We start from the raw sequence: 57,671 nt of genomic DNA on the forward strand, positions 1-57,671 counted from the left end.
CGTTTGACCAGGACAATTTGCCTGCCCCTGAGCCGTTAACAGCGGTAAGTCTGGATTTTAGACTAGCTGGGTCCTCTGAAGTGTAGCTGTAAGGTAGTGTTGTGAATCCGTTCCATGCAAATGCTTTAACGGCAGCGGGTGCAGGGGAGAGAGGGCTGTTCTTTGCTGTACTGTCTCCTCTGAATGTTGCTCCATCAAGTGAATAGATCGTATCTAAAGCTGCGATTGCACCCGTATATTTGCTATTACTTGCATCCGCTTGATTGTTGCGAAGAGGATACACTACATCAATGATTACAGAACTTTCAAGTAATACAGCTCCTCCTTCTGTCGAGATGGCTCCGTTACTTGTAACCCCGAAATGATACCCCTTGCTTGAGATCGCTTTTTCCATAGCGGAGGTTAGACGTTTTTTAGCCAATCTGGTATCTTCGTTGTCCATTACAATGTTATAGGCATGCGCATTACCACTACGAAGGCGGGGCATGCGGTCTTGTATATCTTTATAGTAGTTGTGATGGAGCGTCACCGAAAGAAGCGCATTATCAGCTGCAAATTCTGTTGCGCCTATTAAATGGCCCTTTTTTTGACTTGCGGCAATCGAAATGATGTCGTCTTTACTTAGGCCAACTGAGCTGCTTCTTAAATAAGCGTACATGGGATAAGCAGCCTTGTTGGCTTCCATAGCATTAATTTGCTGAGTAACCCAGCTGTTTGCGTTTCTACCATCCCCTAAGAAGGATGACCATGAAATGGTGACGCCGTTGCTGCCTTTTTTAACATCAACAACTCCGTCATAAGATTTATTGAAAGTGCAGTGGTCGATCCATACGTTGTTGCTGTTTTCAATGGTGATGTAGTCCCAGTCGTTTTTATCGTAATTCCCTTTGGTTGCTTCATCCCATTCCCACAGCTCATCAAATTCAAGGTTGCGGATGATGACGTTAGAGCTTCTTTTAAAGGTAAAAGCGGCATGTTTAATGGTTGCACCCTTAGCAGAGAAAATGGTCAAACCGTCGAAGTTGTCTATAGACATTTTGCTGACACCAGTCTCTATTAATACGGGATGTGTTAAAGCATTGTTATGAGCGCTAAATGGGGAGATCTTTGCTGCATCAGAAATTTCATTCCATCCCAGATCCAAGTCGTTCATAATTTCAATAACCTTTATTTTGGATCCTTTTCTCAGTGCAGTGGCAAGATCTTCTGCGGTATATACCTTTTTATAGAGTGGACTGGTTTCTTGGATATTTCCACCACCTGTTGTTCCTGTGGCAAACCCAGCCAAATCATATTCACTAACCTGAACCGGTGTCGACGTTGGTGAAGCAGTCGGTGTCGGTATAGCAGTAGGCGTTGGTGAAGCAGTCGGTAATGGCGTAGCAGTAGGCGTTGGTGAAGAAGTCGGTGTCGGCATGTCAGTTGGTGTTGGTGAAGCAGTCGGTATCGGCGTAGCAGTTGGTGTTGGTGAAGCAGTCGGTATCGGCGTAGCAGTAGGTGTCGGTGAAGCAGTAGGCGTTGGTGAAGAAGTCGGTATCGGTGTAACAGTCGGTGTCGGTGTAACCGTCGGTGTTGGTGTAGCAGTAGGTAATGGCGTAGCAGTAGGTGTTGGTGAAGCAGTCGGTAATGGTGTAGCAGTAGGTATTGGTGTCGGTGTAGTGCCAATGGTGTCAGAAACGGTCACGTTGTCGAACATCGTAATTGTCTTAAAGGTAACGAGCCCTGCTGCACCTTTTTTTAATTTGGAATCGGAAGCTGAGAGCTCCAGCGTATCATTTACATACATGTTGATGGTATTTCCGCTCATTTCGAGTTTTACATTATACCAAACTCCTGTTTGCAGAGCGTAAGGTTTGCTGGTCAAAGTTGTAGTAGATCCAGAAACCTTCTTTCTGATTTCCAGCATGCCATCATTATTATTATACAAAGAAGCTGCATAAAAATTATTTCCATCTATGTATCTGCCCGCAATATAAGTTCTGTTTGAGCCATTAAAATCAACTACTTTTACATCCGCTTCCACAGTGTAATCGCTCCAGGCTGGATCACCTGCAGAAGTACGTCCTTCTTTTGTGGCAGACTGGTAATATACGCTGTTGCCTTCGTCCTCAACAATAGTCCAATTCCCACTAGTGGATGTCCATAGATTATCGCCCTCTTCAAAACGGTCTTGGAAGAAGGTAGAAGCACTTGCCGGATACACAATAAAAAGAGAAAAGAGCAGGGTAATGCACATAATAACACTAGCATTTTTCTTGAATGATTTTAGCAAACTCATTGTAATCCTCCTTATGTATTTATAAATTTATATTAATATAAATACATATATCGGAAATAAATATAAGTAATAATATGATTATAAAGTCCTTTTTTTAATTAGTGCTATAATAGCTTTTTGGGTATTCAACGATGAATTCTGATCTATACGAACTAGGAGTGATAGACTTGAGCGTAATCCGAATGGAGAACGTAACTAAGAAATATGAGAATACATTGATCTTTCGAGATATTTATTTTCGTGTGAGCAAGGGCGAACGTATTGGCTTAATCGGACGAAATGGAGCAGGTAAATCTACTGTTTTTAAGCTAATCATGGGAAAAGAGGAGCCAACGGCAGGAAAAGTAGAATTAGATCCCAATGTGAAGATCAGCTACTTCTCTCAATTTTCGGAGCTTTCCGGGTCTTTGTCTGTACAACAAGAGTTAGAACTTTGCTTCGAAGAGGTAGCACGCATTGAACAGGAGCTTAACCAAATAGGAGAACAGCTTGGGCAGGTGTCGGATGATGTCCAGATGAATGCACTTTTAGAGCGCCAAGCTGAGCTTTTTGAACAAATGGAGCATTTGGATGGCTGGAATGTATCTGTAGAAATCAATACGGTGCTGACTAAATTAGGATTTGATGAGAGATCGCGGCATCAACCTGTAGAGGAGTTATCCGGAGGCTGGAGGAACCGCGCGGCACTGGCTAAAGTCTTAATTGAAGCGCCCGATGTTGTATTGCTCGATGAGCCTACTAATTTTTTGGATATGGAAGGGATCGTATGGTTGGAGCAGTGGCTGCACCGTTTCAATGGGGCGATGCTTCTGGTTTCTCATGATCGGCAATTTATTGACAGAGTGGTCACGCGGACGATAGAAATCGAGAACTATCATTTTCAGGAATATGAAGGCAATTATACCGATTACGTTCGTAAAAAGAAGATGCGTAAAAAAGTGCTCGATCGGCAATTTGAGTGGGAAGAAGAACTTCTCCTTATGGAGTCCGAGGCCATTGAAAACCGTGGTAGTAAGAAGTCTTCTAAGGACCGTCTATCCCGTAAGCTAACGGATATGAAAAAACGAGTGGAACCTCATCCAGTTAACGTATTAATCACTGATATTTATAGTAATTTACGTTTTCCTGACAAGCTGGGGGAAGTGAAGCGGATTGGACAAAGTTATGATGGCCGCTCCATTTTCCAGAACATTAGCTTCGATATTCAAAAGGAAGACCGGATAGCTATCGTGGGTCCGAACGGCAGCGGAAAGTCGACACTCATCAAGGTACTGACTGGACAAGAAGCACCGGAATCGGGGGAAGTGACTTGGGAACGCGGGGTCGGTTATGCGTACTTTAATCAGATGTGGGATGAGCTGGATCATAAAGATACCGTCAGCCATGCCGTAAATGTTTATGGACTGGGACTGGACGCACCGCGGAAGAAGGTGAATAAATTTCTAGCGATGCTGCAATTCTCGGAAATGGATCTGAGTAAAACGATTGGCAGCCTTTCAGGCGGACAGCAGGCCAGAGTGGCTTTAGCGAAATGCCTTCTCTCCGGAGCTGCTGTCATTATTTTAGATGAGCCCACTAACCATTTGGATTTAACCAGTATTCAGGTGATGGAGCAGGCGTTGATTCATTTTCCTGGCGCTGTAGTAACAGTTAGTCATGATCGGTTTTTTATTGATAAAATAGCGACGAAAATGCTCACCTTTGATCCTGAATTAGGCATTACTGAGCAAAATGTCTAGGATTACACGGGAAGTCGGATGATCACTGTCGTTCCTTCACCTACGTAACTGGAAATTTCAATTCCATATTTTTCGCCAAAATGAAATTGAATGCGATCATGAACATTTTTAATGCCAATATGTTCTTCATCTAAGGTATCTGAGGGTTGAGAGAGACGGAAACGCAGCTGCTTAAGTTTCTCTTCCTCGATGCCAATGCCGTTATCTTTAACGATAATCAGCATATCCTCCCCCGATATCACCGAGGATACCTCAAGCAGACCTGGTTCACTGCGGCTTTCTAGGCCATGTACGATAGCATTCTCTACGATGGGCTGCAAGGAGAAGTGCATGACCTTAACGATCTCGCATTGCGGATCTAGCTGCTCCATGTACTGTAATTTATCCCCAAAACGCAACTGCTGAATCTTCACATATAGCCGGACATGCTCAAGTTCTTCGCGCAGGGTAACGGTGATTTTCCCAGTCTGGATATGAATCCGAAACAATCTGCCCACGATCCCCACCATCTCGCCAATCTCTCTTTGTCCATTGATGATGGCTTTCATTTGAATAGATTCAAGGACATTTGCCAGAAAATGCGGATTGATTTGGCTTTTGAGCGCACCATACTGGGCTACTTTTTGTTGAGCCTTGGCCATCGAAGATCGCTCAATATAGTTTTGCAAATCCTTAACCATCTTACGAATTCCATTATATAGAACCCCAAATTCATCTTGACGATTACTGTACAAATCCACATCGAAATTCCCCATCCCCACCAGCTTCACCTTCCGGCTTAACAGAATAATAGGTTTGGTTACGCGTTCAGAGAGGATATACATAAATAAGAGTGCAGTGACAAGCGATAAGAGCGCCAAGGTTAAAATGATTTTGCCAAGAAAAGAAGCCTGCTTAGTCATCTCTTTTTCATCAATATATTGAATGACCTTCCAGTTGGAGTAAGGAGAGGTAACAAAATTAATGTACGAATCCTTGTCATCAAAAGTACCATATAAGCTCCCGGCGTCATTGTTCATAAAAGTGTTAAGCGCCTGTTTGTCGATAGGGACTGGCTCTAAAGGACTCGTCTCCAATGAATCTGAGCTGTAAACGTTGCCCCCCTTATCGTCTAAAATAATAAATTTCCGCTTGCTATTCTCGGACAGCTTTAAGATTTCCCGTAATGAATCCAGCCGGATATCGATTAACATGACACCTAAGGGCTGCTTGCTTCCTTTTTTATTAATGACTCTGGCGATGGAGATGACGGATTGTTTGGAATTGGTGCGATAGAAGGGGAGATGACTTCCAAACAGGATTACGCCCCCCTTTTTTTGCTGCGTCTGTAAATACCAATCCTCTTGGGTGTAGTCCTTCACATCATAATCCGCACGATTGAAATTGGCGGAGTAGAATACACGTGACCCCGCGAAAATCTGCACACTGTCGACATTTTTAATCGTCATTTCAATCCCGCTGATGAACTGTTCAATCGTGTTTCCATACTGAATACTTAGATCATTCCCGATATTATCTTTGTTGATAGTCCAATGCTCGAGAGCGGTTTGTAATTGACTATCTACCTGGGCATTAAGGGTCCCTTTTTCAATACTTTGCAGATACTGGTCGATGTTGAAAGAAAGATTATTAAGGATGAGATTAGAGCTGCTTTGATATTCATTTTTGACGGCTTGATTTGAAAAAATATAGATAATCGCGGATATAATCAGCAAAGGAATAGTAATGGTCAGGATCATCAGCACAAAAATCTGCCGATTGACATGCCGCATCCGATAGCGTTTTTTTGGCTGGTTTATTTGCATCATTTTGCTTACCACCCCGATTGTTTTCTATAGTCTGATGGGGTCATGTTGGTGAAGAGCCGGAACGTTTTAACGAAATGCTTATAGCTCTTGTAACCACACATTGTGCAGACATCGGTCACTAGAATTTCCGGTTTTTTTAAGCATTCCTGCGCGTATTCCATACGGATTTCGGTTACAAATCGCATATAGTTCTTATCGAGTTTTCTTTTGAACAGACGGCTTAAATAAGAAGGGTTATAGAAAAAGCGATCCGCTACCATTTGTAGAGTAATATCTTGATCAATATTAGCTCTAATGAAGGATTTAATATGTTCAAAGATAATCACATCCTGCTGATGGTTATCCGTCAGACCTTCGGTATATATGTTCCCCAGATGAACCATCCAATTCCCCAGCCACTCGAACATGACCTCAAGGGAGTGAAAATCCTCAACAAAAGTAAGGTTTAATAGTTTATCGCTGTACACACCATCCCTATGAATGTGGTTTTTATTAGCGAAGCGGATAATGACACTTATGATTTCTTGTACATACGCAAGCCATAGATCAGGTGAAGGGCCATCTGCTTTATGCAAAATATCTTGTGCCAATCGTTGCATTAATTGTAGAATTTCTTGTTTATTGGCATTTTCGATGCAGGAGATTATTCGTTTCTTATCGTTGTCATCTAGTTGGATAAGCATTGGTTTAGTAGCTGTGGCGCCTGCCTTTATGGAAGAGATATGGAATATATTCTGTTCATTCTGATAGAAGCGTTGATATAACAGCTTTTCAGACTCGTGAAGTAATGAAGTGATTTGAGACAGTTCGTTCGTCACTGTACCTATGGCAAGATAAAGGGCAAGATGATGTTCTAACGTAAGCTTGTTCAAATGCTGATCGAGTTCAGTAAGTACTTGGGTCTCAAAAGGGACAATGCTCGTTGCAGTCTGTGATCCCATGACTATTAGCCCGTAGAGTTTGGATTTAGCAGCATATGTAAAAATAGATCGTGGCAGACTCGCCGGGAGATAGGCCTCCGTTGCAAGATGTATGAACTTAGTCGCCTGTTCTCGCATCCACCTTGTGGATGGTGAAGGTGTTTCTCTGATAGGGAAACCTGCCAAAACAAAAGGGAGATACAGATAATGTTTACTTTTAAAATTACATAATTCAGCGATCAAATTAGTGTCAATTGCAGGTTGTTCTTCTTCGAGTAGTAGCTTTATAAGTTGTGAGCCTTCCAGAGTAGAACGTTTCCTTTGTTCTTGTTGTTTAAGTTGCAGCTTGTTCATGCATTCTTGAATCACGGTTAGGCTTTCTTCATATTCCAGAGGTTTGAGCAAAAAAGCATGCACACTCCCAAGTTTAATGGCTCGTTGAGCGTATTCGAAATCATTAAATCCTGTCAAAATAATAAACAAAGTATCAGGAAGGAATTGGCGAAGCTCTTCTATCATCTGAAGACCATCCATTTCGGGCATGCGAATATCAGTGATCACTAAATCTGGCTGCTCACGTAGTGCGGTAGCGACGCCTTCTTTTCCATTCTCCGCTTCAACAATACTCTGAACACCAAGCTCCTGCCACGAAAAGTAATGTTTTAATCCCGTCCGTATTAACGGTTCATCCTCTACAATCATAAGCTTGTACATGAAATCCCTCCGGAAGACTAGATTTATAGTGGATTTTTCAACAACGATATCATCAAATGTAAGTTATAAGCTAAAAATTAAAATAATTATAGGTGAAATATGTAATGTATTATAACATTGAAGAGGGGCTGAAAGAAGGTATAGGTCAGAATACGACCCTAAATGTAAAAGGAGTGGGATTCTCCTGAATTTATAATTGATTTATGATTAGCGCAAGGAATGAGAAAGCATTCTATTCCACAAAAATAATAGGGGGTAGCACATGAGAGCAATGAAAAAAGGGCTAATGAGCATTGTTGGTGTCGCACTTTTAGGTACACAGTTAGTTGCATGCGGAAATACGAATACAGCGAATTCCGCCAATGAACCAAGTAATAATACTGATAAGAGTGAGCCCGCGGCCACTGAGACTGCTGCTAAACCAGTAGAAATAACATGGTGGAATTTTCCGAGCTTTCAAGCTTTAGATGGTGAAGTTGGCAAATATGAGAAGGAAATCATTGCAGCTTTTAATGAGAAGAATCCGGAAATTAAAGTCAACCTTGAGATGATCACCTTTGAAGGCGGCCCTGAAAAACTGAATGTGGCAATTGCTTCGAATACCGCACCTGATGTAATTTATGATGCTCCTGGACGGATTATTGACTGGGGTAAAAAGGACTTATTAGCACCTCTTAATGATATGGTGACCGATGAAGTGAAAAATGATATTTCGGAAGCCTTTTGGAAACAGTCTAGTGTTGGCGAAGAGATCTTTATGTACCCGATCAATACAGCTCCTTTTATGATGGCGGTAAACAAGACTGTTTTTGAGAAGATTGGCGCGCTAGATTTGCTTCCTCTGGATAAGGAAGACCGAACTTGGACGTTTGAAGAATATAAGAAAGCGCTGGAAGCTGTTAAAGAAAAAGCACCTGATGTTATTCCTACCGGATTCTTCGCGAAGAGCCAGGCTGGAGATCAAGGAACTCGTGCATATCTTGCTAACTTAGGTGTATCCAGATTTCTAAATGAAGATAATTCCGCAGTCGCTATCAATACTGATAATGCTGCAAAAGCGTTGGATTGGATCGTTCAAGCTACAAAAGATAAACTTAGCGTTTCTGGTGCGGCTTCCCTTGCGGCTGCTGACGTGAACGACTTATTTTTACAAGGGAAATTAGCCTTTACACTCAACTATTCTGCAGTACTTAAAGCTCAGAACGTATCTAAAAAAATGGTTGAATTCGAAGATGTTCTGCTTCCATTCCCTACTTTAGATGGATCGGAACCTAAGCTTGAACCTTACCTCGGCGGTATGGCTGTATTCAATAATGGTGATGAAGCTAAGATTGCAGCTTCTAAGAAGCTGATTGATTTTATTGCTAATGATCCTGTATGGGGGAAGAAAAACTTGATTCAAACAGGTGGTTTGTCTGTTCGTAATTCGATTACAGGCCTCTATGATGATGCAGAGTACAAATACGCTGAGTATGCTCGTAAATTCACAACAGATGCACCTACCATTGCCGATGGATATGCTGATATTCGTACCTTCTGGTTCCCTGAATTACAACGTGCTTTAACTGGAGGAGCAACCGGTAAAGAAGCTTTGGACAGCTTTGCTGCAAAAGCAAACGAAGCGATTACGAAAGCAAAGGCTGCAATGAAATAAAAAAAGTGAATGGTGTCCAAAAGAATAGAGTGCGGGAAGCACTCTTTTCTTTTTAAATCATCGAAGAAATGGGGAAGGACTGTGGGGACAACGGTTCGCAAAATAAAAGGTTATGTGATTCGTGACTGGATGATGAGTTATCTCTTTTTAGTGCCGGCATTTGGGTTTTTCCTGCTTTTTGTAGCTTATCCGATGGTGAAAGGGGTCTATATTAGTTTCTTTGATTACTCCTTGAGAGATTTCAGCTTTATTGGCCTCGATAATTATATCTCCTTAATAAAAGATGATAACTTCAGGAAGTCGATGGGAAATACATTATTGCTTGTACTCATCACCGTACCCATCGTTATTATTTTCTCGTTATTTATCTCTATGAATATTTATAAGAAAAAAGAGTTTGCCAGATCGTTTTTCCGCGGAGTGTTCTATTTGCCGGCTGTATCCTCGGTCGTAAGCATCACAGTCGTTTGGGGCTGGATCTATCATCCGAACTATGGGATTCTAAATTATTTGACCAGCTTTTTGGGAATGGAGCCTATATCCTGGTTAGGAGATACGAGGACTGCACTGCTTGCTATTATTGTGGTTCTGATAACGACCTCTGTAGGGCAGCCGATCATTTTATATGTGGCATCTATTGGGAACATTCCTACTTCTTACATAGAAGCAGCTGAGATTGATCGAGCGACGCCTTGGCAGATTTTCCGGAAAATATTATGGCCAATGCTAATGCCAACGAACTTATATATTATCGTGATTACCACGATCAACACCTTTCAATGTTTTGCACTAATTCAGTTGCTCACCTCGGGTGGACCTGTGTATAGCACATCGACTGTTATGTATGGCGTTTACGAACAAGCCTTTATGCTCGGTCATTTTGGATATGCCTCGGCGATGGGTGTCATCCTTGCGATTGTGATCGGGATCATTTCTATCATTCAATTCAAATACTTTGGCAGTGATGTTGAGTATTAAGGAGGGGACATCATGAATTCTACGAATCCGTTAGAACTGAGAGCACCTATTGGCCAATCTAAGAAAGTAAGCAAATGGAAAAAAGAATTGACGATTCCAAAAATATTAGCGACCATCCTGTTGATTCTAGCAACGTTGTTTTTTATCTTCCCTTTTTATTGGGTGGTTTCAGGGGCATTTAAGCTTCAGACTGTGGCAACAACGATCCCCCCGGAATGGTTTCCGGCTAAGCCGACTCTGCAAAACTGGACCGAGTTATTTAAGAATCCCGTTGAGCGCTGGATGTTTAACAGTTTCATCATTGCTTTTTGTGAAATGGCAGCGATTTGTATCGTTTCTTCCTGTGCTGGATATGTGCTAGCCAAAAAGTCTTTTCCTGGCCGAGGCATTATCTTTACGATGTTTGTTGCCGCTATGGCATTGCCTAAGCAAGTTATTCTTGTCCCGCTGTTTACGATGCTTGCAGATTTTGGGTGGGTCAACACGTATAAAGGGCTTATTTTACCGGCGATTGGCTGGCCATTTGGAGTCTTCCTAATGAAGCAGTTCGCGCAGACGATTCCAGGAGAATTAATTGAAGCAGCCAAAATAGATGGCAGCTCTGAAATTCGTTTGTTCGGAACCATCATTTTACCTTTGTTAAAGCCTGCAATAGGGGCACTGGCAATCTTTACTTTCATCACTTCTTGGAATGATTATTTCAGTCAGCTGATCATGACCAGATCGACTTCAATGATGACATTACCACTTGGGGTAGCGACTCTTCGGGGTGAATTCACAACAAACTATGGATTGCTTATGGCGGGTGCTGCGTTAGCCTCTATTCCTATGATTGCAATTTTTCTAATGTTCCAAAAAGCCTTTACCCAAGGGATTACTATGGGGGCTGTAAAAGGCTAGTTATTCTTATAACAACGAAAATTAATAGTAATGAATTAAACGATGGAGGCTGTAATTTATGAAATCATATGATCTTGAATCCTTTAAAGGCATTATTATTGCTATGTACTCCAGTTATGATGCTGAGGGGGAAATCGATAAAGAAGCAGCCCGAAAATTAGCTCGTCAGTATGCTTCTACGGGAGTAAAAGGTCTTTATATTGGCGGAAGCTCTGGCGAAGGTATGCTGCAATCTGTAGAAGAACGCAAACAAATGCTCGAGGCAGTTATAGCAGAGGTTGGAAAAGAGCTTACAATCATTGCTCACGTGGGTGCTCCATCTACAAGAGACAGTGTTGAACTAGCTATCCATGCTGAGAAAGTTGGCGCACATGCCGTATCGGCTGTTCCTGCGATCTATTATCGTCTGTCTCCGGACAGTGTTGAAAGTCATTGGCAGGCAATTATTAATAGTACAGCGCTTCCATTTATTATCTATCACATCCCGCAAACTACAGGCTTTCAATTATCGAAAAGCTTGCTGATTAAGATGGCAGCTCAGGATAAAGTGATCGGGGTGAAAATTTCGGCGGAGAGCACGTTTGAGCTTCAGCAATTTAAAGCCGCAGGCGGGAAGGATTTTCTAGTCTTAAATGGACCTGATGAGCAGTATTTGGCGGGCCGCAGTATTGGGGCAGATGGCGGGATTGGTGGAACTTATGGGGTGATGCCAGAGTTATTCCTAAAAGTGGAACAATGTTATGTGCAAGGAGAGATGGCTGAGGCGCAGAAATGGCAGTTTATCATCAATGATCTCATTGTTGAATTGCTATCCTTTCCTTCATTATATGGTGCGTGTAAAGCGATCCTTAGTGTGCGCGGATTTGAAACAGGTCAGCCAAGAATGCCGCTTTTACCGATTAAGGATTCCGATCAGGAGCGGGTGGAAGCTCTGAACAATAGAATATTAGATTATATTCTTGAAGCGAAAGGATAGGGTTAATAATGACTCGAATAAGTGATATCTTTCCGGTGAAAGGTCTGATTGTTTCCTGTCAGGCACTTGAGCATGAGCCGCTTCATGGTGGGGATACAATGGCTAAAATGGCAAGAGCAGCGGTTCAATCAGGAGCTATAGGAATCCGGACAAATGGTGTTCCAGATATTGTAGCTATCAAAAAAGAAGTAAATGTACCGGTCATTGGACTTATTAAACGGGATATTCCCGGATCAGCCATATTTATAACACCAACCTTAGATGAAGTGAAGGCGATTGTTTCTGCAAAAGCAGAGATTGTTGCGCTTGATGTAACGAATCGGGAAGAACGCTTAGAGTCAGTAAAGCCATTAATAGAATATGCACATCTGAGAGGTGTGCTGGTTATGGCGGATATTTCGACATTTGAGGAAGGGCTTGCCGCTGAGAAATTAGGTGTGGATTTCATCGGTACCACGCTTTCAGGCTACACCCCATACAGTACACAGCAGGAAGGACCGGACCTTGTCTTAATTCAACAATTAAGCAAATTAGTGAACATTCCTGTTGTTGCGGAAGGACGGATATGGACACCGGAAGACGCAGCAAAAGCTAAGAATGCGGGGGCATCCTATGTTGTTGTAGGAAGTGCAATTACTAGGCCGCAATTGATCACTTCGAGATATGTTAAGGCCGTGAGCAATTTCAATGACTGACGGAGGTGAGTCCGCGATGGAAGGGTATGATCCTCATATAGAATATGCGATCGGAGTAGATATTGGCGGCACGAAAATTAATGCCGGACTCGTCTCTTCACAAGGGGACGTTTTACATACTGTAAGCCTAAGCACATTGGCTGGACAGACGAAAACAATGGATCGTATTATACTAGCAATTCGGACATTAATGGATGAAATAACAGCACAACAAGCGGGAATTCAGCTCCAAGGAATTGGCGTAGGATCGGCAGGGCAAATGGATTGGGAGGCGGGGCGTATCCGCTCCGCTTCGGAGCTTATTCCAGGCTATGCTGGCACAGCTTTGAAGGAGTTGCTTCAGACACAGTTTCAACTTCCGGTAATCGTTGATAATGACGTGAATGTATTAGCAATAACAGAGAAATATTTAGGTTCAGGCAAAGAGGTAAAAGATTTTATCTGTCTTGCCCTTGGTACGGGCGTGGGTGGAGCGATAGTCGTAGACGGCCATCTTGTCCACGGTTCTTGGGGTGGGGCTGGAGAGTTAGGCCATATGTCCGTAGATTTCAAAGGGCCTGCATGCGTTTGTGGTGGAACAGGCTGCTTGGAGCAGTATGCTTCAGGCACAAGTATCGCACGTCGCATGCGCGACAAGCTTTTATTACATAACCAGTCCCCAGAGAACGTAGACTCACGGGAAGTGATAGCGAGATGGCGGGCAGGTGACTCTCTGGCTACAGCGTTAATGGAAGACACGATTGCTGCGCTCGGATCCGCGATTGCTTCATTAATCCATATTTTTAACCCTAAAGTCATCGTCATTGGCGGTGGAGTTGCTGAAGCAGGCGAACTTTTGTTTGAAGGCATTAGAAGGGAAGTAAAGGGCAGAGTAATGCCATCGATGCTGGAAAATGTTCGTATTGAAGCAGCCTATTATGGTAATTTATGTGGAATGATCGGTGCGGGGCTGCAGATGTGGGAGTATAGTCCCGATAAAGTAAAGAGAGCAGAGCTATAAGGGGCTATTCACCATCTATCTGTATAGAAAGTCATGGGGAGCAATACGTAGAAGCGAGTTTAATTGTACATTGTACAACTATATTTCTCGAATCCCTCCAGCCGATGGGTATAAGTGTATTTTGTACAGCTATATTCTTGATTTACAGCCTTAGTGGTGGCTTCTCGTGTTTTTAGTTGTAGAAAATGCAACTAAAGTCAAAATGATTGCATTTGCCTACGAAATAACTGTATAGAATACATTTATTCTATTTCTCAGATTCCCCTGAGTGCGGTAAAAACAATTGAACCATTGAAGATTGATTAGTGTTTTGGGATTGGTTAAATTTTTAAATAATTTAGTTAGAACCACATGTGAATAATACTCCATGTGGTTTCTTTTATTAGTTATAGCCCGCCCCAGTACCCACTGCCGAATGAACCCTTCGTTCAACCATCAACACATCTAATCCATGTTATGGGAAGCAGTTTTTCGCTTTTTACGTTGAATTTATGATGATGATTCATTAATGTGAGCATATCACACGATATCGCTACGACGAATTCAATGTGTCCAAAGACTCGGGGAAATTCGACCTTAACTGGTCCGGCTCGGATAACTTGTTTGACCAAACCAGCCTAGCTAAGATTTTAATTAGGCTTAAGGGATACAAATTTTCCAGTTTGTATCCCTTAACTTATATAACAAAGGATGGGAAAATTATGGTCGATTATAATAACAACGAAGGAATAGGCGGTTTTTAACAAGGCAGCTATCGTCCATTAGCCAATCATCCCATTGAGGCGAATTGGACCAGACAATCCCGATTCAGAGCTCCAACATCGCTTTCAGTTTTGAAGCGAGTTGTTGACTCGGGGCGGCCGGATTTTTCATATGGATTAAGCTCGTTTACAGTGGATGAACAAGGGAGAGCCATTTTAGCTGTGGGGCAGGGTGATTTCGAGCTTAATTATCAATACGGCAAACTGTTTCGGGTTTGCTTTGAATCTGACACTGTGGAGCTGCTATTGGAGACTAAGGCATCCCTTATGTCTCCCCTGCTGATCAGCCCAGCCTCCATTTTGGTTGCGACCAATAGCATTCGAGATAATCAACTCATTTCGGTTGACGAAAACGGCCAGATAAATTGGAAGACTGCAGTGGATGGTGTACCGTATGGCAGGCCGCTGGTAAACAGCGAAGGGTATATTTACCTGTGTACATATGAAGATGAGTCACAAATTATTGGGAGACTCTATGCTTTTGATGCGGATGGAACCATAAGATGGGTTTACAAGTGCTCGTCCATATTTTGGTGCGATCCGGTTATTTCCCGTGAAGGAATCATATATATTGGTCAAAATGTGAATTCCAAACTTTATGCTTTTAGTCCTGATGGAGAGTTGTTGTGGGAGAAACCGATGGGTCAAGGAGAAGGGCACCGTCCCCCTGTCATAGATCAGGATGGGGTTATGTATGGGTGTCTTTCTAGCCAGTTATATGCCATTGCTCCGGATGGCGAAGTGAAATGGATATACCAACCGGAGGAAAGTTACGTTGACACCAGCCCTTCCCTGGGCGCAGACGGTAATTTATACGTAAATTTGACCGGCGGGGAATTCATTTGTTTAACGCGAGACGGTGAACAGCTATGGAGAGCGGAAACTAAAGGTTTTGCAATAACTCAGCCAATTCTCGGCCGATGCGGCAACGTTATTCAAAGTCGCTTAATGGATAACTCGATTGAAAGCTACTCCGTTGTTGATATTTTTTCCAAAAAGGAGTGCATTTAGCAGAGACCGCAATCAAAGGTTCCATTCATTCGGTGATTTTGGCAAATGATGAAGTGATTTACGTCCTGTCCTCCTATTGGACGGCTAAGATGGAGCCTAAATGGGAACTTCATTTGCAAATCTCCATCGGGCAGTCCCAAGGTTGGACAACAGTACTGGGGGAGAAATTCAACTGGGAAACGATTGGTGAAAGCGCCAGATCTTTGTCTAACTTGATCTCTTCCCTTGTACTTGCTATAGGATACTTTGATGATGATGTGCGGGAGAGTGTAGAGCAACTGGAGACTATTGTACCTGCTCCGCTTATTCTGAAATATGACTGGGTAGAGGACGATGAGTCGCTTGGTCGGAGATTTGCTCCGGCACAGTGAATTATATAGTCCTAATTAGAAAAGTGTTTTTTTTATAAAATGCTATAGATATGGTGGAAGAGCAAAAGCTCTGCCTATTAAATTCCCTTGATTTAATAGAATAATTTACCGATAATGTTAATGGGGGAACCCAGAATCAAATCCGTCATGAAGCAGGAGGCACTATCGGACAATGATGACTTTAATGAACATGGTGCGGGGAACGGAGAACGATCTTCCTGCTAAAGAGATGATTAAGTATTGGAATCATGAGCCTGGAACCTTAAAGATGGTAAGGGCCAGCAGCAATTTTATTTATACCTTTCAGTGGAATGGTAACCGCTTTTATTTAAGGTTTACTCATGAAGAGGATAATTCTCCAGACAATATCCAGGCAGAGCTGGATTTTATGATGTATTTATTAGAACAAGGTTATGAGACTGTCTCTCCAGTGCGTTCTAAGTCTGGCAATTGGATTGAAACGTTGTTAACGGATCACGGGCGATACCACGGGGTAGTTTTTGAACAGGCCCAGGGTGAATATGTTTCACTTGATGAGATGAAGGAACCTCATTTTTATCAATGGGGCCAATCGCTTGCACGTCTGCATAATTTTTCGGAAACCTATGCACCGAGCACACCTTATCGCAAAAGCTGGGTCGATTCATTGAATTTTATTTATTCCGTATTGAGCAGGCATCCTGAGGAGCATAAGGCGCTTAAGGAATATGAGCGGATTGAAGCTTGGCTATCAGAGCTTCCTTTTGGAGTAGGGCATACTGGGCTCGTACATTATGATTTTGAGATGGATAATATCTTTTATATGCAAGAAGAATCCCGCTACAGTGCCATCGATTTTGATGACTCTATGTATCACTGGTTTGCGATGGATATTACATCGGCGTTAAGAGACCTGACGGAATCGGATGATAATGAGAGTAGAAGAAACATTGACCATTTTATTAATGGATATAGATCGGTTAAGCAGCTAGATGATGAGTATATGAAGTTGATACCTGAATTTCAAAGATTTGCAGACTTATACAGTTTTGCTAGATTACTTCGGTGTATGGAGAATACGGATGATTCTATTTTCCCGGATTGGGCGAAACAGCTTAAACTGAAATTAGAAAGAGTTTGTGACCGATTACGAACCGGCTTTCAAGCACATATAGTGCTGAAGGATATCACTGAAAAAAACTGGTACGCTTGTACTCAATTAGAAGTATCGGATGAGCAAAAGGCTATTTTTCCTGTACCGGTGGTCTATTGGTTAGCAGAAGCAGCTTATTGTGGTATGACCCCGCTCGCTTTATACGCAGATGAAGAATTGGTAGGTTTCTCTGTGTATAGCGTAGATCCTGAGGATGGAAGTTATTGGATTATGGCTTTTATGATTGACCAGAAATATCAGAACAGGGGTTTAGGCAGAACGGGTATGGATACCTTAATTCGTTATATTAAAGCAGAACATCATTGCGACAAAATCGTTATTGGCCATCGGATCGAAAACGAACGTGCTACGAATTTATATACATCACTCGGGTTCGTTGAAGTCAGTAGGGACGAGTTTGAAGTTATACGAGGGTTGGTAGTGTAAAAAGGGAAAAGCCGCCAAGGGTTTGGCGGCTCTTTTTTATATAAGGAAATAAATTAATCTACAGAACCGGTAGCCAGCAGCTGATCAAAAGAGACAGGGAATAGTGGCTCAATCAGCGATAAAATTGCTTTTGCATACTCCTGAATTTCTTTCTGAGCGTCATGCTCCAGTCTTTGATTTAAAAAATGGGCTACAGATTGAACTGAAGCTGTCCAGTACCAACGAACGAATAATCCATAAGCGGGTAGAAACAGTCTTGCTTGTTCAGCACATATGCCATCTGCTAAAGCTGCTTCATACTTAGATAATCCTAACTCGGTGTATTCTTGAAGCTCACGGGTGTATTTTTCACCAAGCTCCCATGCAATGATGTCACCACTGCCTTGTTTGGAATTCTCTGGTTTGGATCTCCATTCTCCCGCAGCAGGTTGATAAAAAACGGGTTCTTCTGTTATGTATCTTCGGCTGGATTCGTTCCAGGCTTCCAAGCTATCTCCAGTACCTTCGTAATGGGCAGAACCGACTACGTATTTCCACCACTGTCTCGCAACCATTAATGGGGCATAAACCTCAAATTGAGTGATGGCATGGCGGAAAGGAGAGGTATGTCCTTCACGGGCAAGGAATTTTATTAGTTTAATATCCCGATCACTAAGCTCAAAAGATTGTTTTGCATAAGAAACACGCGCAGCGTTAGCAACCGTTAAATCTGAGCCCATATGATCTACTAATCTTACATAACCTTCATTTAAAACTTTGATTGTTGTCAATTTAATGTAGCCTCCTTTTCCAAAGCAGAGTAAATGAGTTCGTCACACCATTGTTGATTGCAAAATCTAGTCTCTCTGAGGATTCCATCCCTAATCATTCCTGCTCTAATCATAACTTTTTCAGATTGAAGATTCTCTGCATTGGCATAGGCAACGACTCTATGGGCATTAAGAGAGCTAAAGGCGTAGCCTATCAGTGTTTTGACGGCTTCTGTCGCATAGCCCATTTTCCAGTATTCCGGCAGTAAGACCCAGCCAATCTCCCACTCTCTGATCTCTTCCCAATTTAACTTTATACTTACGTTGCCTATGGGGGTTCTATTTTGCTTTGTACATACTGCTAGATCATAATGCTCACGCGGATCGCTGGTAGTCTGAGTCAGAATCGAAAGGAAGTTCTCTTTAATTTGTTTTGCATCTGGTGCGGTGTTTTCATATTTGTGAGACAAAGGATTAAGTTCCAGTTCTTCATAAAAAGAAAAATCATCGCTTGTATAATCTCTTAATATCAATCTGTCGGCTATTATTTCCATGAGTTAATACCTCCTAATCCATGATTATAATGGAAGACTCTGTAATTATCACGGAGTAAATTCACTAGAAATACAAAAAAATATTTCTGTAAATTTTTCTCTAGTAAAATTGTGGAATTGTGATACAGTAATTAAGGTTTATATATTTAGAGGGGGATGTAAGGGAAATGAAAGCTATTAAATGGAGCATCACTGCAGCGTTAGCAGTATCTATGTTGGGTCCAATACATACAGTGAAGGCGGCAGATACGCGTAACGTCGATTACGATCAAGGTAGTATTTTACGGAGTGCCCGTTCAGTTTCGTCATCATACAATGAAGGCAATCCGCAGGTTGAAGATTTGATTTTTCAGATGGATGCGACCGAAATCACTGTTGGGGACAATGTTCCGGTACAAATCTATGCTAAAGATGCCGATGGCATATCTGAACGCGTTCCGTTAGCTCAAGCAAATGTCGTAATTGAAAAACCTTATTTGCTGCAAAAGCAAGCCGATGGCACAATGAAAGCCTTAGCGGTAGGAGAAACGAACGTAACGGTCATTTCAGGATCAGATTCCCAAACAATAAAAGTTTCGATCAGTGCGGACCATGATATTGATCAAGGTGCATTTGTTAATGGAACAATGTATTTGCCGGTTCAATCGGTTTTTCAAACGTTGGGAGCAACAGTCCAAGTTAATACAGCAACTAAAACCTTTAGCATTCGTCTAGGTGATTTGCCAATACAGCTTCAACTCGGAAGCGATATTGCAATGGTGAATGGTGCGAAGGTCAAAATGAGTGGTAAAGTGCAAAAGATCGACGGATCTACAGTTTTTCCTGCCACGCTTTTAAAGACTGCACTGTCAGCAGAGTTAATTTGGGATGGAAATTATCAGACGATGGAGATCTACTTCGGCAAAGCAGAGTTGTTCGCCTATACGAAACAAACTGCGCAGATTTTTAAGAAGGAAGAACAAGGAAACCTCGTTAAGTTCATTGGAAAAACATATTGGCTCAATCAATTCGACTCCGATTATAAGTTCCAAAAAGTCACTATTGTAGATATTCTACCTGATTATGAAGGTGAATTCGCCATTTCATTTAAGGTTTTATCAACGGGGCAAATTCTTAACTCTTATACAATGTCGGGGGATGAGTTGATCCGTACATTAGGAAATAAAGAATATTTCTTAACAACGGATCCATTTAAGACCTATAAGTGGTCGGATGCGATTTGGAGTAAGATTAAAAAGAGCATAGTTGCTACTGGGATGACCAAGCAGCAAGTGGAGTTTAGTTGGGGTAAGCCTATAAGTAAATCCACATTATCAGGTAGTGGCATTCATGTGGAGACCTGGCAGTATGGTAATTATAACTATGTTACCTTTACGAACGGTGTTGTCTCCATGATTTATACGAATTAATTCTTCCTAACTTCTGCGTTACTTTAGTCATAGAGCCTGTCTTTGCGACATATCATTTTGGAGAAGCACTTTCAGAATTAAAGTGTTGACTATTGTTGGCCGAAATGAGGGGTTTATTCATGGCAAAGTCAAAACGTGGACATGCACTTTGGAATTTACCATCAAGGGGCAGGGGGACTTGTCCAATCTGTCAGAACACCCGTATTAAGCTGCTTTATCCCAAGAAAAAAACGGATGGAGCAGTCGTTAAGGTCTGTAAACGCTGTGACAAGGCTCCGCAGACGAAAGTGGATGCCGTGTTGATTTAAAAAGAGTACACAAAAAGAGGCTGTCTCAAAAGTGGATTTTTCTACGTATGAGGCAGCCCTTCTCATGAATAAAACAAAGAAGCACTTCTCAATAAGAGAGGCGCTTCTTTTAAATTTTACAGAGATTTAGTACGTATATGATTATTTCGTTATCCGATTAATGACCTGTTCGCGTCTAGGCCCCACGGAAATCGTAGTAATACGCGTGCCAATAGAGGTTTCAATAAAATCAATGTAAAGCTTAGCTTGTTCTGGCAGATCTTCGAAGTCGGTGATCTGAGAGATATCGCAGTTCCAGCCAGATAAATGCGTGAATATCGGTTTTGCAGAGTTCAGTTTATTCGTAGCCGGGAACTTGTCGGTGATCTCTCCATTTTCAAGCTCATAAGCCACACAAACCGGAATCTCATCCAAATAACCAAGCACGTCAAGATTAGTCAACACGACTTCAGTGGCACCCTGCATTTGGCAACCGTAACGAGTAGCTACAGCATCAAACCAGCCCATACGTCTAGGACGGCCAGTCGTAGCCCCGAATTCCCCGGCATCGCCACCTCTTGTACGAAGTTCATCCGCAACGGGCCCTTCTAATTCCGTAACAAAAGGTCCAGCGCCGACACAACTGGAATAGGCCTTGGTTACAGCGATGACATTCGTGATAGCTGCTGCAGGAAGACCGGCACCGACAGGTGCAAACCCGGCAAGTGTTGAAGAGGAGGTGGAGTAAGGATAAATACCGTGATCAGGATCACGCAGAGCCCCAAGCTGACCTTCAAGTAAGATAGTCTCTCCCTTAGCATAAGCCTCTTGCAGCAAGTCTGTTGTATTGGCTACATAAGGCGCTAGCTGTGCAGCTTCTTCTTGCAGCTGAATCATTAATTCCGAGATTTGGATCGGCGCTTTCTTATATAAATGCTCAAGTAAGATATTTTTGGAAGCGAGTAATTGTTCAAGACGTTTCTCAAGTCGGGCGGTATCAAATAAATCCGCTACCTGTATGCCTAGCTTTGCATATTTATCTGCGTAAAATGGTGCGATTCCTCGTTTAGTTGAACCGAATCCTTGAGATCCCAGACGTTCCTCTTCTAGTTCATCAAACAAACGATGGATTGGAAGCACGATTTGCGCCCGTTCGGATACGAATAATCTAGGCTTTGGCACACCTCTATCCGTTAAAGCTTTCAATTCTTTTATTAATACTTCTGTATCAAGTGCTGTTCCGGGTCCAATAATGTTTGTAACGGAAGGATAAAATACCCCAGATGGCAGCATATGCAATGAAAATTTTCCATATTGGTTTATGATGGTATGCCCAGCATTACTACCACCTTGAAAACGAACGACAAAGGAAGATTGTGCAGCTAGCACATCCGTCATTTTTCCTTTTCCTTCGTCGCCCCAGTTTGCTCCTACAATTGCAATTACGGTCACGCGTTTTCGCCTCCCAAGCTTGTTTTTGGCTACAGGACTAAGTATAATGCTAGTTAAATCATTAGAAAAATTGATATAAGTTATATCTATTATAAGGTGGAGTAATGACGTGGGGATGGACATTAATTTGGAGTGGTATCGCTCTTTTTATTGGGTAGCGAATACTGGGAGTTTAACTGCTGCGGCAGAACGACTCAATATTACACAACCGGCAGTAAGTCACACGATTAAACAATTGGAAGAGAAAATGGGCGGCCCGTTATTTTTTCGCACTTCTCGCGGGGTCGATCTAACAACAGAAGGAAAAGTACTGCTAAGCTTTATTGAGCAAGCCTTTCATCATGTAGACATGGGCGAAAGAGCGATCGCAGATATGAACAATCTGAACAGCGGCGAGATTCATATCGGAGCAAGTGACACCTTATGCAAATATTATCTGTTACCTTTTTTGGAGCAATTTCATGAACAATTTCCCAATATCCGCATTCATATTACGAATCGAACGACACCAGAAACACTTACGCTTTTAAAAGAAGGGAAAATTGATTTTGGTATCGTCAGCTTGCCGACATCTGATAAACAGATTGATTTTCGCAAAAGTACTCAGCTTCAAGATTGCCTGGTAGGGGGCAAAGGTTTTCGTCATTTGGCGGACAAGACCATGCCGCTTGCAGACATTCAGCAGTATCCGTTGTTATGCTTAGAAGCGGGTGGGAGCACCAGAAAGTATATGGATCAGTTTTTAGCTTCTAATCATCTGACGATTACACCTGAATTTGAACTGGGAAGTGTGGATTTGCTTGTTCAGTTTGCGAAACGTGGTTTTGGCCTTGCTTTTGTTATTCGTGATTACGTAACCGAAGAATTGAAGAAAGGTGAGCTTGTCGAGATTCCTCTGGACCCACCTTTGCCAGAACGTAACATAGGAATTGCTACCCTGCGTGGAGTTCCTCTTACAGCTGCTTCAAAGTCTTTTCTAACATTATTAGAGTAGAATCAGGATAAAGAGCTATTTGAGCATACCTAGTGAAGAGGAGGAAAGGTAATGAATTCTTTACTGGCTCGGCTGCGCAAGGGATACGGGAAAAAGCTTCGGGCGCTTCATACCTGGAATGGCTGGCTGGTTGTGTTGCTCACGCTCACAGGACTTGTACTTGTAGGTGGCTTCTGGCGTGGCTTCTTAGGGGAAGGCAGAGTATGGATCAAAGGGCTTCATATCGTGGTCGGTGTTGCTTCGATTATTCCGGTTATTTATTATTTGCTGCTGGCAGGGAAACATTGGAAACAACTGAAGGAGCGGCCTTGGCAACGTTTTAATGTAATCGTTGTACTTTCATTGCTGCTCGGCTGGTTCGTTTCAGGAGTTCTACTCTGGCAATTCCGCGTGGTGGGTCCACATGTATCGAACGTTGCTCTGGTCGTCCATGACTTATTGACCTGGATAGGCCTTCCTTATATTATTTATCATTCTTTGACTCGGGTAAAATGGCTTAAAGAACCGAGCCGGCGAGTAGTGAAAAGCGGCATTGAGACAGGTAGCCCTTCGAATCATCGGGAAACCCCGCAGCCGGTTTATACACGTAGAGCTTTCATACGCGGATCGATTGGTGTTGGGCTTGCGGTCACTATAGGTCCATCGTTTATAAAATGGCTCGGCAGTTCAATTGGAAATATCGGGGGCAGCGAAACAATTGATAAGCTGATCGAAAGTGATCGTAATCAGTTGTTGCCTGCACCCCAGCCACTGGCGGCATCCTCACCCCCTCTCGGAGGAGGGGCGCAAGGACAATTCCGTGTTTACACAGTCACTCCGATTCCAGAGTTTACGAACAACAATTGGTCTTTTACGATAGATGGGCTTGTGGAGCAGAATTTCAAGTGGAACTGGGAACAGTTCGTAAAGCTGAAGCGGACCGTTCAGGTGAGTGATTTTCACTGTGTGACAGGCTGGTCAGTCTATAAGAATACCTGGGAAGGAATCAAGCTAAAAGATCTTTTGAGTCAGGCCGGTGTGAAGCCCACAGCTAAGACTGTGAAATTCTATTCGGGTGATGGTGTATACACGGATACGCTCACATTGGAACAAGCCGACATGGATGATGTGCTGGTCGCGGTAATGCGTGATGGAAAGCCGATTCCTAGCGATCTCGGCGGTCCTGTACGGTTAATCGTTCCGAAGATGTTCGCATACAAGTCTGTGAAGTGGCTGAACCGGATTGAGCTGATCGAAGGCGATCATACGGGATATTGGGAGCAACGCGGGTATTCAAATGATGCGTGGGTATAAAATAGGGATCGTTAACCTTAATGGGCTTATTGCCTGTTAAGGTTTTTTTGTTGATTAATTCCTTATTTTTTTAGCATATAGCAAATGAAGAGACGTAATAACAGAAATTGCTCCATACAATAGAAGTGACTGGATGCAGGAGGTGGTTGTGATGAACGGGGTTAGAGCCATAAAGCTGTTGGGACTTATTCTCGGTGTGGTACTACTGAACATTATCGTGTTGTCACCAGGTTTATTAGGGGTGGAAATCGGAGGAACCAGTGTATTTGAAATAGCTTTAGGTGTGACATTGTTGTTTGTTAGTCTACTTGTTGTTCTTTATGGAAGTTATATTTTATTGTTTAAACCTTCATCTATCCCTGCTGTGAAAACACTGAAATCTTATGAGGATTATATAGCCGCGCTTACTCAATACAAAAATGTCAAAGTGTTGAAAAAAGACATTGTGCTTGCTCTAGATCAGATATCCCGGATGGAAAAGAAGAGAAGTACCTTGTTAGATGTTTTAGGTCAGAGATTCGAATCCACTGAACTTAGCTTCAAAAAATTTAATGCAGTCAGTTATGAAGTAGCAAAGCTTTTTTACCTGAACATTCGAGGGATTCTGAATAAACTCAGTGTATTTGATGCCTCAGAGTTCACCCTTTTCTCCAGCCAGCATAGACCCTCGCAGTTCTCAGATAAACTGGTGCAAAAAAAGACAGCTTTGTACAATGAATATTTAGCCTATGTAACAGGGTATCTTGGGGCAAATGAAGAGATTCTGCTGAAGCTGGATAAGCTGCTGCTGGAAATATCGCTACTTGACAGTACAGATTATACAGATGTTGAAGAGATGCCTTGTATGAAGGAAATCGATGAGCTGATCAAGCAGACGAAATTCTATAAGCAATGAAGGGGAGATGTATATGGCTAATAAAGGAAAAACAGTAGCAGTTTTAGGGACCATTACGGTGGTAGTTTTTGCTCTCGTGTATTTTGGAATCACCTTGACTTCTAATATAGGAAAAACCAAAACCCAGATTTCTTCCGAAGATGCGGGGAAGCAGCTTGAGAAGCTATATAAGAACATAAACGTGACCACTGCTGAGCAAATCAAAGGCCAGATTGATCTGGATCCTGTCGCGATTGGGGATTCACTACCAGATATCTCAAAGTTTCCTGTATCCGTAGACAATACAACAGATAGCTTTGTAGAGATATTTTCTTCTACAGAGAAATCAGGAACGGGTAATGATGGTTGGCTAAATGAAGTTGCTACAGATTTTAACAACTCTAATATTGAGGTGAACGGGAGTCATGTTTCTGTGAAAATCCGTAATATTGCTTCAGGTACAGCGACAGATTACATAAGATCTGGGAAGTATGTGCCAGATGCCTTTACCCCTTCAAATGAGCTGTGGGGCGAAATGGTAAAAGCAAACGGGATGAACACTCAGCTAATCACTAAACGTCTTGTAGGTAATGTAGCTGGTATTGTTACCAGTAAGGCGAAATATGATGAACTAATAGAAAAATACGGTTCTTTAAACGTCAAGACGGTTACAGATGCCATAGCAAATAATGAATTATCAATGGGCTATACCGACCCTTTTGCCAGTTCTACGGGTTTAAACTTTCTGGTAACAGCGCTTGGGACGTTTGGCGGTTCAGACTTACTTGGTGAGCAAGCGGTGCAGGGCTTTGAGAAATTCCAAGCAAATGTTCCCTTTATTGCCTCAACCACTTTACAGATGCGAGAGGCTGCAAAAACCGGTAAGCTTGATGCTTTTGTCTTAGAATACCAGATCTTTATGAATGCAACAGATTTGAAAGGGGGGTATGTATTCACTCCTTTTGGTGTAAGACATGACAGCCCGCTTTATGCTTTGGGTGATCTTCCTCAGGAAAAACTCGATATTATTAAGAAGTTTGCTGAGTTTGTTGAACAGGATAAATACCAGGAGCTGGGTGAGAAAAAAGGCTTCAATGGTCTTAATGATTACCAATCAGAGCTTAGTACAGTGGATGGCAGTCTCATATCCTCAGCTCAGAAGCTGTGGAAAGAGAAGAAAAATGGCAATAAACCTATCGCCGCAGTATTTGTGGCAGATGTCTCAGGAAGTATGAACGGGGAACCCTTGAACCGCTTAAAGCAATCTTTATTAACAGGCCAGAAGTACTTGGGCAAGGATAACAGCATTGGTTTTGTCTCTTACTCTGATAACGTTACAATCAATCTTCCGATTGGAAAATATGACACGAACCAGCAGTCCATGTTTGTTGGTGCGATTGATAGTCTTCAAGCAAATGGGGGGACGGCTACTTTTGACGGGATCGCGGTAGCCATCCATATGCTTCAAACGGAATTACAGCTAAATCCGGATTTGAAGCCGTTAATCTTTGTATTAAGTGATGGAGAGACCAATGAAGGGCATTCCTTGAATGATATCAGAGGTCTTATTGAGACCTACAAAATCCCGATTTACACGATTGGCTACAATGCGAATATCAAGGCGCTTGAGAGTATTTCGAGTATAAATGAAGCGGCCAACATCAATGCAGATACAGATGATGTGGTCTATAAAATCGGCAACCTGCTCAATGTTCAAATGTAAGCTATTTTTTATAGGAGGGGTTCTATGTCGTTTACTATGGAAGTCGTAAGTCAGGAAAAGCTGAAATCAGTAATTGAAGAGCAGGTCAAACCTGAGCCTGAGGAAGTATCACAACTGAAAACACTGGCAGTAAACAATGTCTCCGCCATTCTGGATCTGAATTTAGAGTCACTGGATAAGCGGAAAGCGGTGCTGCAATCCATTGATAGCTTCGGTATGGAAACGATGAGATCCTCTTCGGACAAAAACTCCCTGTTGCAGGTTTCAGTGGGGAATTTATCAAAGACAGGGGATGAAGGCGGCCAAGTAGCAAAAGGTTTGACGGAGCTTAATCTCCAGCTGAAGGATTTGGATCCCAGTGCAGTAGATTTTGCCAAGACGGGTTTTCTTGGGAAGTTCTTTAATCCATTACGTAGTTATTTTGCTAAATATCAAAAGGCGGATGCTGTCATTTCAGATATTATAATTTCTTTAGACAAGGGTAAGACCGTTTTGAAGAACGACAATACTACGCTGGAATTTGAGCAACAGGCACTTCGGGAACTTACAAAAAAGCTACAAAAAGAAATTCAGCTCGGCATGCTGATGGATCAGGAAATAGAGACGCAACTGGAAGCGGCTAAGCTGCGTGATGAGGATGAGGAGAAAGTTCGGTTCATTACAGAAGAAGTGCTTTTTCCGTTGCGGCAGCGTGTCATGGATTTGCAACAGATGCTTGTAGTGAATCAACAAGGAATTATGGCCATAGAGGTGGTTATTCGAAATAATAAAGAGCTGATCAGAGGGGTGGACAGAGCTAGAAATGTTACCGTGTCTGCCTTGAAAATATCGGTTACGGTAGCTAGTGCGCTGTATAATCAACGAATTGTTTTGAAAAAGATCGAACTTTTAAATCAAACCACCGATAGCCTGATCAGCGGTACCTCAAAAATGTTGAAAAACCAAGGGGCGGAAATCCATAAACAGTCGTTAGAATCAAGTATTTCAGTGGATACATTAAAGCAAGCTTTTACAGATGTGCTATCCGCTCTCGATTCCATCAGTACTTATAAGCAGGAAGCTCTCCCCAAAATGCGTGAAACCATTAATCAGTTCAGAGAGCTGGCAGATAATGGCGAACAGCAGATTGTACGGCTGGAAAAGGGAAATAAGTTGGGGTTGTAGCCTAGCAAAATCATAAATCTGGTTAATTATGCGCTTCGAAGCAACAAATCCTAGCCTTTAGTCTGGTATGACTCCAGCCCCAAGACTGTTTTGAGCCTTCTTTTTCCCACGTATAATGAGATTAATTGAAAAACGTGAGAGGAAGGACAATAGAAATGAATGATAAGTTATACACTATGCCGATGGGAGCTCTTGATTCCATGCATATTCCAGCAGAATCACAACCCCAATCTAAAACGCGCAAACGTGGAGCAAGTCCAAAGACATATCGGAGTATTTTATACTTCTTAATCTCTTTACCGCTTACGATTGTATATTTCGTGTTTATGGTGACAGGGCTGACGTTATCCATTGCGTTAACCCCAATATTCATCGGAATTCCTTTGTTTTTTGCAGTAGCTAAGGGATTGGATTACATCGTACAATTTGAGCAAGAGCTGGTCAGATCATTGTTAGATATTCCTAGACCTAGTGAAGAGGCCAGATCGGATATGCAGCTAGAGGGAGCGGGCTTCCTGCAACGAATGAAGTTAGGTTTTCATGGAGCGAAGTTTGCCCGTAACGTCATGCTGATTATGGGTCGATTCGTATCCAGTATTATTTTCTTTTCAATAACAGTAACTGTAGTAGCGGCTGCACTGGGCCTGATTACACTACCTGTGCTGCACCAGATTTTCTTGCAAACCATGGATTTGAACATTTTAGAGAATAGTGTGTTTGCTTTGTTCCAGATCGACTGGACATTATCCCAACAATATATCTCCTATGTAGTAGCTGGATTTGTTGTTGCCTTGTTAGCAAGTTGGGTAATTCGTATGCTTATGGATGTGCAACGTAGAATGCTGTTCGTATCCTACGAGGAAAGACAACAGTACTAATTGGAAAGAAGAGATTGTCTCCAAACAACCCTTACTGAATCTGAATAAAACACCAGACAATGATCCTTCAGTTCGTGGAGAATCACTGTCTGGTGTTTTTGGTCTGCGGGGAGGTTTGCTTTTGCAAATGATGAGCTAGTGGAGGCTGCCTGACTGCTTCTTTGTTTTTTTTAGTGTCGGTTACTGGTGAGGGATGTTGATGGAATCTGCGAAATAGCTGTACTTTGTGCAGTTATTTCGAGTGCCCAAAGAATAATCCTGACTTTAACTGCACTTTATACAACTAAAAACTAGAGAATCCACTTATAAGGGAGTAATTTCAGAAAATAGCTGCATGAAATACACTTATATCCAGTGATCGAGCCTTCTGTTTGATTATAGTTGTATGAAATACAATTAAACTTGAGTGCTTTTACACATTGCCCCAACTTGTGAAAAAATGTTCATAATCCCATATAAATCCTGTATAATAAGAGTTGTGAAAACGTTTGAACAAAAAATCAGGAGGGGTTCTATGCATTCAAATGGATTATTTAGATGGAGCTTTTTGGGGTTTGCAGTATTAGTTTTGTTAGCGCTTTCGGGATGTTCCAGTAACGAAAATGTAAATGAAAAAGTTGCTACATCACCAACCCCCAATCCAACGATAAGCAATACTTCTAATGCATCGGAGAACCCAACCAATGTGGGGGCGGCAAAAGGTACTGTGCACATAGAAAATATAGGTGAGCGGAGAATATTTGTTTATTTACCTGCAGGGTATGAAGCTGACAGTGAGCGTTATCCTGTTGTGTATATGCACGATGGGCAGAATATTTTCAATACAAATACCAGCTCTTTAGGCAAAGAATGGAGAGTTGAGGAGATCATTGATCAGCTCGTTGCTGATGGAACCATGGAGAAGGTTATCGTGATAGGAGTCGCTTCAAGTGATGGATCAGAACGGGGAATGGAGTATGTTCCATTTCCGGACGAGTCTATTCCTTCGGATGGAGCGAGTGCAGCCGAATTTACCCAATATTTTATCAATACAGTTATTCCCTATGTGGATGGTGCTTACCGGACCATTCCCGATCGGGATCACCGGATGATAATGGGATCGTCATTCGGTGCTATTCAGGCTTTATGGATGGGGTATCAGCACCCGGAGACCTTCTCAGCGATAGGGGCTTTATCCCCTGCCACTTGGGTAAGCAATGGACGTCTATTGGATGAGTTGGCGAAAGAGTCCGGGAAGCCTGCATTGAAGATTTGGCTCGACATGGGCGTAACCGAAGGAATGCCAATTGATCCGCTTGTGACTGTACTAAAGTCGAAGGGATTTGTATTAGGGAAGGATCTATTCTTTCAGATGGACCCTTTGGGTACACATGAAGAGAAGTCATGGAATAGACGTGTACATAGTCCATTGATTATGTTCGCCGGGAAAGAGGCTGGACAAACGATCAAGCATGAAGTAAGTGACTATCTGACATTAATCGGACCAGAAGCTATCGATATACGTCTTAATTTACTAGTCACTATGGATAATGGGATGGATTTTACAATCCTTGACGGAGTTGAATATCAAGTGTTGAATCCTGAAGTAGGGCAGGTAGACAAGGCAGGTAAGGTGAGCTTCCTGAAGCCGGAATCCTTGAAAGTAAATGTTTCATTTCAAGGTGTTACTGAAGAGCATTTGGTTAACTATGAGCATTATGTAAAGGTATTTAAAGTTTATGTGAAATCTCTTGATGTTGACGAGCATGGGGATGAGTTCTCCATTAACCTGAAGCTTTCTGCTCGGAAATTAAATTCAACTCCTGAGTATATCTCAGCGTTAGTGAGCGCTGCTGAAAAAATCGGTATATATACAATTAAGGAGATTCAGGAGGATTCCATAAGTATAATCTTTAATACGAAGTAGTCATAGAAATTAAAATTCAACTGAGATTATGCTCCTTTTTTGAATTTACTATGATCGTAACTAAGGGGAAATGATTCCCTGGCTGATAATCAGGGAATTTCTCCCTGACTCTTTAAACTAAAGAAGCTGAGTCAATAAGTAGCGTTTCCAACTTATTGACTCAGCTGTTTTTTATCGCAAAATATATCCCCCATCCGGAAATAAAGTACTTCCTGTTGTATAGCTATTGGTCATCAAATAAATCGTTGTATGTGCTGCTTCGTCGGCATGACCCACCCTGCCAAGGATATTGATATTCGTATATTCGTCGTAAGCCTTGTCTCTAGTTTCCTGTTCTGCGCCTTCCCAATTAAAGTTGGTATGAATGGTTCCAGGGGAGATGACATTTACCCGAATCGGAGCCAATTCTACTGCTAATGCTTTTCCCAGACTTTCAATCGCGCCGTTACAAGCTGCATAGGAGGCACCGTCTGCAAGTGGACGCTGGCTGAATGCGCCGGACATAAGAACAATGGAGCCTGTAGGGTTGATAAAAGGGATGGCATGCTTTACAGCATTATATTGCGGCCAGAACTTTGCATTAAAGCAACTGTGTGCAATCTCCAAGCTAGAAGTAATCGGTCCTCTAACATAGGAGGCTCCCGGAGTGAACAAATGGTCAAAAACGCCGATTTTTTCAAAGAAATCCTTCAAGTCCTGTTCATTTTGATTATCTAGTGAATGAATTTCAACAGAATCGAATCCCAGAAGCTGTTGAGCTTTCTCTAATTTATCTTGTGATCGCCCAGCGATTATGACAGCTGCACCTTGTTCTACCGCTTGTTTGGCAGTTGCAAGCCCTATTCCGGAGCTTCCTCCAATAATGACGATGCGCTGGTTTTTTAATGAAATAGTGGACATATTTATCTTCTCCGTTCATAGTTAATTGGACTTATTAAGTTCTGTTTTTTATTATTAGCTATAAAATATAACCTGCACAGTACGCACTTTTTTCGTACTAGGTACGATTTTTCGTACTAGCTGGTTCGAACATACAGTTATATAACTATCGAAAGAGGGGATCGCATGGATTTGCTGGAGCCGAGATTAACCGGGGTTCTTACAACACTTGAAAAGATCGGTGGAAAGTGGAAGCCGCTCATTTTATTTATTTTATTGATAGATGGCACAAAACGATTTGGTGAACTTAGACGGATTATCCCAGATGTCTCCCAAGGTACGTTAGCTAAACAATTACGGGAGCTTGAAGAGGATCAGCTTATCGACCGGGTGAGTTATCATGAGCTTCCACTCAGGGTGGAATATAGTATTTCAGAACATGGCAAATCGCTAATTACAGTTTTGGATAGCATGTGTGGCTGGGGTAGGATGCATAAAGAATATTTGAATAATACAAGTAAGTAGAGGGGGTACATTATTATTCATACTATTTTGCAGGAACCAACGGGTCAGACCTACAAGACGCTGGTACAGGTAGCTATGGAAGTATGTGATGAATTTATTCTAGTAAAACGTGATCAGATGGAGTTGGAGCCAGAAGGATATGAACTGCTTGAACAGCTGCAACCTTTTCTCAAAAAGGTCATAAAAGATGACTATTGGCCGGGGACTCGGCTTATGGGGCATTATGCAGATGTTTATTTTTTTGATTGTTCACCTGAAGCGGTCAATATTCTTTTATCCTATTCCACCAGCTTGTACTCGTGGGTACAGACCAGGCTGCCTGATGATCTTTGTTTTCTAAAACAGGGACAACCGTGGCTAATCAATACAGCCCATGAGAGAGAAAGCAATTTGCTCACTGATGTGGATGAGGAACTTAATAGACTAGAGGCGTGCGGATTGTTGTTCCGTGACTTATCTGAGTTTTATAACGCTGATTAAAAAGAAGGACTCATATTTATAGTGCAGAAGAACCCGCAGTTGGTGCGGGTTCTTCTGCATGTTCACTAATCATTCAACGCATCTGTTAAATTACAAGATTTCATATAATCAAAGAAAAGTATTGATAATTATTCTCATATGATTTAATATGATAACGATTCTCATTATCATTACTTTAGTTTGAAGAATGATAAATAAAATATAGATGGGGAGATTGATTATGAATCAGAAAAAATATTTATTAGCTGGGGTATCAGCAGTATTAGCTTTGAGTTTGGCAGCTTGCGGTAACAATGAAAAGGATAAGACAGCTTCAGAAAAAAGCACAAATAATGCTGCAGTAGCAGCAGAAGGAACTGCAAATAACAAAGGAAATGCGGCTCAGGAGGCTGTTGCCACTGAACAAACCGTTACATATTTGGGCAAGGATTATGTCGTGCCTGCAGAGATTAATAATATTGTAGCAGCAAGTCTCGAATCTATGGAAGATGCTTCCATACTGGGAGTGAAACCTGTAGGTGTACTTGCAATAGCTGATGCCATTCCAGGTTATCTGTCAACTGACCTAGCGGGTGCATCCTTAGTGGGGGATAAATTTGCTCCAAGTAATGAAGCGATTCTGCAACTGGATCCAGATGTTATCTTAGGGTCTTCCAAGTTTGGGGAAGATGTGGCCGGCGCACTTAATAAAATTCAAACGATGATTCCTTATTCACATATTTCAACAAACTGGAAAGATAACTTGCTCTTATTAGGCCAATTATCCGGTAAGACCACAGATGCAGAAAAAATTATTAGTGATTATGAATCTAAAGCTGCGGGTGCAAAGGCTGAAATTGGAGAAAAGCTGAAAGATCAATCCATTCTAGTCATTCGTATTCGTCAGGGGAGTATGTGTGTGTATCCTGCTGGCGTTTATTTGAATCCGGTTATTTATGAAGATCTGGGTGCTGCCATTCCTGAGGTGATTTCCTCTACAGAAGCACAAGCAGAGCTTTCATTAGAAGCTTTGGCGGATATTAATCCGGACTATATTTTCTTGCAGTTTGAGACTAGTGAGAATACTGATAATGCAACAGCTCTTGATGATTTGCTCAAGAATCCGATCTTCAAAAGCGTAACTGCTGTCAAAAATAATCATGTGTTTGTAAATGCAATTGATCCGTTGGCACAAGGTGGAACGGCTTGGTCTAAAGTAAGATTCCTGGATGCGGCAATTGAAAACCTGTTGAAGTAAAACCGAAGGTGCGATGAATAAGATGAATACAAAAAATTGGAAAGTTATATTGATCCTATCAACTTCTCCATTATTCATCGTATTAGCAATTGTTGTATCCGTCTTATATGGTGTTAAAGATATTGGAATATTGACAATATGGCAGGCGATTACACACTTCGATGCTAATAATGTGGACCACAACATTATTATGACATCTAGATTTCCGCGTGTAATCGCCGCTTTATTAGTTGGAGCGGCTCTGGCTGTTTCAGGGGCGTTAATGCAGGGGGTTACACGTAACTATCTTGCATCACCATCGATTATGGGAGTAAATGACGGATCGGCATTTGTTATTACGTTGGCTATGGTGTTTTATCCGGGATTATCGAATGTTCAGATGATTATTTTATCTATGGTGGGTTCAGCCATCGGAGCAGGTTTGGTTTTCGGATTTGGTTCATTGGTTAAAAACGGTTTATCTCCAGTCAGGTTAGCCATTATTGGAACTGTAATTGGTACTTTTTTAAGTAGTATCGCCTCAGCAGTAGCGATGTTTTTTCAAGTCTCACAAAATGTTAGCGTTTGGTATAGCTCGAAAATACATACCGTTAATCCAGATATGCTAATATTATCAGTTCCTTTTATAATCGTTGGACTGCTCTTGGCGGTTAGTATTTCTAAGTCAGTAATGGTTGCTTCCCTGGGGGATGAAACCGCGATTAGCTTGGGTCAACGAACAAAATGGGTGAAAATTGTCAGTATTATTTCGGTTATATGTCTGACCGGGACAGCAGTAGCTTTAGTCGGCAAGATAGCCTTTGTGGGTCTAATCATTCCTCATATTACACGGTTTATCGTAGGTATAGACTATCGCTTTATCATTCCTTGCTCAGCGGTGATTGGAGCTGTTTTTTTAGCGTTTTGCGATGTCTTAAGCCGTTATATTAACTTTCCGTTTGAGACGCCAATTGGTGTTGTAACAGCCTTTATTGGCATCCCTTTCTTCCTTTATTTAATTCGGGTTAAAGGGGGAGAGCAGCGTGGATAGAAGTAAAGTACAGTTTAGCCGCTATATGCTGACACTATTAGTTTTTATCCTGTTAACCCTTGTGGCCGGATATTTTCATCTTACGAATGGCGTGTTTGATATGTCTGTAATGGATGTGATAAAAACACTGCTGCGAATAGATCCTAATGCTAAATTTGACCTGGTTATTTTTCAGTTTCGGTTACCACGGATCATTATTGCCTCATTAGTAGGAATAGGTCTGGGGATGGCGGGAACTGTCATTCAAGGAATTACCCGTAACGGGCTGGCTGATCCAGGTATCCTTGGGATTAATGCAGGCGCAGGAGCTGCCATCGTTGCATTTATGTTTTTCTTTCAGATGTCGGGAGTTACTTTTTTTAAAGAAAGCTGGTTCTCGATACTAGCCATGCCGCTGTTTGGTTTTGTAGGTGGGCTTGCCGCAGTTGTCATTATCTTTATTTTTTCATGGCGGAATGGTGCACTCGATATGCAACGCTTGATTTTGACAGGGATCGCGATTAGCAGTGGTTTTGGTGCGTTGTCGTTGTATATTTCTCTGAAAATGAATGCAAGTGATTATGAGATGGCTGCGGTTTGGAGTGTCGGAAGTATTTACAGCGCGAACTGGACTTATATCATTATGATCGCACCTTGGGTGCTTATTTTAGGATTTATAATGTATCGAAAAAGCTATTTACTCAATTATTTTCAATTGGAGGATTCCAGTACAAAGAGCTTAGGGATCTCTGTAGAAAAAGAAAAGCTGATCTTTCTGTTATGCAGTGTGGGGATCGTAAGTGTTTGTGTATCTGTATCCGGTTCTATAAGTTTTATAGGCTTGATGGCTCCTCATATCGCCAGAAGATTAGTAGGGATTAATCACCGCTATATTATGTTATCCAGTGCAGTGGTAGGGATGTTTTTGCTGGTGATCTCGGATTATTTTGCCAAAACAATATTTCAGCCGGCAGAGTTACCCGTGGGTATAGTCGTTTCGATTATTGGAATTCCTTATTTCTTATATTTATTAGCAAAGTCAAGAGTGTAGGGGAGAGTGTACAGAAAAAATGACAACACAAGTAGAGCTCGAACACACAGAATCATGGAAACTTGAATCTCAGTATATGGGTTACACGTACGATATAAAGGTTTCTCTTCCGAGAGAAGCAGCACCAGAAAAGGGCTTTCCCGTGTATTACATGCTCGATGGTAATTCATATTTTCAATTGGGTCGGGATGTTGTGAAATTGCAGTCAAGAAATGCCCCGAAAACTTTTATTGCACCAGCAATTGTGATTGGCATTGGACATTATGGTACAGATGAAGAGGTCTCCAAAAGAAGATTTTATGATTTCACACCTCCAGCGAAGCAGTATGTATATCCGGATCGATTGAAAAATGCTGACATAGGACCACATGGTGGAGCTGAGAAGTTTTTGGCTTTTTTAGAATTAGAGTTAATGCCAGCAATCAACAAGAAATATAATGTGGATCAGCATAAACAAGCCTTGTTTGGTCACTCTCTCAGCGGTTTATTTGTCCTCTGGACGTTATTCACTCGTGCGAAGCTATTCCAGTATTATTTGGCCTCTAGTCCATCCATTTGGTGGAATGATCATGAAATCCTGACGTATGCGGAGCAGTTCTATAGCAAGGGTCAAGAGCTGACGGCCGATAAACAAAAATTATTGATTACCGTAGGAAGTGAAGAATCCTTTATGGTCGATGACGCAGCAGATTTATTTTCAAAATTGAACGAGTATGCTTTGCCTAATTTAGAGGTTGAGCACTATGTCGCACCCAATGAAAATCACGCTTCTGTAGTACCAACGATTATGAGTAGAGCGTTTCGAGTGCTGAACTGTTAAGGAGTGGGGATATGACGCAAATGAGGGCAGGCGAGCTTGTGCTTTTTGAACATATGGATCGTCAGATTACCGTGTATTTACCGAAAGAATATCATCTATTTCCGGAGCGGATGTTCCCAGCGGTTTTCTTACAGGATGGAGATTTTTTGTTCAAAGAGGCGATTATAGCTATAGAGAAAGATGTGAAAGAGGGAGTAACAGAGCCGGTTATTTTTATCGGGATTGATTCTCAGTTGCGGAATGATGAATATACACCTTGGGAAATGCCTGCTCTTTTTAAGGATTGGTCCTTTGGGGGCAAGGGCGATGATTATTTGAATTATGTCTATCAGGATCTTGTATCCTATATCAAAAGCTCCTATCGCATCTCTAACGAGCCGGAGAAATTGGCTTTGGGTGGTGTTTCACTAGGTGGATTAATAAGTCTGTACGCGATGTACAAGACTGAAGCTACCGTTGGGAATTTTATATTGATATCTGCGTCTGTATGGTTTAAAGATTTCATTCATTTCATGGAGACATCAAGACTAGATAGGGAATGCAGAATTTATATGTATGTTGGTGAACAGGAAGGGATCCACAAGACAAATGCCCAGAAGGACATGGTGCCTAACAGCAAACGTGCTTATGATATTTTAAAAGAGAAGATTGATGGAGCGGATCAGCGAGTGAAGTTTGAGACGGATCCGCTGGGCACGCATAATGACACGTTTTTCCTGCAATATTTTCCGAATAGTATCAGGTTCTTATTTCCAGCAAAATAAACATAATAGGACGAGCAGGAGAGAGTATTCTTGCATCGTCCTACTTATCGTGTGATAGCTGCTCTAGTTATTCTTCTGTAAATTCTCAAGATGGGCGTCCAAATTATCGAAGGTTTGGGAAATCCCCTCTAACATCCCCATATCAATCACTTGTTGCAAGGCTTCCGGAGAAGTGTATTTACCGGTATTCACCAGCTTCGTTTGACCCTCCAGGTCGATAAAATCTAGCTGGACAAGCGTTTCAGGCAAATCTTTTGAAATATTACCCTCTGCATCTGAGAATCCATCTGTATAAATGACTTGTTCTGGGACTGTAATTTCCTTATACAACGCCTTGCCCCAAGACTCCATACCGTAGAAATCCCCTTGATTCTTATCCACGCACTTCATGCAATAATGCCAAGTACCCCCTGGACGGAAATCGACATTACATACGGGAAGCGTCCAACCTTTTGGACCCCACCAGTGCTTCAAATGCTCAGCCTCAGAAAAAGCCTTGAATACTAGCTCACGTGGAGCTTGGAATACGCGCTCTAATACTAATGTGTTGCCATCAACAACTTTGGATACCACTTGGTTGGACGGGTTAGAATTTGTCATGGGATAGATCCTCCTCAAAATTTGTTTGCTTCCTGCCAATTTCGGCCTGAGGCTATGATTTATTATTGTTTTCATTGCTCTGTAGCTTTTGTAAATAATCATCCAGTCGATCGTATCGTTCTTCCCATATATGGCGGTAGGAGTTTAACCAATCGTCTATTTCCTTAAATGGATCAGGACGGAGCTTGCAAATGCGCTTGTTAGCTACAGCTTGAACTTCAATTAAGCCCGCTTCACTAAGGACGCGCAAATGCTTGGACGCTTGAGGCTGCCGTAGCTGAAGACTTTCTGCAATCTCCCCAACGGTTAGAGGATTCTCGCGTAATAGTTCAACGATCTGCATGCGGTGGGGCTCAGCTAAGGCACTCATAACGTTAGTATTCATAAACACAGATCACTTCGATTCATTAAATTCATTCGCATCTCTATTATGACATACTCTGGTTGAGCGGCTCTATAGCGCCTCCTTTTTGGTATTTCCTGTTTGTGATGATAATATACCACGGAGGGAATATTCCTGTAAAGGAATATATAATAACCATTGTATGACAACTGCTAGAGAAGGGCATGATACAAGCATTAAAAAGAAATATGTTCCATGATAACCAACAAACTTTACAAAAAACATAGGAATAGATATAATTAAGTATAACTTATCGGGTTTTAGAATTACGCAAGGGGCCTAACGCCAGTGGGCTCCTTTTGTATTTCTTGGCCATGTTACAGGAGGGTGAAGGTCATACACAATGAAAAGATTATGGTTTGTGTTCATTATGGTCCGCATGGGGAGCGTTTAATCCGGCGTGGTGTCCAACTATCTGAAATTATAGGGGCGCCATTGTTTGTATTAAATGTCGATAGTTCGGATATTGATGAATATAATCAGAGCAAAGAAATGTATATGACGGTCTGGAAACGTCTTGCCGATGAAGCTGGCGCAGAGTTTATCATTCGGAAACGTGAAGGCCGAAAAACAACAGATATTATTGTAGAAGTTGCTGAAGAGAATGAGGTTACACAGATCGTCATTGGACAATCTGCTCAAACTCGGTGGCAGGAGCTTACCAAACGTAATTTCATCAATGAACTCATTGGTAAAATGAAAATGATGGATCTGCATGTCGTGGCTGTGCAGCGGATGCGTGCAGGGCTGGAAGAAACCCATGAGGAAGGCGTTATCGCTTACCTGGTCAAAAACGGGGCTGAGTACCAGCTCAGTGATGAACCTCAGGGAGAGTATTCGCTTAAGGGAAAGTTCTTTCACGAACTACACACAGAATTTGAGAACGGTTTATTCAGAATTGAGCAAGAAGATGGAAAGGCTAGATATCTGCATATTTGTGATGGCACATTGACCGATTCTTTATAATCGGGCTTGCCCTTATCAACATTGGGGCCTTGTATAAAAGGCCCTACCAATCATATGATCTTTGGCTTTTGGTAAAAAAGTAAGTACTAAAGTTCACAACTTGATAAGCTCAAGTGGAAAAGGAGGACTGCCTTTGCTGCATGTAATCATACTTGTTCCGTTTCTAATGGCCTTAGTAATCGCACTTTTGTCCAAGAGAGCACCCAACCTTCATAGAGGATGGCTTGTTTTCCCTGGTTCACTCGTTTTGTTTGTTTATTTCTTAACCCGGATTCCCGTTATTAAAGGTGGGGATTTGGGATATGAAACCATTTCATGGATTCCTTCACTAGGAATTGATTTGGTTTTCCATCTGGATGGATTAAGTTTGTTGTTTGCTTTGCTAATCACTGGGATGGGTAGTCTTGTAATTATCTATTCAATTTATTATCTGGACCGGCGAAAAGAAGCGTTAACCCCTTTTTATATTTATCTAATGTTGTTTATGGGGGCGATGCTTGGCGTTGTGCTCTCGGATAACTTGATGGTGTTATATGGCTTTTGGGAATTAACAAGTGTTTCGTCATTTCTGTTAATTGCCTTTTGGCATCGGCGGCAAAAATCGCGGTATGGTGCTCTCAAATCTATGTTGATTACCGTATTTGGTGGTTTAGCGATGTTTGCCGGCTTTTTAATGCTTTATGTAATGACAGGCACCTTTAGTATCCGGGAAATTTGGAGTGAGGTTGGCGATATCAGCGGGCATGCTTTATTTATTCCGGCGATGCTACTAATTCTCTTAGGCGCCTTCACCAAATCAGCTCAGTTCCCGTTTCATATCTGGCTGCCGGATGCCATGGAGGCACCGACACCCGTCAGCGCCTATCTGCACTCGGCAACGATGGTTAAAGCTGGATTGTATCTTGTCGCCCGTTTCAGCCCTGTTTTTGCGGGGCAATATGAGTGGTTCTGGGTTGTGTCAGGCGTCGGTTTGATCACCTTGATTTATGGCTCCATCCAGGCGATGAAGCAGACGGACCTGAAGGCTCTATTAGCCTATTCAACGATTAGTCAACTTGGACTGATTATGGGATTGCTGGGAATGGGATCGGCAGCGGCATTTTATGTAGGGGAAGATTCAGTCTTTTACACTGCTGCAACAACAGCGGCTATCTTTCACCTTATTAACCATGCCATCTTTAAAGGCTCTTTGTTTATGATGGTCGGTATAGTTGACCATGAGACGGGTACCCGCGACCTGCGAAAGCTGGGCGGACTGATTTCCATTATGCCGGTTACCTTTACGGTAGCGATGATCGGCAGTTTCTCGATGGCTGGTTTGCCGCCATTTTCCGGGTTTTTAAGTAAAGAGATGTTTTTTACGGCTGTTCTGAATATCCGAAACCTGGATATATTGTCTATTCCCTCGTTGTTTACGCTCTTCCCGGTTTTGGCCTGGATTGCCAGCGTGTTTACTTTTGCATACAGTATGATTTTGGTTTTCCACACCTTTTTCGGAAAATATCAGCCTGAGAAGCTGGACAAAAAACCGCATGAAGCCCCATTTGGACTTCTGCTTGCCCCGTGCCTGCTAGCAGTGCTGTCTATATTTATCGGTTTTTTCCCGAATATATTATCCAAAACACTTATTATCCCTGCAATGAATGCTATTCACCCTATCTTGCAGACCGGAGAACCCTTTGTTGTGAATATTCATTTCTGGCACGGCTTTACACCAGAAATATGGATGACACTTGGTGTTGTGATTCTTGGTATTATTGTATACCGAATCTATGGCCGCTGGAGTCTGGTCGATAAAGAATGGGGCAGTGGCTACACTTTAAATCAAGTCTATGACGGAGTAATCCGGCTGGTCGAGAAATCGTCTAGGGCGTTGACTGGCACCTATATGACAGGTTCCATGCGCCATTACTTGATGTATATCTTCGCTTTCCTGATCGTAGCCATTGGTGGAGCCGTGTGGTATACCGATGGAATAACGCTTGGGACAACTGAATATGCTCCGTTTTCTTTGTTTGAAGTTATTGTTGTTATGGTTATGCTTGTGGGCGCTTTGGCTATCCCCTTTGTTCGTTCCAGAATCACAGCCATTTTGTTAACAGGAATGGTTGGTTATATGGTTACTTTACTCTTTGTTCTGTTCCGGGCACCTGATCTGGCGCTTACCCAGATGATTGTCGAAGTAGTATCCGTTACATTGTTCCTGCTATGTTTTCGGCATTTGCCTAAGCTGGAGAAAGAGCCGCTCAAACTTCGGTCCCGCTTGCCTAAGCTAATTATTTCCATCGGGATGGGAATAACCATGACATTGGTTGCACTTGCTGCTTTAGGCAGTAGTCCGTTTGAATCCATCTCGAAATATTATGTGGAGAATAGCTATACCTTGGGTGGCGGTAAAAATATTGTTAATGTTCTGCTCGTTGATTTCCGCGGCTTTGATACCATGTTTGAAATTACAGTGCTTGGCCTTGCCTCACTTGCTATTTATTCCATGATCAAACTGCAGCTGGATACGGATGGAACTATTGCCCCACTGAAGCGGGCTGTGAAGGATAATAAACCACGTTCTTCTGTAAGTGATGATGTGTTACTACAAGCGGTAGCTAAAGTAGCCTTTGTTATGATATTAATATTTTCGCTTTATCTGTTTTTCGCCGGACATAATAATCCGGGAGGCGGATTTATTGGAGCATTGATGGCATCAGCCGCATTGGTACTGCTCGCCATTACTTTTGGGATTGATATGGTTGAGAAGGTATTGCCTATCGACTATCGTAAGTTAATCGCGGTTGGGGTATCTGTAGCTTTTCTTACAGGAATAGGTTCGTTTTTATTCGATGTACCTTTTCTGAGCCAAGCGTTTGGCTATTTCCAACTGCCACTTATGGGCAAAACAGAACTGACCACAGCAATGTTCTTTGATCTCGGTGTTTTCTTAGCTGTTATTGGTGTCACTATGAATATCATATTTACGATCGGGAGGGATAGCTAATGGAGCTTATTATTGCCCTGGCGATCGGTGTACTGTTTTCCGTAGGTGTTTATCTAGTTCTTTCCAAAAGCTTGCTGCGCATCCTTCTGGGAACCACTTTAATAACGCACGGCGTTCATTTGTTGTTACTGACAATGTCTGGCCTCAAGACAGGTGCTGCACCATTGCTGGGTGAGGAAGCGGAAGCTTATGTCGATCCTTTGCCGCAGGCGCTCATTTTGACCTCTATTGTAATTAGCTTTGGAGTAACAGCTTTTTTTATTGTTTTGGCATACCGGACTTACCGCTCGACGGGTACCGATGATGTGGAAGGAACCAAGGAGGAGAGACGATGAACAACTTGTTAGTGCTGCCTCTGCTGATTCCGGCCATTACGGCAGTAATACTCATTTTTCTGAAAGAACGAGTACGTCTGCAACGAATCATAAGTGCCGTGAGTGTGTTTTTAAATATCTTTGTTGCAGGATTCATTGTGTATCAGGTAAATACAAACGGTATCCAGACTTTATATATGGGGGGATGGCGTCCACCTTATGGCATTGTGTTTGTTGCCGATATGTTTTCGGCATTGCTCGTGTTGACTGCGGCCATTGTTGGCGCGGCTTGTCTGTTTTTTTCCTTCGCTAGCATTGGGGAAGACAGGGAACGGTTTTATTACTATCCGTTTTTCCATTTTTTATTAACCGGGGTATTTGGCTCTTTCCTCACCGGGGACCTGTTTAACTTGTTTGTCTGCTTTGAGGTGCTGTTAGTTGCCTCTTACGCTTTGATCGTACTTGGTGGGTCCAAGGGTCAACTGCGAGAGACATTAAAGTATGTATTAATTAATGTGATTTCCTCTTCCTTGTTTGTGGCGACGATTGCTTATTTATATGCCGCGACAGGAACACTGAATATGGCGCATCTATCTATGCGTGTAGCAGAGGCGGAACAAGGCGGTGTAATGAACGTCATTGCGGTTCTGCTGCTAATTGTATTTTCGATTAAGGCAGGTTTACTGCTCTTTTTCTGGCTTCCCGATTCTTATAGTGCACCGCCATTGGCTGTTAGAGCCCTGTTTGGGGCTTTGCTAACCAAGGTCGGATTGTATGCAATTACTCGTACCTTTACTTTGATTTTTATTCAAGAACCGGGACTTACCCATACATTGATTGCCTGGATGGCGGGGGCGACGATGATACTTGGGGCAATCGGGGCATTGGCATACAACGATTTGGGCCGAATATTTAATTATAATATCATCATCAGTGTAGGATTTATTGCTTTTGGGATCTCTGTCGCGACTCAGGATTCGTTAAATGGTGTAGTGTTTTATTTAATGCATGACATGGTTGCCAAAGCATTATTATTCTTTCTGGGTGGGATGATTATCTCAGCTTCAGGCACTGACCGCTTAAAAGAAATGGGTGGTTTAATCCGACGTTATCCGTGGACCGGCTGGATGTTTTTTGTACTGACTTTGGCATTGGTTGGTGTTCCGCCCCTTAGTGGTTTCGCTGGAAAAGTGATGATGGTGCGGAGTGGATTTGGCGAGAATCACGTGGCTCTGGCGCTGATTGCACTTGCATCCAGCTTCGTAGTGTTATATTCCTTGATCAAGGTATTCCAGCAAGTGTTCTGGGGTGGCGAGAAAAGGGAAGAACAAGTCAAACCGCCTCATTATAAAGCTATGATGGCACCGGCAGCTGTTCTGTTCGCGATTGTAATTCTGATGGGTGTGGGTGCGGAGACGGTAAACGGACTTGTCAGCCAAGCCGGAGCTGTACTGGCTGATCCAGCACTATACATTAACGCTGTCATGAAGGAGTGATACTATGGCTTTTCAACTATTATTGAATTTCATGATAGCATTCCTGTGGATGTTCCTGCACAATGACTGGACTGGGCCACGTTTCGTCATTGGTTTCTTGATCGGTATCCTCATTCTGCTCGGAATGCGACGTTTTTGGCCCAAATTATATCTAGGAAAAGTGTGGGCAATTATTAAGCTAATTCTGTTGCTGCTGCGGGAGCTGGTCGTTTCAAGTTATGTAGTAGTAAAAGCTGTTCTGAGACCGGAGCTTAATATACGTCCGGCAATCTTGAAATATACTACAGAGCTGAAATCGGATTGGGAAGTGGCTACGTTGATCACATTGCTCTGCCTTACTCCCGGATCTGTGGTACTTGAAGTATCGGATGATAACCGGACTTTGTATATTCATGCCATGGATGTTGAGGATCCCGCACAGTTCAGAGCGAATATCCGTGACACCTTTGAGCGTGCGATATTGGAGGTGACCCGTTAATGATCCATTTTATTCTTATGCTCTCGCTTACGATTATGGCGCTGGCGATTGGTGTATGTGCCTGGCGGTTGTTGAAGGGACCTTCTTTGCCCGACCGGGTAGCGGCACTGGATACGATTGGAATTAATCTGTTAGCCATGGTAGCCGTTCTTTCTGTTTTACTCCGAACGCAGGCTTTTATCGAAATTATTTTGTTAATAGGCATTCTTTCCTTTATCGGCACGACGGCATTTGCCAGATACATCGAAAGGGGAGTGGTGCTTGAACATGGAAATGATCAAGACAGTCGGTGAATTGCTGTTTGCCTTATTAATACTGATGGGGGCATTGCTTAGTGCTGTAAGTGCTTATGGTCTGATTCGGCTGCCTGATGTTTATCTGAGATCACATGCTGCTGCCAAAAGTGCCACCCTTGGTGTTTTATGTGTTCTGAGCGGGGCCTTTCTATATTTTGCATTTTTTCTAGATCATATAAGTGCTAAGCTGCTACTGGGGATTGTCTTTGTATTTATGACCTCACCTTTATCTGCGCATTTGACGGGCAGAGCTGCTTATCGCTCAGGGGTTCCCTTATGGAATCGCAGAATTCAAGATGATTTAAGAGAGGTACTGGAGAAAGAAAAAGCTGTAGCAGCATCCCCTGAACGGGATGTGCCTCAAGAATAAAATCCATGAAATGGTGATCTGCGATTTCGGATTACAACAATAAGTTTGGATCGCAATAGCTAAAAAGCAACAACCCTGCATGAAAACGCGGGGTTGTTGCTTTTTTAGATTAAAACTACTCTTTTTTGTTATCTTAACGAACTAATATTTTGCCTTCTCCAGCAAGGATGCGAAGTACTCTTGGGAGTCGATCACCATCATTCTCAGGGATGTCCAATTGAATGCCGTAGTGGAAACTGCCTTGTTGTTCTTTGTTCCATTTCAATATTCCTTCTATGTACATAGATTCATCCGTAAGATTCATTTCCATGCCAATGCGTACTAGGTTATTTTCTGGGTTGATATTGAGGGGTAACGATAAGTGGCAACCCGATCGACTGATGTCGAACAATACAGCCCTTACAGGCTTGGAAGGAACCTGGATTCCGTTAATAGTAAGAATATGAAGATCAAATGTTACAGGTTCTTTAAGGGTATATCGAAAAGGTTCGGTTCTGCGATTAGTGTTCATATGCTCCTCCATACTTTTCCATGTAATATAAATTATCGACATAAAAGTAGGATTAGTGAAGAGCTGATTCCATTTTTGATTTATTTCACTACTTGAGCAGTCTCGTAGGTAAGGCAGCGCAGACTTTGATCAGGATAACGCATTTCTGCCGTGTAGCTGCTGCCATCTTCCAGCATCATCTGAACAGCGACCATGCCGCGTTTATCATTGGTGTCAGTGTTGATCAGTGTTGCTGTAGCAATTTTCCGGCTTTCTTTTTGTTTATCTGTTAGGATAGTTATGGCCGCATTGATCCAACGGGCATTTTTATAGATAGTGCTGCCAGCAGAAGCGCTAATTGGTGTTCTTTTCAGAGCAATATTAATCGCGGTCGTATTCACTACCATACCGTTTATGGGATCAATTAGTACATCATATTCCCAGAATTCCTTACCTTGCCCTTCTAGGGTCTTGGCGTTATATGGACTGAAATGTACAGCCCATGTCCACGGCAGCGAGGTTCGGGTATCACTCAGAATAACCCGCATCTGCAGCTTGGCAATATCCACATCGAATAATTTGCGTACGCTTGAAGCAGCCAGAATAACGGCATCAGTTTGACTCAAATTCTCTGCAGCAGGCGGTGTGACAGTGGTCCGTTTGGATTCAGAAGTCTCATGACCCGCCATGTCTATGAAATTCTTAATGGTTTGTATTTCTTTAGGACTCATCTGCGGTTGCAGATCGTCATTCACTGTGGACACCGGCGTTGGTGCTTCCAACTTCACCCCTGGGGTTTTGGTGCTGGTTAAAGCTAAATGGGTGGTGTTTTGAATGACTGCACTGACGATTAGCAGACTCCCCGAGAACAGGAGTATAGCTAAAGTAGTGGGGAATTTTTTGTTATTCACTTGAATAACCTCCATTTGCTTCGGATGATGCTGAATCTTCCTAACCTTAAACTATAGATGTTATAGAGTAGGTGAACAGATGTTATGGAGTTGTAAAAAGATGCGGATACTTGTTCCTTGACCTAAAGTAGAATTCAGTGAAATTCTAGTTTGATGCGCATCTGCGATTTGCTTGCATAAAGATAAACCAAGACCCGCACCCCCGTATTCGCGTGTGCGCGATTTTTCACCTCGATAAAAGGGTTCAAAAACACGCGCACTCTGTTCCGGTGTCATCCCAAATCCCGAATCACATACTTCCAATATGGCTTCATTTTGCAATACATAGGCAAGCAAGCGGATGGTGCTCCCTTGCGGAGATGCATGAATGGAATTTTCGACAAGGTTAACCAAGAAGGAAGTTAGCAGATCATGATCACCCCAAACCGCAGGGATGGAATAATCCATTTCTAGTTTGATGCTTGCTTCGTCCAATTTAAGCTGCTCAATCTGTTTAACCGATTTGAACAAATCTGATATGTCTACTTGTTTCAGAGTCAGAGGATGATGCCGTAGGACGGACAAATCCAGCAGTTTGAAGGCTAAATTCTTCAGGCGTAAGGTTTCACTAAGGATATATTGACCAGCCATCTGCTGTTCTTCCTGGCCTATATTTGCGGAAGTCAGAAATTCAGCAAATCCCTGCATACTGGTTAAAGGTGTGCGCAGTTCGTGGGCGAGGTTATCGACCATTCTCTGCTTTTCATCGGCCATATTAGACAGTTCGATCACGTGCTGCTCCACTGCGTTTGCCATTCGGTTAAAGTTCAGGGCTAACTCACCAAATTCATCTTTACTGCGCAACTGCACGCGCTCGGTATATTTGCCTTCAGCGATCGTTTTTGTAGTCTTTGAAAGCTGTTTAAGTGGTTTGGTCAACTGCCGGATCAGCAAGTAGAGTAATAGGAGCAGAATTGGACCGATAATCCAGTTAATCATTACAAAAAAACGGTTCAGCTCATGCTGCTTAGCATACAGGTCACTGATATCACGTTGATAAACGATCGACAAAGCTTGATAGGGAGCAGGGAGCTCAGTAGAGAGTTGAATAGAATGTGACTCCGGTGTTGAGACTGATGGGACTCCGGCATTCGGATAAACCAGCTGGTCATTCTCCCAGAGCTGTAGTCCGATTCCCTGCTTATGATAAAATTCACCATAGGATTGAGCCACACTTGAGATTAAAGTAGAGGTAAGTGTGGCCCCACGGGTCTGAATCGATTCAAGATTTTCATAAATGTTGTTTGCAATTAATAGCTGTTCGCTTGAAGCACGCTGCATTTCGCTGTCCATGTTCAGCTGCCAGCTTTTTTTCATAATCATGATTACACTCACATCTAGGGCGACGATGAAGAAAGCGAGGACTGACAGCAGAATTTTATGCCAGAATCTCATACTAGACCTGAACTTCCAAGCGGTAACCAAGCTTAAATACGGTTTTAATTCGTTCTTCCCAGCCTAGTTTTTTGCGCAGCTGTCTGATGTGAACATCTACGGTACGGGTATCTCCTTCAAAATCATAGCCCCAGGCTAATTCCAGCAACTTTTCCCTTGATAAAGCAATATTTCTGTTGCGGATAAGGACCTCAAGCAGCTCAAATTCCCTAGCGGTTAAATCTACGGGTATCTGATCCACCATCACAAGCCTCTCAAGATAACGTACCTCAACGTTTTCACAGAGAAAATTGGAAATGCCTTTTTCGCTCCTACGTAACACTACATTGATTCTTGCCAACAATTCAAGGATTTCAAAAGGTTTAATAATATAATCATCGGCGCCCAGTTCAAAGCCTTTGATGCGATCAGCCAGTGAATCTTTTGCGGTGATCAGAATCACCGGAATTTGTAAGTGAGCAATCCGCTGCATGATCTCAAAACCGTCCAGTTCGGGCAGCATTATATCGAGCAGAATTAAATCGGCCTTTTCACGTTCCAGCAGTTCAATAACCTCCAGCCCGCGATAAGCCTTGCTATAGGTATGTCCGACTAATTTTAGATTCATAGTAATTAAGTCACTGATTGCACGTTCATCTTCTACGACTATGATATGGCCCATAGTTCATTGTTCCCTCCTAAGCTAGCAAATCACTTCCTAATGCTAATAAACTATAAACAACTTATTACAGAATTGTCCAGTGCAGGTATGAAAAAGCATCTAGTTCTTCCTAATTTGGTTTGTTGATAAAGCTCAAAAAGGACTGAAAAAGAGAGCGGAAGCAGTCTCTTAATCAATCCTGAAAAACATCATTATAAACCTTCGCAACTCTTGATTAATTGGAAATTCCATCTGTTGTTGACTTAGACAAGTGGGCATCAGGGGCAATAAATTCGTGAACGATTTGACGAAAATACTCGTGATTATCATAGCTGTTGTACATACGCCAGGCCACTGTTTGGGAGTTGCCGAAAAATAACCGCTCAAACTGGGTTTGACGACCTCCGAATGCACCCGCTCCTAGTTCCCAAGCCAGCCGGAATAAGGCATTTCGATACCACGCATCCGAGATATTTCCCTTCAAATACTCATAAAGATACGAACCAGCGCTTGATGTAAAGTCGGCTTCAGAGGGGATCATGATGAGCCCGCTTGAACTGAGGTTTTGAACCATTTCAACCATCTCTGGATAAAACTCTGAAAAGTGAATGGTTGAAGCCAACAGTGGACCTTTATCTGGAACGAGATATCCAAATTTGTCGAGCGAAGCCCCTATTTCCGCTGCAAGTCTTAAGGCTTTGAAAGTTTCTAAATAGGTTAATATTCTGGAAATAGGCAAAATCGTGTAGGCCTCAAGGACAGCATTTTGTTCTTCCGCCAAACTCTCTAGCATACCAAGAAAAAACTCGGTCTTTGCAATATAGCGGGTGATAATTTGGTGGGCCATATGCGTATGAAAGTTACTTTCGCCGAATAATCGGGAACAGTACCTCTCATCGCCATAATAAAATATACGATCATGAGGGATAAGTACACGGTCAAAGATAACAAGGGTATCCATTTCTTCATATCTTGAACTTAACGGATGGTCGTAGGTGGATGAGGCAGCGTAGCTTTCACGGCAAAAAAAAGTCATCCCAGGCAGATCATTAGGCACCGCAAAGGCAAACGCAAAGGGATTATCATCATCCACAAGTGAGGGTGAGGGAGTTGGGAATACAAGCATTTCATCGCAGGTAGCTCCCTGTGTTGCCATCATAAAAGCACCGGTAACAAACATCCCTTGATCATTGATTTCTACGACTTTAGCAGCGATAGAATCCTCTGTAGCATCAATCTGGCCGGATATTTTGCTGGCTTGAGGCTGGATGAAAGCATGGGATAAGGTAATGTCATGATCTCGACAGAAGGCATAGTATTTTCTGAGGTTCTCAGCATATTTCGGATTATGATCCTCAAGGATATCAGCAGCTGTGAACAGAGACATGATGGCCGTATTCATATAATCGGGGGAACGTCCTAAAAATCCGTGGTGTCTGTTGGACCAGAGTTCAATCATTTTTCTCCGGCGTTCTAAATCTTCAGCATTTTTGGGTGGAAGAAAAGATAAACCAACCGGATCTCCAGTATCAGGTGAAGGATAGGTCATCTGCGCCAAATAACGTTCATCACACTGCATGTTATACATTTCGGCTTGTGTTTGTATGAGACCTTGAAAGGCAGGGTGTTTGGATAAAGGACCTTCAACACGTGTTCCTTTGTACCAGATATTGATCTTTTGCCGGTCGATTCGTTCGATGTATTGATTACCTGTTTTTATAGGCATAGGTTCCACCTCTTTGAAGTCATCTTTGACTAATAAAGCCGTATTATTGCTATTAATGTACGTAATCATGAATCTCCGTGTACATTGTCCATAAACCGTGGTGAGCTGGGAGTTTAGGGTTGACATAAACGATGCTGACTTGTATATTTTGGATATTGGATTACAAGTGTAGTCATACGGAGAAAAGAAAGGCGGATAGAATGATGTCTACGGAAACTCCAAAGATCTCGGATGCCGAGTGGGAAGTGATGAAGGTGCTGTGGGCAAGTGCCCCACGCACTGCAGGTGAGATTGTTGAAGCACTAGAAGGCAACAGGGACTGGAACCCAAAGACGGTACGGACGTTGATTAAGCGTCTGACAGAGAAACGGGCTATTGGTTATAACCAGACAGGTAGGGTGTATTCCTATTATCCGCTGGTGCGGGAAGAGGAATGTGTCCAATCGGAGACAAGATCCTTTCTGAAGCGGATCTACGGTGGAACTCTGCGCCCGATGTTGGTCAATTTTTTGCAGGATGAAAAGTTGTCCCGGGAAGATATTGAAGAACTGAAGAGAATTTTGGATGAACGAAAGGACTGAGCCTCTTGCTGGAAGCTGCATACAATCTGTTCGTCAAGGTATTGTCGCTGTCTGCCATGGCGAGCGTGCTGGCTCTGCTGATCTTATTGACCCGCTTCCTGTTCAAGGATCGTCTGAAACCTACTTGGACGTATCTTCTGTGGATACCATTGATCGTGAGGCTGGCTATACCTTGGGCACCTGAAAGCACATTTAGTATTTTTAATCTGTTGCCGCTGGAGAAAGAAACGGCGCAGAGTTCCTTTATTCCGTCAGCGCAATCGGAAGTTGGCTTTACTTATGTCCCAGAGTTGACCGGAGGGGAAAAGGAACCGCCGTCAGTTACTGGAATTGCAAAAAGTGGACCTTTGCCGGGAGAATCGACATCGGATGTTATGGTACAAGTCAATCCGCAAACCGATTCAGGATGGCAGCCGATACATGTACTGGTTTTGGTGTGGTTTGGCGGAGCGGCGGTGGTGCTGGGCATGTCGGTTCGAGCACAACTGCGATTTACCGCACGGGTTCGACAGGAAACGGAAATTCATTCCTCAGAAGTCCAACGGTTGTTCGAATCCTGTAAGCAGGAAATGCAGGTGCGTCGCCCAGTCAAGCTGATCGGGACGAAGCAGATTGCCGTACCGACACTACTTGGCGTTATGCGGCCCAAGTTGCTGCTGCCCACCTCTACTTTACACACTCTGGAGACGAACGGACTCCGTCATATATTCCTTCATGAGCTGGCACATGTGAAGCGCCATGACATTTTGCTAAATCTGCTGACAGGTCTGCTGCTGGCCATGCATTGGTTTAATCCGCTGTTGTGGTATGCCGTACGCCAAATGAAAGAGGATCAAGAGGTTGCCTGTGATGCTCTGGCCTTGAAGCATCTTGAACCAGCTTGCCACAGAAGTTATGCCTTGACACTTCTCAAATTGTTAGAAACCTTACCCGATCCGATCCGGTTGGCAGGTACAGCTGGCATTTCAAGCAGTAAAAAGGAAATGGAAAGAAGGATTATTATGATCACCAGGCACAAAAAAATTACGGCAAAAAGCTCAATGCTGGGCCTCGCTGTAATTATGATCTTAAGTGGCTGTACCCTTACAGGAGCAAAGCTAAATTCTGCATCAGCTCCGGCAATGAGCGCTCCTGCTACTTTTCAGGCAGAAGTGCAGGATAAAAATACAACGGATTCCAGTGTTAAAGGCACTTTATTGGCGGAAAAAAACGGAATCACGGTATCTGCTAATCCCACTGGTGAGAATACACTTTTGCATAAAGTCACGGTAGATGTGCGTGGTGAAGTAAGCCGTACGTTCTTGTGGAATGCAGGAGAAGATAAAACTCGGCCTCCATTGATTGAAGAAGCAGATGTGAACGGAGATGGAACTAAAGAAATTTTCATACGCATTACGACCGGCACGGGTACTGGACTTTCTATGAGTGAGATTCATGTGCTCCAGCCTGCTAGCTTGGAAGAGCTTGTGGTCGAAGATCCGATCGAAACGTTGAATCAGAAGCTGAAATCATCCATTACACATCGAAATAACCACACTTATGTATCTGCTGAACTGGACGGAAAGCATTTGACCAAAGTGTATGATTACACGGAGGGAGCTTGGGGAGAGAAGGTCGGATTTGGCTCTATAGTTTCATACGAACTGATAGATGACCAAATTGTAGCCCATATGTCCGGTGCGGCGTCTATGTCTGAGTTTCCGCTCGAAGTTATTGCCGTTTACGGGAAGAATCTGACCCTTGAGAGCGCACAGATGTACTATGGATCGTTTATATCTCCACCACTCAGTGAACAGGATATCAAGTCCATGATGGAAAAACAGCTTCCGGCAAGTGGTTGGACCTTTAGCAAAGACGGAGATCAGTATGGGGTGGATATAGATCCACTGAATGGCGTAGGGGAAGGCAATAGCTATAAAATAAATCCGCTTACCGGAACGGTTCATGACGTAACTTCTGGCAGTCCACTGAGAAGTCTTGTAAACCGAGAAGCGATAGATCTGTGGAACATCTCTAACGGTACAGAATACCAGAAGGAACTGTATAAGTTACTCCAACCTATCTTTGATACAGAGGGTTTCAAGCCAACAGATACGGACTGGATTTCAGGCTTTATCGGGGATGGTTATTTGTTCAGTGATGTTAGGCAAGGAAGCAGGGAATTCACGATTAAAGTAGATGTCTTTACTGGTCAGTGGGAGGAAATTCCTGACCCGTATCAATAGTTAAGTTTCAAGGTCTGTACCGTATTATTGAAGAGACCATTACTAGCGAATTGAAACTAAAAGCAGCCAGTACGCGCCGATAGATTATCGGCATGCACTGGCTGCTTAATTTTTCTTGAAGGGAGGACAGTCTTACGACTGTGTAAATTACGGATGACTAAAGGACTATTCGACCTGGAACTGGTTTAATTCGTCCTGAAGCTTTTTGGACAACTGATTGAGCTGCAGGGACAGTTCGGCAACCTGTTCAATGCTGTCCAATTGTTCTTGCGTACTTGCGCTAACTTCTTCCGTTGAAGCGGAATTCTCTTCTGTAGTTGAAGAAATGATTTCGAGTGCCTGTAGGATTTCATCTTTGTGTTTATGGACTTTGGAGGTGTTGCTGCTGATTTGAATCATACGTAATCTTAAAGCCTCCAAATCGCTGTTGATGCTAAAGAATACCTGTTTCGTAGCCTGCACGGATTTTGCATTTTCTTCGGCAATTTCAAGTCCTTGGGCTGTGTATTCCACAGATGCTCTAGTTTTCTCTTCGATTTCATGAACCTTTCTGCCAATCTCCTGTGTAGCCTGTGCAGTCTGCTCCGCCAACTTGCGAACCTCTCCGGCAACAACGGCAAATCCGCGTCCCTGTTCTCCCGCACGTGCTGCTTCTATGGAAGCATTTAGTGCCAGCAGATTGGTTTGCGTAGCGATTTGATGTACCGTGTCCACGATGCTCGAAATTTCATGACGGCTTTGATCAATATCATGGATGGCAGACGATATCGAATGAGTGGAGTTATGATTTTCTTCTGCCCATTTTGATAACTGATCTAATACACCCAACCCCAGTTCGCTCTGGTCGGCAGAAGCCTGCACCATCGTCTCTATGGCTATGGCATCATTAGCGATTTCGTCAATTTGACCAGATAATGATCCGGTTTTTTGCAAAATCGTATCCGTTTCGATCGACTGATAGTTGGTTGCATTCGCAATCTCATTAATGGCTGTGGCTGTATCGTTCATCGTTATAGCTGTACGGGAAGAAATAGATTGCAGATCCTTTGAGGACTGGTTTAATACCTGAGCGGAGGTACCCACTATTTGGAGCATCCCTTGAATTTTCTGGACCATGTTGAATATTCCGTTGGAGATTTGTCCAATTTCGTTGTTGGAATAGGCATCAAATTGAACCGTCAAATCCCCATTTTCCACCCGTTTGATTTTGGTAAGCAGCTTCGGTATGGATCTGAGCAGATAACGGAGCGTGATATACGAAAATAGAACGAGCAGAATCGCCGCTGCAACAAACCCGCCAATCGTAATCCAGGTGAACTTTTTTAATTCGGAGAGCACTTCCCGCTCTGAAATAGTTAAACCTACGGACCAGCCGGTATCTTTACTTGTAGCATAGCCGATGTAACGGCGTTCTCCGTTGTCATTAATCAGATGTACGCCGGATTCACCAGCGATCATTTTCTTGCCGATTCCCCCAAGATCACCTGGCAGCTCATTAATCCTTTCCTTTGTGACCTTAGACTGGTCTGGGTGATACAGAATATCACCTGTTTTGGAGGCGAGAATGGAATAACCTGTGCTGCCTAGCTTATAGCTTTCCATTATCTCAGGGATATTTTTAGACGCTATATCAACCGCGACAAAACCGATTAATGTATTGTTGTCATTTTTTATCGGATAGAAAATACCCATCAGCATATCACCTGTAGTGATGTCAATATAAGGATCGGAGTAGTACAGGCCGTCTGCTTCGACTGCTGGCTTATAATACGGCCGTTCTTTAATGTTAAAAGCAGCATCTGATGTCGTACCATTGTTGAGGATATAAAAACCTTTGCCGGCAGTACTCGCAATCCATGCATCTGCAAAAGTGGGTTCCACCTTTACTATGTCAGCTAGTGTCTTTGCTACTTCAGCGGCATGCGGAGAAGTCTTGGCCATTTCAGGAGCTTCGGTGGTTTCGATGTATTGTTTGAATAAGTTATTCGTTGACATTTGCTTGACCAGTGAACCCTTTTCCTTAAATAGTGCATCAAATTGACTGACAAGTGCCTGTGTTTTGGTCTGAAGCATAGATTCTTGTTGTTTCACAAGTATGCTGCGAGTGCTGGAAAACATAAAGGTTCCCAAGATTGAGAAGACGACAACAATAATAACTAAAAGTACAATGGACAAAGTATTTGCTATGCTTGATGAACCAAACCGCCTTTTTTTTAGTTGTTGTAACATGCTACCATCTCCCCCAAGTTGTCTCTGAGCAAATAGCTCATAAGAACATATCGGAAGATAGTGAGATTTTCGAAATAGTAATTTTGAGAATGAAAAAATTAAATTAAAAAGGATGATGCACAGAATAAATCCTTGACTGGTGCGGGATTTCAAGATGGTGGGGGGAGAGGGAGATCTTAACAATTAGCCTGTAGCTTGGCACATTGCATCTACTGATTAGAGGCGAACTGTTGTTTCCAGCTCTTGCGGTTGATAATGATTATCAATTATACTTCCGATAGGAAGGAGGCGAGTGAAGATTTTAAATGCTGATGATAATTTGATGCTCTGGGATTATGCACATATCCGGCTGATTGATATTCGCCATATGTTGTTTAAGGCAGGAGACAAGCTGACCTCCTATAGGTTCCCGGCTGCAGGTTTTTTATATATGGTTCGCGGCAACGTGGTTTTTCGGCTCAATGGAAATAAACATGCTGCAGAACGTTTTCATATCCTACACAGCGGAAAAGGAGGGCAACTGGATATTGATTGGGTCAGGGAGGAAATGGAGTTTTATTTTATTTTCTATAAAGCCTCGCTTTCGCTAACGTCCGGATCAGGTGTACGTAGACTTTTTGAAAGAAACAGTCCTTTTCAAAAACAATATGAATTTGCTCCGAATGCTCCAGTGGCTTTGTTGTCTCAAGTAAAGGAGATGCACCGGAAATGGCTGGACTCAAGTTCACTTGAACGGATTCAGATCAAAGCAATGCTTTATCAATTTGTCTACGAAGTTGAGCGGCAGAGACAGGCATATGGAGTCTATCCCGTCAAGCCGGATCTGGTGGAGCAAGCAGTTCGATACATACGAGAATATTACAGTCAGCCTATTACCTTATCCTCTATTGCAGAGCAGCTTAATTATAGTGTGGCCTATGTGGCGAAGCAGTTCAAAAGCAAGACGGGTACCAGTCTGATTGATTTTCTTATTCGGACGCGAATAGATAAGGCGCAGGAACTGCTGCTAAATACCGATGCATCATTGCAGGAGGTTGCCGCCGGAGTGGGGTACACGGACCTGTCCTATTTCATCCGTATTTTCAAGAAAACAACCGGTGTGACTCCGGGTAATTTTAAGTCATTGGCCCTAGGCTCTGCCAAAGGATCAGATCGTCCTAAAATCAGGCTAAGATTGTCTAATGCAGGATGGGCTGAGCCAAGTTATATTGATAATGATCATGATAATCATTATCAATATAGAAGAAAAGGGGATTTACCGATGGTTAGAAATACAAAAATGTCAATGGGAGCAGCGATGCTGTTATGTCTGGTTTTAATGCTTAGTGCTTGTTCTTCAGGGAACAGTCCTGTTAATTCTGTGAATGCTGGCCCTAGTCCAGTATCCTCTGTGCAAACAGAGACAAGTCCACCGGACTCAGCCACCAATTCAAAATCTACAAGAGTATATAAAGACAGTCAGGGGCATGAGGTTGATATTCCAGAGCGTCCACAGCGGATTGTGCTGCAAGGTAATTCGATCGGAGACCTGCTGGCACTCGGGATTCAGCCGGTCGGTGTCGACCGCCGGTTTATTGAAGAATCAGTATATTTGGATAAGGAGACAACCCCGGCACAGGATATTGGATTTCCTACAAATCTGGAACTTGTTTTGGATCTGGAACCGGATTTGACAATGCATGGTTATGTGATGGACAAACAATATGAAGAAGTGTCCAAAATATCACCTACTGTTGTATTTGACCAGAGTAAACCCTTGTCTGAGCGTCTGCCTGTCATTGGTGAGATAGTGGGTAAAAAGGCTGAAGCAGAGCAACTGTTGTCCGAATATAATCGCAAGGCCGAGAATATGTGGAGCGGATTGCGTCAGGAAGGCAAACTTGCCGAAGGAGAAACAGCGGTAGTGCTGATTTATTATTGGAACAAGACAATGTATTTGATGAAAACTGGTGGTATTCCTGCACTGCTGTATCAGCCGCAGGGCTACAAAATGTCCGAGGCAGTGAAGGAAATCGAGCCGGCATAAGGTGCACCCTATATTGAGGTCTCCCCTGAGCTAATGCATAAGATGCTTATTGGTGACCATTT

At 42.7% G+C, this 57,671-nt stretch carries 52 protein-coding genes and 1 pseudogene (2 of these 53 running past the window's edge); 37 read left to right on the forward strand and 16 right to left on the reverse strand.

The features are described 5' to 3' along the window. Both NSQ91_RS32040 and NSQ91_RS32045 read right to left on the reverse strand, forming a co-directional pair. Positions 1-1,417 carry the 5' portion of a pectate lyase family protein gene (locus NSQ91_RS32040; RefSeq protein WP_076304231.1) on the reverse strand. It extends 32 nt beyond the left edge of the window, so only the first 1,417 of its 1,449 coding nucleotides appear in the window; it begins with the start codon at positions 1,415-1,417; the stop codon falls past the left edge of the window. A 267-nt stretch (positions 1,418-1,684) separates the two neighbouring features. Next, positions 1,685-2,278: pseudogene (locus NSQ91_RS32045) on the reverse strand (LamG-like jellyroll fold domain-containing protein); the annotation flags it as partial. 167 nt (positions 2,279-2,445) lie between these two features. On the opposite strand from NSQ91_RS32045, the gene NSQ91_RS13410 reads away from it, so the two are divergent. Then, positions 2,446-4,017, forward strand: a complete 1,572-nt coding sequence (locus tag NSQ91_RS13410; RefSeq protein WP_076126001.1) for an ABC-F family ATP-binding cassette domain-containing protein — start codon at positions 2,446-2,448, stop codon at positions 4,015-4,017. 2 nt (positions 4,018-4,019) lie between these two features. Here NSQ91_RS13410 and NSQ91_RS13415 read toward each other — a convergent pair whose 3' ends face one another. Continuing rightward, a complete protein-coding gene (locus tag NSQ91_RS13415) occupies positions 4,020-5,825 on the reverse strand; it encodes a cache domain-containing sensor histidine kinase (protein ID WP_076304193.1) in 1,806 nt (601 codons plus the stop codon). 5 nt (positions 5,826-5,830) lie between these two features. Next, a complete protein-coding gene (locus tag NSQ91_RS13420; RefSeq protein WP_076304194.1) occupies positions 5,831-7,459 on the reverse strand; it encodes a response regulator transcription factor in 1,629 nt (542 codons plus the stop codon). A gap of 262 nt (positions 7,460-7,721) precedes the next feature. On the opposite strand from NSQ91_RS13420, the gene NSQ91_RS13425 reads away from it, so the two are divergent. The 9 genes from NSQ91_RS13425 to NSQ91_RS13465 all read left to right on the forward strand — a co-directional run bounded on the left by NSQ91_RS13425 (position 7,722) and on the right by NSQ91_RS13465 (position 17,384). Then, positions 7,722-9,113 (forward strand): ABC transporter substrate-binding protein, encoded by a 1,392-nt coding sequence (locus tag NSQ91_RS13425; protein WP_076183515.1) that lies wholly within the window; start codon positions 7,722-7,724, stop codon positions 9,111-9,113. A gap of 81 nt (positions 9,114-9,194) precedes the next feature. Continuing rightward, positions 9,195-10,091 (forward strand): carbohydrate ABC transporter permease, encoded by an 897-nt coding sequence (locus NSQ91_RS13430; protein ID WP_428323518.1) that lies wholly within the window; start codon positions 9,195-9,197, stop codon positions 10,089-10,091. Positions 10,092-10,103: 12 nt separating this feature from the next. Continuing rightward, a complete protein-coding gene (locus NSQ91_RS13435) occupies positions 10,104-10,991 on the forward strand; it encodes a carbohydrate ABC transporter permease (protein ID WP_051491452.1) in 888 nt (295 codons plus the stop codon). A gap of 58 nt (positions 10,992-11,049) precedes the next feature. Further along, positions 11,050-11,967 carry a dihydrodipicolinate synthase family protein gene (locus tag NSQ91_RS13440; RefSeq protein WP_076304195.1) on the forward strand — a complete coding sequence of 306 codons (918 nt, stop codon included), beginning with the start codon at positions 11,050-11,052 and terminating at the stop codon, positions 11,965-11,967. 8 nt (positions 11,968-11,975) lie between these two features. Continuing rightward, complete coding sequence (locus NSQ91_RS13445) at positions 11,976-12,662, forward strand: N-acetylmannosamine-6-phosphate 2-epimerase (protein WP_038570497.1); 687 nt, start codon at positions 11,976-11,978, stop codon at positions 12,660-12,662. Then, a complete protein-coding gene (locus NSQ91_RS13450) occupies positions 12,655-13,662 on the forward strand; it encodes an ROK family protein (protein WP_081391840.1) in 1,008 nt (335 codons plus the stop codon). Before NSQ91_RS13445 ends, NSQ91_RS13450 begins: the two co-directional genes overlap by 8 nt. Positions 13,663-14,585: 923 nt before the next feature. After that, positions 14,586-15,434 (forward strand): outer membrane protein assembly factor BamB family protein, encoded by an 849-nt coding sequence (locus NSQ91_RS13455; protein ID WP_076304198.1) that lies wholly within the window; start codon positions 14,586-14,588, stop codon positions 15,432-15,434. Continuing rightward, positions 15,425-15,805, forward strand: a complete 381-nt coding sequence (locus tag NSQ91_RS13460; RefSeq protein WP_076304199.1) for a hypothetical protein — start codon at positions 15,425-15,427, stop codon at positions 15,803-15,805. The genes NSQ91_RS13455 and NSQ91_RS13460 overlap by 10 nt, the downstream gene beginning before the upstream one ends. A 172-nt stretch (positions 15,806-15,977) precedes the next feature. Beyond that, complete coding sequence (locus NSQ91_RS13465; RefSeq protein ID WP_081391841.1) at positions 15,978-17,384, forward strand: GNAT family N-acetyltransferase; 1,407 nt, start codon at positions 15,978-15,980, stop codon at positions 17,382-17,384. 53 nt (positions 17,385-17,437) lie between these two features. On the opposite strand, the gene thyX is transcribed toward NSQ91_RS13465, so the two are convergent. Together thyX and NSQ91_RS13475 are read right to left on the reverse strand one after the other, a co-directional pair. Then, positions 17,438-18,103, reverse strand: a complete 666-nt coding sequence (gene thyX, locus NSQ91_RS13470) for an FAD-dependent thymidylate synthase (protein ID WP_438357163.1) — start codon at positions 18,101-18,103, stop codon at positions 17,438-17,440. 47 nt (positions 18,104-18,150) lie between these two features. Continuing rightward, positions 18,151-18,687 carry a GNAT family N-acetyltransferase gene (locus NSQ91_RS13475; protein WP_076275817.1) on the reverse strand — a complete coding sequence of 179 codons (537 nt, stop codon included), beginning with the start codon at positions 18,685-18,687 and terminating at the stop codon, positions 18,151-18,153. A 167-nt stretch (positions 18,688-18,854) separates the two neighbouring features. Between NSQ91_RS13475 and NSQ91_RS13480 the strand changes: the two genes are divergently transcribed. Both NSQ91_RS13480 and NSQ91_RS13485 read left to right on the forward strand, forming a co-directional pair. Then, on the forward strand, positions 18,855-20,096 hold the full coding sequence (locus tag NSQ91_RS13480; RefSeq protein WP_076304200.1) for a stalk domain-containing protein: 1,242 nt from the start codon (positions 18,855-18,857) through the stop codon (positions 20,094-20,096). Between the two features lie 119 nt (positions 20,097-20,215). Further along, positions 20,216-20,404 carry a hypothetical protein gene (locus tag NSQ91_RS13485; RefSeq protein WP_036686376.1) on the forward strand — a complete coding sequence of 63 codons (189 nt, stop codon included), beginning with the start codon at positions 20,216-20,218 and terminating at the stop codon, positions 20,402-20,404. Positions 20,405-20,545: 141 nt separating this feature from the next. Here NSQ91_RS13485 and NSQ91_RS13490 read toward each other — a convergent pair whose 3' ends face one another. Next, positions 20,546-21,835: an adenylosuccinate synthase gene (locus NSQ91_RS13490; protein WP_076275816.1), complete on the reverse strand. Its 1,290-nt coding sequence runs from the start codon at positions 21,833-21,835 to the stop codon at positions 20,546-20,548. A gap of 115 nt (positions 21,836-21,950) precedes the next feature. Between NSQ91_RS13490 and NSQ91_RS13495 the strand changes: the two genes are divergently transcribed. The 7 genes from NSQ91_RS13495 (at position 21,951) to NSQ91_RS13525 (ending at position 30,667) form a co-directional block, all read left to right on the forward strand. Next, on the forward strand, positions 21,951-22,829 hold the full coding sequence (locus NSQ91_RS13495) for a LysR family transcriptional regulator (RefSeq protein ID WP_036686616.1): 879 nt from the start codon (positions 21,951-21,953) through the stop codon (positions 22,827-22,829). 51 nt (positions 22,830-22,880) lie between these two features. Then, the gene (locus NSQ91_RS13500) at positions 22,881-24,122 is read left to right on the forward strand and encodes a molybdopterin-dependent oxidoreductase (protein WP_076304201.1); all 1,242 of its coding nucleotides are present in this window, start codon (positions 22,881-22,883) and stop codon (positions 24,120-24,122) included. Positions 24,123-24,273: 151 nt separating this feature from the next. After that, positions 24,274-25,017 (forward strand): hypothetical protein, encoded by a 744-nt coding sequence (locus NSQ91_RS13505; protein WP_076304202.1) that lies wholly within the window; start codon positions 24,274-24,276, stop codon positions 25,015-25,017. Positions 25,018-25,030: 13 nt separating this feature from the next. Then, entirely contained in the window at positions 25,031-26,719 is a 1,689-nt protein-coding gene (locus NSQ91_RS13510; protein WP_076275815.1) for a VWA domain-containing protein, read from the forward strand. A gap of 24 nt (positions 26,720-26,743) precedes the next feature. Continuing rightward, a complete protein-coding gene (locus tag NSQ91_RS13515; protein WP_076279087.1) occupies positions 26,744-27,883 on the forward strand; it encodes a toxic anion resistance protein in 1,140 nt (379 codons plus the stop codon). 155 nt (positions 27,884-28,038) lie between these two features. Continuing rightward, positions 28,039-28,761, forward strand: coding sequence for a sensor domain-containing protein (locus NSQ91_RS13520; protein ID WP_076217792.1), 723 nt, complete (start codon positions 28,039-28,041; stop codon positions 28,759-28,761). 514 nt (positions 28,762-29,275) lie between these two features. Next, positions 29,276-30,667, forward strand: coding sequence for an alpha/beta hydrolase (locus tag NSQ91_RS13525; protein WP_340918185.1), 1,392 nt, complete (start codon positions 29,276-29,278; stop codon positions 30,665-30,667). A gap of 171 nt (positions 30,668-30,838) precedes the next feature. On the opposite strand, the gene NSQ91_RS13530 is transcribed toward NSQ91_RS13525, so the two are convergent. Further along, positions 30,839-31,567: an SDR family oxidoreductase gene (locus NSQ91_RS13530; RefSeq protein ID WP_076279085.1), complete on the reverse strand. Its 729-nt coding sequence runs from the start codon at positions 31,565-31,567 to the stop codon at positions 30,839-30,841. A gap of 165 nt (positions 31,568-31,732) precedes the next feature. On the opposite strand from NSQ91_RS13530, the gene NSQ91_RS13535 reads away from it, so the two are divergent. The 7 genes from NSQ91_RS13535 to NSQ91_RS13565 all read left to right on the forward strand — a co-directional run bounded on the left by NSQ91_RS13535 (position 31,733) and on the right by NSQ91_RS13565 (position 37,432). Beyond that, complete coding sequence (locus NSQ91_RS13535; RefSeq protein WP_076126032.1) at positions 31,733-32,071, forward strand: winged helix-turn-helix transcriptional regulator; 339 nt, start codon at positions 31,733-31,735, stop codon at positions 32,069-32,071. 27 nt (positions 32,072-32,098) lie between these two features. Further along, a complete protein-coding gene (locus tag NSQ91_RS13540) occupies positions 32,099-32,551 on the forward strand; it encodes a hypothetical protein (protein ID WP_081383245.1) in 453 nt (150 codons plus the stop codon). A 220-nt stretch (positions 32,552-32,771) separates the two neighbouring features. Beyond that, positions 32,772-33,788 carry an ABC transporter substrate-binding protein gene (locus NSQ91_RS13545; protein ID WP_076304204.1) on the forward strand — a complete coding sequence of 339 codons (1,017 nt, stop codon included), beginning with the start codon at positions 32,772-32,774 and terminating at the stop codon, positions 33,786-33,788. Between the two features lie 22 nt (positions 33,789-33,810). Then, positions 33,811-34,818, forward strand: coding sequence for a FecCD family ABC transporter permease (locus NSQ91_RS13550; protein WP_370510757.1), 1,008 nt, complete (start codon positions 33,811-33,813; stop codon positions 34,816-34,818). Between the two features lie 25 nt (positions 34,819-34,843). Next, positions 34,844-35,848 (forward strand): FecCD family ABC transporter permease, encoded by a 1,005-nt coding sequence (locus NSQ91_RS13555; protein ID WP_076144064.1) that lies wholly within the window; start codon positions 34,844-34,846, stop codon positions 35,846-35,848. Between the two features lie 19 nt (positions 35,849-35,867). Beyond that, positions 35,868-36,668, forward strand: a complete 801-nt coding sequence (locus tag NSQ91_RS13560) for an alpha/beta hydrolase (RefSeq protein WP_076304205.1) — start codon at positions 35,868-35,870, stop codon at positions 36,666-36,668. 11 nt (positions 36,669-36,679) lie between these two features. Continuing rightward, positions 36,680-37,432, forward strand: a complete 753-nt coding sequence (locus NSQ91_RS13565; RefSeq protein WP_081391843.1) for an alpha/beta hydrolase — start codon at positions 36,680-36,682, stop codon at positions 37,430-37,432. Between the two features lie 63 nt (positions 37,433-37,495). Here the strand turns inward: NSQ91_RS13565 and NSQ91_RS13570 are convergent, their stop codons facing one another. Next, positions 37,496-38,032, reverse strand: a complete 537-nt coding sequence (locus NSQ91_RS13570; RefSeq protein WP_076183573.1) for an SRPBCC domain-containing protein — start codon at positions 38,030-38,032, stop codon at positions 37,496-37,498. Between the two features lie 52 nt (positions 38,033-38,084). Then, positions 38,085-38,417, reverse strand: a complete 333-nt coding sequence (locus tag NSQ91_RS13575; RefSeq protein ID WP_076304206.1) for an ArsR/SmtB family transcription factor — start codon at positions 38,415-38,417, stop codon at positions 38,085-38,087. 345 nt (positions 38,418-38,762) lie between these two features. Between NSQ91_RS13575 and NSQ91_RS13580 the strand changes: the two genes are divergently transcribed. The 7 genes from NSQ91_RS13580 to mnhG all read left to right on the forward strand — a co-directional run bounded on the left by NSQ91_RS13580 (position 38,763) and on the right by mnhG (position 45,347). Then, the gene (locus NSQ91_RS13580; protein WP_232061321.1) at positions 38,763-39,401 is read left to right on the forward strand and encodes a universal stress protein; all 639 of its coding nucleotides are present in this window, start codon (positions 38,763-38,765) and stop codon (positions 39,399-39,401) included. Between the two features lie 127 nt (positions 39,402-39,528). Beyond that, positions 39,529-42,393, forward strand: coding sequence for a Na+/H+ antiporter subunit A (locus NSQ91_RS13585; RefSeq protein ID WP_076126230.1), 2,865 nt, complete (start codon positions 39,529-39,531; stop codon positions 42,391-42,393). Further along, a complete protein-coding gene (locus tag NSQ91_RS13590; RefSeq protein ID WP_036686402.1) occupies positions 42,393-42,728 on the forward strand; it encodes a Na(+)/H(+) antiporter subunit C in 336 nt (111 codons plus the stop codon). The genes NSQ91_RS13585 and NSQ91_RS13590 overlap by 1 nt, the downstream gene beginning before the upstream one ends. Next, a complete protein-coding gene (locus NSQ91_RS13595; protein ID WP_076304207.1) occupies positions 42,725-44,203 on the forward strand; it encodes a Na+/H+ antiporter subunit D in 1,479 nt (492 codons plus the stop codon). The genes NSQ91_RS13590 and NSQ91_RS13595 overlap by 4 nt, the downstream gene beginning before the upstream one ends. A 4-nt stretch (positions 44,204-44,207) precedes the next feature. After that, positions 44,208-44,681 (forward strand): Na+/H+ antiporter subunit E, encoded by a 474-nt coding sequence (locus NSQ91_RS13600; RefSeq protein WP_076304208.1) that lies wholly within the window; start codon positions 44,208-44,210, stop codon positions 44,679-44,681. Then, complete coding sequence (locus NSQ91_RS13605; RefSeq protein WP_036686407.1) at positions 44,681-44,974, forward strand: Na(+)/H(+) antiporter subunit F1; 294 nt, start codon at positions 44,681-44,683, stop codon at positions 44,972-44,974. The genes NSQ91_RS13600 and NSQ91_RS13605 overlap by 1 nt, the downstream gene beginning before the upstream one ends. Continuing rightward, a complete protein-coding gene (gene mnhG / locus NSQ91_RS13610) occupies positions 44,949-45,347 on the forward strand; it encodes a monovalent cation/H(+) antiporter subunit G (RefSeq protein ID WP_076126049.1) in 399 nt (132 codons plus the stop codon). Before NSQ91_RS13605 ends, mnhG begins: the two co-directional genes overlap by 26 nt. A 133-nt stretch (positions 45,348-45,480) precedes the next feature. Here mnhG and NSQ91_RS13615 read toward each other — a convergent pair whose 3' ends face one another. From NSQ91_RS13615 to NSQ91_RS13635, 5 genes are all read right to left on the reverse strand, one after another. Further along, positions 45,481-45,858, reverse strand: a complete 378-nt coding sequence (locus NSQ91_RS13615; RefSeq protein ID WP_076126051.1) for a PilZ domain-containing protein — start codon at positions 45,856-45,858, stop codon at positions 45,481-45,483. A gap of 80 nt (positions 45,859-45,938) precedes the next feature. Next, positions 45,939-46,748: a hypothetical protein gene (locus NSQ91_RS13620; protein WP_076304209.1), complete on the reverse strand. Its 810-nt coding sequence runs from the start codon at positions 46,746-46,748 to the stop codon at positions 45,939-45,941. A 60-nt stretch (positions 46,749-46,808) separates the two neighbouring features. Next, entirely contained in the window at positions 46,809-48,182 is a 1,374-nt protein-coding gene (locus NSQ91_RS13625; protein ID WP_076126055.1) for a sensor histidine kinase, read from the reverse strand. A 1-nt stretch (position 48,183) separates the two neighbouring features. Further along, on the reverse strand, positions 48,184-48,843 hold the full coding sequence (locus tag NSQ91_RS13630) for a response regulator transcription factor (protein WP_076135640.1): 660 nt from the start codon (positions 48,841-48,843) through the stop codon (positions 48,184-48,186). 214 nt (positions 48,844-49,057) lie between these two features. Beyond that, the gene (locus NSQ91_RS13635; protein ID WP_076304233.1) at positions 49,058-50,548 is read right to left on the reverse strand and encodes a 4-hydroxyphenylacetate 3-hydroxylase family protein; all 1,491 of its coding nucleotides are present in this window, start codon (positions 50,546-50,548) and stop codon (positions 49,058-49,060) included. Positions 50,549-50,751: 203 nt separating this feature from the next. On the opposite strand from NSQ91_RS13635, the gene NSQ91_RS13640 reads away from it, so the two are divergent. After that, the gene (locus tag NSQ91_RS13640; RefSeq protein ID WP_076189933.1) at positions 50,752-51,129 is read left to right on the forward strand and encodes a BlaI/MecI/CopY family transcriptional regulator; all 378 of its coding nucleotides are present in this window, start codon (positions 50,752-50,754) and stop codon (positions 51,127-51,129) included. 5 nt (positions 51,130-51,134) lie between these two features. Further along, on the forward strand, positions 51,135-53,354 hold the full coding sequence (locus NSQ91_RS13645) for a M56 family metallopeptidase (RefSeq protein ID WP_076304210.1): 2,220 nt from the start codon (positions 51,135-51,137) through the stop codon (positions 53,352-53,354). 165 nt (positions 53,355-53,519) lie between these two features. On the opposite strand, the gene NSQ91_RS13650 is transcribed toward NSQ91_RS13645, so the two are convergent. Continuing rightward, positions 53,520-55,583, reverse strand: a complete 2,064-nt coding sequence (locus NSQ91_RS13650; protein WP_076304211.1) for a methyl-accepting chemotaxis protein — start codon at positions 55,581-55,583, stop codon at positions 53,520-53,522. Positions 55,584-55,875: 292 nt separating this feature from the next. Here NSQ91_RS13650 and NSQ91_RS13655 point away from each other — a divergent pair, with 292 nt between their 5' ends. After that, positions 55,876-57,609: an AraC family transcriptional regulator gene (locus NSQ91_RS13655; RefSeq protein ID WP_340918213.1), complete on the forward strand. Its 1,734-nt coding sequence runs from the start codon at positions 55,876-55,878 to the stop codon at positions 57,607-57,609. Between the two features lie 33 nt (positions 57,610-57,642). Continuing rightward, a protein-coding gene (locus tag NSQ91_RS13660; RefSeq protein WP_076304213.1) for a hypothetical protein crosses the window boundary here: on the forward strand, positions 57,643-57,671 show its start. The gene runs 190 nt beyond the window's last position; only the first 29 of its 219 coding nucleotides appear in the window; the start codon lies at positions 57,643-57,645; its stop codon lies off the right edge, out of view.

The organism is Paenibacillus sp. FSL R7-0048, from assembly GCF_038004505.1.
GTDB classification, from domain to species: Bacteria; Bacillota; Bacilli; order Paenibacillales; family Paenibacillaceae; genus Paenibacillus_AQ; species Paenibacillus_AQ odorifer.

What these genes read in the sequence shown, in the direction of transcription:
- NSQ91_RS13630 (WP_076135640.1), bottom strand. Translation starts at nt 48,843, where the DNA reads ATGGGCCATATCATAGTCGTAGAAGATGAACGTGCAATCAGTGACTTA.
- NSQ91_RS13445 (WP_038570497.1), top strand. Translation starts at nt 11,976, where the DNA reads ATGACTCGAATAAGTGATATCTTTCCGGTGAAAGGTCTGATTGTTTCC.
- NSQ91_RS13545 (WP_076304204.1), top strand. Translation starts at nt 32,772, where the DNA reads ATGAATCAGAAAAAATATTTATTAGCTGGGGTATCAGCAGTATTAGCT.
- NSQ91_RS13495 (WP_036686616.1), top strand. Translation starts at nt 21,951, where the DNA reads ATGGACATTAATTTGGAGTGGTATCGCTCTTTTTATTGGGTAGCGAAT.
- NSQ91_RS13640 (WP_076189933.1), top strand. Translation starts at nt 50,752, where the DNA reads ATGTCTACGGAAACTCCAAAGATCTCGGATGCCGAGTGGGAAGTGATG.
- NSQ91_RS13565 (WP_081391843.1), top strand. Translation starts at nt 36,680, where the DNA reads ATGACGCAAATGAGGGCAGGCGAGCTTGTGCTTTTTGAACATATGGAT.
- NSQ91_RS13605 (WP_036686407.1), top strand. Translation starts at nt 44,681, where the DNA reads ATGATCCATTTTATTCTTATGCTCTCGCTTACGATTATGGCGCTGGCG.
- NSQ91_RS13590 (WP_036686402.1), top strand. Translation starts at nt 42,393, where the DNA reads ATGGAGCTTATTATTGCCCTGGCGATCGGTGTACTGTTTTCCGTAGGT.
- NSQ91_RS13570 (WP_076183573.1), bottom strand. Translation starts at nt 38,032, where the DNA reads ATGACAAATTCTAACCCGTCCAACCAAGTGGTATCCAAAGTTGTTGAT.
- NSQ91_RS13615 (WP_076126051.1), bottom strand. Translation starts at nt 45,858, where the DNA reads ATGAACACTAATCGCAGAACCGAACCTTTTCGATATACCCTTAAAGAA.
- NSQ91_RS13550 (WP_370510757.1), top strand. Translation starts at nt 33,811, where the DNA reads ATGAATACAAAAAATTGGAAAGTTATATTGATCCTATCAACTTCTCCA.
- NSQ91_RS13465 (WP_081391841.1), top strand. Translation starts at nt 15,978, where the DNA reads ATGATGACTTTAATGAACATGGTGCGGGGAACGGAGAACGATCTTCCT.
- NSQ91_RS13535 (WP_076126032.1), top strand. Translation starts at nt 31,733, where the DNA reads ATGGATTTGCTGGAGCCGAGATTAACCGGGGTTCTTACAACACTTGAA.
- NSQ91_RS13635 (WP_076304233.1), bottom strand. Translation starts at nt 50,548, where the DNA reads ATGCCTATAAAAACAGGTAATCAATACATCGAACGAATCGACCGGCAA.
- NSQ91_RS13555 (WP_076144064.1), top strand. Translation starts at nt 34,844, where the DNA reads ATGCTGACACTATTAGTTTTTATCCTGTTAACCCTTGTGGCCGGATAT.
- NSQ91_RS13520 (WP_076217792.1), top strand. Translation starts at nt 28,039, where the DNA reads ATGAATGATAAGTTATACACTATGCCGATGGGAGCTCTTGATTCCATG.
- NSQ91_RS13625 (WP_076126055.1), bottom strand. Translation starts at nt 48,182, where the DNA reads ATGAGATTCTGGCATAAAATTCTGCTGTCAGTCCTCGCTTTCTTCATC.
- NSQ91_RS13650 (WP_076304211.1), bottom strand. Translation starts at nt 55,583, where the DNA reads ATGTTACAACAACTAAAAAAAAGGCGGTTTGGTTCATCAAGCATAGCA.
- NSQ91_RS13600 (WP_076304208.1), top strand. Translation starts at nt 44,208, where the DNA reads ATGGCTTTTCAACTATTATTGAATTTCATGATAGCATTCCTGTGGATG.
- NSQ91_RS13530 (WP_076279085.1), bottom strand. Translation starts at nt 31,567, where the DNA reads ATGTCCACTATTTCATTAAAAAACCAGCGCATCGTCATTATTGGAGGA.
- NSQ91_RS13420 (WP_076304194.1), bottom strand. Translation starts at nt 7,459, where the DNA reads ATGTACAAGCTTATGATTGTAGAGGATGAACCGTTAATACGGACGGGA.
- NSQ91_RS13440 (WP_076304195.1), top strand. Translation starts at nt 11,050, where the DNA reads ATGAAATCATATGATCTTGAATCCTTTAAAGGCATTATTATTGCTATG.
- NSQ91_RS13575 (WP_076304206.1), bottom strand. Translation starts at nt 38,417, where the DNA reads ATGAATACTAACGTTATGAGTGCCTTAGCTGAGCCCCACCGCATGCAG.
- NSQ91_RS13505 (WP_076304202.1), top strand. Translation starts at nt 24,274, where the DNA reads ATGAACGGGGTTAGAGCCATAAAGCTGTTGGGACTTATTCTCGGTGTG.
- mnhG (WP_076126049.1), top strand. Translation starts at nt 44,949, where the DNA reads ATGGAAATGATCAAGACAGTCGGTGAATTGCTGTTTGCCTTATTAATA.
- NSQ91_RS13525 (WP_340918185.1), top strand. Translation starts at nt 29,276, where the DNA reads ATGCATTCAAATGGATTATTTAGATGGAGCTTTTTGGGGTTTGCAGTA.
- thyX (WP_438357163.1), bottom strand. Translation starts at nt 18,103, where the DNA reads ATGGGCTCAGATTTAACGGTTGCTAACGCTGCGCGTGTTTCTTATGCA.
- NSQ91_RS13595 (WP_076304207.1), top strand. Translation starts at nt 42,725, where the DNA reads ATGAACAACTTGTTAGTGCTGCCTCTGCTGATTCCGGCCATTACGGCA.
- NSQ91_RS13480 (WP_076304200.1), top strand. Translation starts at nt 18,855, where the DNA reads ATGAAAGCTATTAAATGGAGCATCACTGCAGCGTTAGCAGTATCTATG.
- NSQ91_RS13435 (WP_051491452.1), top strand. Translation starts at nt 10,104, where the DNA reads ATGAATTCTACGAATCCGTTAGAACTGAGAGCACCTATTGGCCAATCT.
- NSQ91_RS13485 (WP_036686376.1), top strand. Translation starts at nt 20,216, where the DNA reads ATGGCAAAGTCAAAACGTGGACATGCACTTTGGAATTTACCATCAAGG.
- NSQ91_RS13510 (WP_076275815.1), top strand. Translation starts at nt 25,031, where the DNA reads ATGGCTAATAAAGGAAAAACAGTAGCAGTTTTAGGGACCATTACGGTG.
- NSQ91_RS13500 (WP_076304201.1), top strand. Translation starts at nt 22,881, where the DNA reads ATGAATTCTTTACTGGCTCGGCTGCGCAAGGGATACGGGAAAAAGCTT.
- NSQ91_RS13425 (WP_076183515.1), top strand. Translation starts at nt 7,722, where the DNA reads ATGAGAGCAATGAAAAAAGGGCTAATGAGCATTGTTGGTGTCGCACTT.
- NSQ91_RS13515 (WP_076279087.1), top strand. Translation starts at nt 26,744, where the DNA reads ATGTCGTTTACTATGGAAGTCGTAAGTCAGGAAAAGCTGAAATCAGTA.
- NSQ91_RS13415 (WP_076304193.1), bottom strand. Translation starts at nt 5,825, where the DNA reads ATGATGCAAATAAACCAGCCAAAAAAACGCTATCGGATGCGGCATGTC.
- NSQ91_RS13475 (WP_076275817.1), bottom strand. Translation starts at nt 18,687, where the DNA reads ATGGAAATAATAGCCGACAGATTGATATTAAGAGATTATACAAGCGAT.
- NSQ91_RS13560 (WP_076304205.1), top strand. Translation starts at nt 35,868, where the DNA reads ATGACAACACAAGTAGAGCTCGAACACACAGAATCATGGAAACTTGAA.
- NSQ91_RS13450 (WP_081391840.1), top strand. Translation starts at nt 12,655, where the DNA reads ATGACTGACGGAGGTGAGTCCGCGATGGAAGGGTATGATCCTCATATA.